Raw genomic sequence first — 50,059 nt, 5'->3', positions numbered from 1 at the left:
GGTAGGAAAGCATGGGGATGAAGGTATGATAGCGAGATATGTAAAAGAACAAGATAAAGAATACCTGCAGCTACACCAAAATCTACAATTGAGTCTATTTTGATTCTGATACCCCGTCCGCTTGCGGCGGGGTAGTTCATTCGATATTCAGATTGCTAATTTAGAACAATTCAATGGGCAGACTTTTAATGTGGGGGGTGGGCAAAATTTTTCCTTGTCCCTTTATGAAACCACAAAACTATGTCAAGAAATCACGGGCAATAGTATAATGATTGAGGCAATTCCCGAAAATCGCACCGGAGATATGCCAATTTTTATCACTGATTCTCGCAAAATCAGTTCTATAACTGGATGGCAGCCTCAGCGAGATGGTAGCAAATTAATCCAAGATATTTTTGATTGGATTTATAATCACGAGAAGGAATTAAAAGGTATTTTTTAAAGAAAAATTCTGGAAATAAGGCTATGCAAATCACCAAAATACTTGCTTCAAAAACAATCGTTTTTAATTTAATTATTAGTCTAACTCTGACTTACCTGTTTTTGGCATTTTTGCCGACGATACACTTAATAAACCCTGGATTAGATGCTTCTTGGTCTTACGGAATTAGTCAAGCAGCCAAGGAAAAGTTAGTTTTTGGAAAAGAGATAGTTTTTACCTATGGGCCTCTGGGATATTTAACGCAAGGAGCTGCTTTATATAGCAATTTTAAGCAAATTATACTTTTCAGATTTGCCGTTCATTTTGTCCTATTAGGATTATTGATTTTAAGGATAATAAAGTTACAAACGAATAGTCTTAAAATATTGATATTAATTAATTTTATTTTTATATTTGTCCTGGGAATTCATTACGGCAATACTATAGGATTTACGACAGATTATCAAATATTTTCTATATTTTTACTGGCTTTAAGTTTTGAGAAATTTTTTATAAAATATTTACCGGTAAATTCTATTATAGTAGGTATGTTTACTGGGTTGGCTATTTTAACTAAGTTAACCTTGGGAATTTATATAGCGGGTACTTTTTATCTCTTTTTATTTTCGGGCTTTTACCTAGCCTATAGAAAACAAAAACTAAAGAATTTGAGTAAATATATTCAATCCCTGTTTAATTTTACTTTAATCGCTATTTCTGTTGCTAGTATTTTTTTATATTCTGGGCAATCAATAACAGTTTTAACAAAACTATTGGTTAATTTTATAATTTCGGGAATAGTAGCTTTTGTTATTGATAAAATTTTGAGTAAAACAAGGCTGACAACATTTTTTAAAAAATTATTACCTTATCTAGTTTTTTATCTGTTTTATACAACTTTATTAATTCAAAGTTTTTCATCAAATAACTTTCCTTCTTTATCTGAATATATACTCAATTCTTGGCAAATTTCTTCTGGTTATTCCAGTGCCATGAGTCTTACAGGTTCTAAGAGAGCATTTATATCCTTGATCAGAGATATAAATGTTCTCCTCGCAACATTATGTTGTGCAGTGATAATAAATCTACTTTTTCGTCTGTGCAATAGTGGTTCAACTAGCCTAAGTACTGCCCTGCTATTTCCCCTATTTTTAGGATTTAAGCACGGATTTGTTCGTCAGGATTTTCATGTAGTGCTGTTCTGTATTATTGTCCTGCTAATCATCTCATTATATTTTATCAAAATTGACAATAATCCAGTTAAGAATAAACCAAAATTATACATTATTTACTTAATTTTATTACTATCTTGTATCGCTATTTCAACTCTTAGAAATTATCAATTTAGTAAACTCAATCCTGCAAAAGTAGCCAATAACATAAATATTGTTGTTTTATTGCTCGATAACAATAAATTTCAAGCAGAGGTTCAAAGGATTACGAGCGAAAATTTAGTTAAGTTAAATAATAGACTAAAACTTCCCGATTCTGTGCTGGAAAAAGTGCAAGGCAAAACTATTGATATAATTCCCTGGGAATTTTCACTTATTCCGGGCAATCAGCTTAATTGGAAACCGAGGCCGATTATTCAATCCTATTCTGCTTATACAGAAAAACTGGATGAACTAAATTATCAAAGCTTATCTCAATCTCCCAGAGATTATCTGATTTATCACTTTCAATCTATTGATGACAGACATCCTTTTTTTGATGAACCTAAAGCCTTTTCCTATGTGGTTTGTAATTATCAACTTGACTCGGTAAATTCGCCCTTCCCCGTCCCCGCAATCAAAACCAACTTTTATCTTCTAGAAAAACGAAATATCAGTCGTTGCAGTCCAACCCCTCTAGGAGAGACTACTAATGTTACTTGGGATCAAGTCTATGAATTACCTACTCGTAATAGTGGGATTACTCGTGTTCAAGTTAAATTTGAATATTCTTGGTTGGGTAAAATAATCAAAAAAATATTTAGAATCCCTCCTGTGATAATTAACGTTAATTATCTCGATGGAACTCAAGCCAATTTTCGCTTTGTTCAAGACAATTCAGCTAATGGAGTTATCCTTAGTCACCTACCAAGAAATGATCAGGAATTAATGGCATTTTTTCAAGGAAAATTACCACCACAAGTTAAGTCTTTTAGCTTTTCTGTCAGTAATCCTCTGCTATTCTCCCCAGAAATAAAAGTAACACCTTTTTGGGAAGTTGACGCCGGTTCATAATCTTTCTTGAACCTTAAAAAGCGGTTAATATCTCTGGCAAATGGAGAATAGGGAACTCGAATCCCTGACCTCTGCGGTGCGATCGCAGCGCTCTACCAACTGAGCTAATTCCCCAGATATAAACCATAATAGCATTTTTGAGCAGAAAATCCTAGTAACTGGCAAGGGATCGAGGGGCAAAAAATCGAGCGGCTTGCCTCTGGAAAACTTTAAAATGAAAAAAGTAATCTTGAGGATGATAACCAATGGCGATACTACGCTTAGAGAATGGGACAACCTATACCCAGTTAGCCGATATTAGTCTGGAATTGGCCAAATTAAATGTTACTTTAAACTATTGGCCGATCGAAAACGAAGCCACTCGTCAGCTACTTAAACAAGCTTCTCTGACTGACGAAGAAAAAGAAATAGTTTTAACCAGCTTAGACGGTTATTTTGAGCAACTAAAGCAAGAAGCGGGTTATCAAGCTAGAGATTTAATCGTTTTACACCCTGAAATTCCCAATCTCGACACTTTACTGGCCAAATTCGAGCGCTGTCACACCCACGCTGACGATGAGGTGCGTTATATCATTGATGGGGAGGGGGTTTTTGGCTTTGTCTTTCCCGATGGTTCTCAGGGGGAATTAACTATTCAACCTCAAGAATATATCAATGTTCCTGCCCATAGCGAACACTGGTTTCACCTCACTGCCAGTAAACGAGTTAAAGCAGTGCGTTACTTCACCACTACCGCCGGATGGGTTCCCGAATACACGGAAACCGTTATTCGTTTTCCTAGTTTAACAGTCGTGTAGCTCTTGGTTTTAGGCGATCGCTTTCCCAATAAGACAGATAAGTTTTGCGGGGATGGCAACGCCGGCAGCCACAATCTGTTAAGCGGCAAATTTGTCCTGTGGAAAATCTCCCGTCTAGTGCCTAGCTTGACGGGAGATTTTCTCAATTCGGGGGATTGGCGTGATAGATTTAGTCTAAGCCGAATTGATTGCCCCGTTTGTACTGTAAATAGGCGGCAACGAACAAACCCGCTAGGGTAATGGGAATTAAGCCTAGGACAATCCCTAGCACTAAAGGTTCAATCACGTCTGTACTCCTTGGATTAGCAATTTTTCACCCGTATTTTATCCTAGCAGGGGTTGCCCGCGAAAGATAGGGCGGACAGCAGGTAGATAGGGCGATCGCGGAAAATTGGTTAATATCAGATCCCCTGCAAAAATCAAAAATTTTCCCTTAGGGGTGTGGCAAGTGGGAAAAATCCCAAAAGGAAAACTTCCTATCTCACCATTAAGATAACTGCTGTACTCTAGGAGCGACCGAGAAAAAATTTTCTCAATTTGCCTTTACCCCAATAGCGATCGATTTCTTGCCAGAGATTGTGGAGACAAAAAACCACTGCGAGACAGAGAGTAACCGCAAGGATTTGAGAGAAACTTTCCCTTTGCCAAAATTTGGCCATTGCCTGCGAAATTACCCGCGTTCCCAGATAAGCTTCCAGAAAACCCTCGATCGAGCCGAGAATCAGTGCTGCTAGGGTATAAACAAAGGTTCGATATAGAACGCTAACGTAACGGGGACGATTTTCTAACCATTCTAGCTTCATGGCTGCGTCGAGAATGGCCACGGTTTTTGCCGCAAGGATCGCTCCTAAGATCGCTTTACCCAAAACGTAGGTGGTAATCGAATACTCTTCCAGAAATAATTTCATGATCAGAAGAATATAACCGAAAGCCAAGAAAAAAAACAGGGCAAGAGAACCGATTTTTTTCAATTCCTTTTTAATTGCTTCCATTGATTTTTTTTGACATTTTCTGCCAAGATAGCGGCCGCGTACCATAACTATAAGCTATAGTTAATTATTTGTTGCAGCTATTCTCTGAACTCTACCAGCAAGTTTGATCGCCGATAACTGAACTGATGCTTGAAACTAATTACGGCTTGCTGAATAAATCTAAAAACCTTGTTGTATAAGACTTTTAGACTTGTTTTCCCTCAAAAAGTGCCGACCTTTGGAGTGATTAGGGGGAAAATTCCTGGACTTTTTCCCTGAAAATTAGGTAATTGACCACCTGAAAATCGGTAAAACCCCACACCCCACACCCCACACCCCACACCCTGCCCCTAGGAAAAGCTTTTTCAGCAAACCCTAATTACAGCTTGATTGTCGATAAAATGAGGATTACCGAGGGGATCGATGGCACTGAAAGCGTAAAAATAACGGCGTGCTAGGGGCGGAAAATCGCTAAAATCGAAGATTGTGTCACCTTTGGCCACATCTGCCCAAAAATTTCGTAATTTCGGGGCTAATTCCTCCGCTAGACTCATGGGAAGATTGAGGGGATGGCAGGTTAACAAACGCATCATAAAAGGATAAGAGCGATCGCCTAACCATTGCCGAGAAATAGCGGGTAAATTCTCCCATCCGGGTATATTTTGCAGATGAAAGGATTCTATGGCTAATTCAACCGTGTTTTCGGAATATTCTAGCACCCGGTAGGGATGGGGATAACTGACGAGAGAACCGGTGGTAATTTCATAGATACCTCTGGCAAAAGCCAGATCCTGCACATGGAGATGGCCAGTAATCAACAATTTTACGCCGTTTTCCTCTAGTATATCGAGCAGTTCTACCGCATTAGCCAACATATAGCGTTTACCTAATTCATGATTGCTTTGTCCGGGTAAATGCTCGATAACGTTATGATGGATCATCACCATAACCAGATCGTTTTTTAGCGATGGTAAAATCTGTTTTAACCAATGCAATTGTTCTGCATCTAAACTGCCAATTTGTTTACCTTGATCATCGAATTGATTAGAATTAAGACCGATTAATTGCACTCCGGGTAAAATTTCTTTTTGGTAGTATATTTGTTCTGGATCGCTGTAACCAAATTGTTGATAATAAAAGGGAAAATCTCCTAAACCGATCTGGTTTTCTGTTGCGGTTAAACTCAAAACATCATGATTACCCGGCACCACATAGACGGGGAAGGGTAAAGTGGCTAAACAATCGGCTAACCAACGATGATTTTCTGGTTCACCATCTTGGGTTAAATCGCCAGCAATCAGCAGAAAATCGAGGTTAAGGGTGATGAGATGGTCTAAAACAATTTTTAAAGCGGGAATACTCACTTCCACCAGATGAAAGCGATTAGAATGGTTTAAAATGGTTGTGGGTAAAGCGATATGAGGATCGCTGAGAATGGCGAAACGGAAATTCATCGCATTCAATTGGGCTAAATATCGGTAAACTAGATCGATCGAGGAGAAATAGAGGAGAAAATATCTTTGGCTAAAGTTCGCGTTCGTCAGCACGTCAATCCCTTAAGTCATAAATATCGCCATCCGATCGCTCCCCCCGATTGGAATCAAGTTTATCAGGATATGACGCAACCTCTCCATCTTGACATTGGTTGTGCGCGGGGTAAATTTTTGTTACAAATGGCCCAAGTAGAGCCAGAAATTAATTTTTTGGGGATTGAAATTCGTCAACCTTTGGTAATTGAAGCCAATCAGGAACGGGAAAGGTTAGGATTAAGTAATCTCGCTTTTGTTTTTGGCAATATGAATGTTGCCCCAGAAATTTTACTGCAATCTTTGCCCGCAGATAAGTTATTTTGGGTGTCGATTCAATTTCCCGATCCTTGGTTTAAACAGCGTCACAGTAAGCGTCGGGTTGTGCAGCCAGAATTAGTAATAGCTTTGGCTAAGTATATGGTAGCTGGGGGCTGGGTTTTTTTACAGTCGGATGTGGAATCGATCGCCCTGGAAATGACCGAGAGATTTCAAGCACATCCCCATTTTGTTCGGCAACATCAAACCCCCTGGTTAGCGGAAAATATTTTCCCCGTACCGACGGAGAGGGAAAAGTCCACTTATAATAAGGGTCAACCGGTTTATCGCTCGCTTTTTCGAGTTCGGTAGCTTCAGTTAAAATATCTTGGCACTGTCTGAAATCATGGTTAGAAATCTCGACTCACCCCTAATACTTGAGGATAATAATCGCCCCCCTGTCTCTCAATTGCTGGAATTTCTCTTAAGCAAAGAAAAAAACAATAAAAAAACTAAAGAAAATCTTACTTTTGAGGCTTTAGTCGGTACTTGGCGATTATACTTTATCACGGGAACTCAAAAAGCGAAAAAGAGAGCGGGAATCGTTTTAGGTAAGGGTCGCTATCTACCATCCTGGTTAAAAATTACCATCTCTTACCAAAGAAATGAGAGTTTAGAACCGGGAGAATTTATCTCTGGAAGCGTCAGCAATCAGATAGTTTTAGGGGCAGTAAAACTATCCGTAAGCGGTCCGGTTAAGTTTTTTCCTAAAACCCGTCTTCTCGCCTTTGATTTCACCAGGCTCAACCTAACCCTATTTAATCGCTCTCTCTATTCTGGTTTTATTAGAAATGGCCAGGTAAGTGAAGCGAATTTTTATCAGGAAAGTATCAAAAAACAGGCATTTTTTGCCTATTTTCTGATCACAGAAACAATGATAGCAGCCCGGGGACGAGGGGGAGGATTAGCCCTTTGGGTAAAAGAGATAAGTGAGACAAAACTAGCTGAAAAATAATTTATTAGAGGAGAAATAGATGGGATATTCTATCGATGTAGATGGGACAAATTTTGACAGTGAAGTGATCGAGAAGTCCTATCTAAATACAGTGATTTTAGACTTTTATGCCCTGTGGTGTGGACCCTGTAAATTGGTAAAACCGATGCTGGAAAAACTGGCAAGTGAATATAATTTTATCCTGGCAAAAATAGATATAGATAAAAGTCCCGAATTAGCCGAACAATACGATGTAGAAGGAGTTCCAGATGTGCGAATTGTCAGCAAGGGAGAAGTGTTACCCTGTTTTGTCGGTGCTTTGCCAGAAGAACAAATTAGAGACTTATTTTCCCGTCTCGATTTACAATCGGAATTAGAAACAGGATTAGCAGAAATCAAAGAAGCGATCGCCCTCGATAATTTGCCCGCAGCTAAACAATTATTTGATCGTCTTTTCCCTAAATATCCCAACGAACCGCGATTAGTTATTATGGCGGTAAAATTTCTCATGCGTCTGGAAAAATGGTCAGATGCCTATCGATTAATCAGTGCTATTAAAGAGGAAAATCCTGTTATCAAAGGTTGGAAAACTCTCCTAGAATTTCAACAGTTAAAACCAGAAAATAATCCCCTCGATCCGATATTTTTTACTGGGATTAATTTCGCTTTAAAAGAAGATTATGCCGCTGCTTTAGATAAACTGATCAGCCTGGTGGGAGAAAGTAGAAAATATCGTCAGGATGGGGCAAGAAAAGCCATGTTAGCCATATTTCAGATTTTGGGAGTTAGTCATCCCCTCACCCAAGAATACCAAGCAAAGTTAACATTTCTGCTCTACTAAGTAGGGTTTGATGAAAAAGTTTGTTGGTGCGGTTAGGAATCGGTCAGAACTAAAGCAATTCCCCAGTAATTTCAACAAATCTATTCCTCGAATTTCTGTTGATAATTGCCAGGGAATTGCTAGAGACAAGACAGTTTATTTGTGGCGAATCATTTCATAGAGGGCAACGTATTCTTCCCCGGGACCATTCCAAGAGTAATCGCATTCCATGCCTTGAATCGCTAATTTTTGGAATTCTTCTGGTTGAGTGTACCACAATTCTAATGCTCGGGACATGGCTGATTCGAGGGCATTATTATCGGGATCAAAAAAGACAAAACCATTGCGTTCTTCCGGTTGGTGATAGGTATCATAATCGCGATCAAAAACCGTATTAACTAAACCACCAACTCCCCGGACGATGGGAACGGTTCCGTATTTTAAGCTGATTACTTGTGTCAGTCCGCAGGGTTCAAAATTACTGGGAACCACAATCATATCAGCCCCCGCATAAATGAGGTGAGATAATTCCTCATTAAAGCCCAATTCAATATGGACATCAGGGTTATTATTTAGGTGATTTTTCTCATGCCAGAACCAGTTATTAATTAACGATTCGGTGGCGGAACCTAGTAGGACAAATTGCGCCCCGCGAGCTAAGGCATAATACATGGCATGGTGAACTAAATGTACGCCTTTTTGGTCATCTAAACGACCGACATAACAAATTAAGGGTTTTTCTGCTTCATCTCTTAACCAGAGTCTTTCTCGCAGTGCCTTCTTATTGCGTGCCTTCTCGGAGAAGCTATCAACACCGTAGGGTGCAGGAATAAATTTATCCACTTCCGGGTTCCAGATATTGTAATCTAAACCGTTGAGAATGCCAGTAAATTTGTGTTGATGCTGGTGAATTGTATGACCTAAACCATAACTAACATCGGTGTGGTGTGCTTCCCAAGCATGGTGGGGCGAGACGGTATTGAAATAGTTGGCAAAAACGATGCCACCTTTCATAAAATTAATCACAAAAGGATTGAAGTTATCGCGCAGTCGGGCATAGCTGAAGTAGTAAGGATCGTTATTTAATCCTGTTGCCCAGAGAATTTCTGCACCTCCAAATCCTTGGTGTTTAAAGTTATGGATGGTGTAAAGAACGCGCTGATTGCCCATACCATGATATTTATAAATTTCAAAAAGTAAGGGCGGAATTAAACCGGTTTGCCAGTCATGACAATGAATTATATCGGGACGTTTATTACTTCTGAGCAAAAATTCTAAAGCGGCTTTAGAGAAGAAGGCAAAACGCATATTATCGTCTTTACAGCCGTAGTAAGTGCCGCGATTAAAGAAATTATCCCCCGAATTGGGTTGAATAAAGAAACACAAGCGCCCGTGTACCCAACCACAAAAAACATTACAGTGAATTGCCCCACCGTACCAAGGCACCCACAGGTCGCGATAAGCCTCGTGTAAGCCCCAAATTTGGTCGTAGCGCATACAATCATACATGGGTAGGATTAGCTCCACGCAATGACCGCGAATTTCTAATTCTCGACTCAATCCATAGACCACATCCCCCAATCCCCCAGCTTTAATCACCGGGGCGCACTCAGAGGCAACCTGAACTATATACATATATCAATAACTCCGTCGATTAATCTACAGGTCAGCTAGAAGCAATTTTTACAAAAGTATACAGTCTTCTGTGATTAAATGGCTCGATCGAATTAGTTGCGGGTTGGGGAAGTTGGGGTGTTGGGGAGAACAAAGCTGCCTTTTGCCTTTTGCCTTTTGCCTTTTGCCTTTTGCCTTTTGCCTTTTGCCTTTTGCCTTTTGCCTTTTGCCTTTTGCCTTTTGCCTCCTAAAGATTAACAGCGTTTTAGCTGTCCTAGGAGCAAAATCACCTCATCGATGCCGTTTCTGAGGGTATTGGCGGGTTTATCGCTGTTATTGACGGTTATGCTAAAGATTAGGGGTTGATTGTCGGCGGTTTCTAGATAACCGGCGAGGGCGATAACTCCGGTTAATGTCCCAGTTTTTGCCTGTAATCGTCCTTCTAGGGGAGTCTGGCGAAATCTATTGGTTAAAGTGCCATCAATGCCGCCAATAGCTAAAGAACGACGATAATCAGGGTTTTCTGCCATTAGTTGTAAGATTTGACCTAAAGTATTGGGTTTAATCAGGTTTTGTCGTGATAGCCCCGAACCATCGCCGATTTTATAACTATCGCTGTTAATTCCCAGTTTTGTTAAAGTTTCTTGCAATCCTGAGACACCGCCGAGCATTTGTAGTAGGGTTTCGGCTAGTAAATTATCGCTATTTTTATTGACTTTTTCCACCAAATATGCTAAAGTTTCTGATTCTAAATTTGTGATCTCATAACCGCGAATTTGTGAGCTAATTTCTGCATTTTTAACGGTAATTCCCGCTTTTTCAAGGATATTACGCCAGCGAGCCAGGAAATATTCCGAGGGTTGGGGAATAGCTAAATTAAAATCATCTTGACTATCAATAGCCAGAGAACCAGTGATAATCAGGCGATTATTGGCTAAATTGCCCCTAATTGCCAGAGTATTCGGGCTTCCTGGCGCTGCCGTGCTGGTTTGATTCTCAATTAGCCATTGTTTAGCGGCAATGGGATCAGACCATTGTAAATCTAAGCTTTGCCCCAATTGTCGCGGTAAAAGCTTTAAAGTGACGGAATTTTCGTTTAAAACCAAGCTAGAAGCGGGTACAGCATAGTCAAAAAAGACATCTTCCCATTCCCAAGTTTTTTGACTATCGGAGACGACAAAAGGACTAGCAACGACAATTAAGCGAGAAATTGAGTTAATTCCCCGTTCTTTTAACTTTTCTGCTAATTTTTCTAACTTTTCTGTGGTTATGGTTGCATCTCCCCTCCCGACTAAGGTTAAAGTCTCTAAATCGGGGGGGTTGCCTTGGGCTAAAATGGGGGTTTTCAGACGATAATCGCGGTTAAATTTGCTGAAAGCGGCGGCAGTGGTTAATAATTTCGCAGTAGAAGCGGGAGTAAAAAAGTTATTTTCGTGGAGACTATAGAGATTTTCCTGAGAATTGAGGGATTTTACTAAAATTCCCCAATAAGCGCCTTGATAATCGGGGCGGGCGAAAATGCGATCGATCCTGGGGGCTAAGTCTGCTGGACAGATAAACTCGGAAGGGGGGGAATTGTCTTGACTGATGGGGGTTGCGAGGGTGACGGGATGGTTTACCCAGAGAAATAGGGAACAAGTCCCCAAGAGAAAAGATAATTTCGAGCGGCGTGTTAGCATAGAATTAAATCTTGGCAGTAGGTAGGCGTTAAAAATTATCAGATGCCCCCCTTATTAAGGGGGATCCCCCCGCCTATCGGCACCCCCCTTATCAAGGGGGGTAGGGGGGATCGAACCTAAAATCCATTTTTAATTTAATTATAACCAGCTACTTAGTAAATAAATTGACTCTAATTTAGCAGCATTAGTGACTATATTGTGCTAGTTACTCGATAGATTCAGTTAGGGATTGATCCGAGATATTCGCTCCCCTTTTTGCCCAGAAAGTTTTTTGATTCCGTCAAATTTCTATTTATTCGCGAGGATATTTTTATGAGTTATGATTTTGATTTATTCGTGATTGGTGGTGGTTCTGGTGGTATTGCCACCGCTAGACGGGCAGCCGAATACGGGGCAAAAGTGGGATTAGCAGAATACGATCGTTTGGGAGGAACCTGTGTTAATCGCGGTTGTATTCCTAAAAAATTAATGGTTTATTCTAGTCGTTTTCCCCAACTATTTAAGGATGCGGAAGGTTACGGTTGGAGTCCGGTAGAGAGTCAGTTAAATTGGCAAAAATTAATTAGCGCGCTTAATCAGGAAACTATCCGTTTAAATGGCATTTATCAAAAGATGCTCGATAATTCTCAAGTGACGCTTTTTCCTAATTATGCCAAGTTTATTGATACCCATACCCTCGAGGTGGGAGAGGAGAAAATTACTGCCGATAAAATTTTAATTGCCGTGGGGGGACATCCCGTTAAACCCGATATTCCGGGGATCGAACATACAGTAGTTTCTGATGCCATGTTTCAACTGCCAGAACAACCGAAAAGAATTATAGTTTTAGGGGCAGGATATATTGGGGTAGAATTTGCTGGTATTATGCACGGATTGGGGACAGAAGTGGTGCAGTTAATCCGTAAAGACAAGATTTTAAGAGGGTTTGATGAGGATATCCGCGATGAGATTCAAGGGGAAATGATCCGTCAGGGAATTAAAATTATGCCCGAAACTTTCCCCACTTCGATCGAGAAAACTGCTGAGGGTTTAAAAGTACATATTCAGGGGAAAGAAACCTCAGAAATGCTCTTTGTTGATGCCCTAGGATTAGCCGCTACGGGAAGAATTCCTAAGCTGGAAAAATTGGGCTTAGAGAATGTCAATGTTGAGGTCAAAAACGGGGCAATTGTCGTCAACGAGTATAGCCAAACCAGCGAAGATAATATCTATGCCGTGGGCGATTGTACCGATAAAATTAATTTAACTCCCGTGGCGATTAATGAGGGGCGAGCTTTTGCCGATACAGTCTTTGGTAATAAACCCCGGTTAATGAGTTATGAAAATGTTCCTTCGGCAGTATTTTCTACTCCTGAAGCGGCGACGGTGGGATTAACAGAATTGCAAGCAAAAAAACAATATGGTGACACGGAGATTAAAGTTTATCGGTCTAAATTCCGCCCTGGTTACAATGTTTTACCAGGCCGAGAGGACAAAACTTTGATGAAATTAGTTGTTCATCAGGAAAGTGGTAAAATTCTCGGGGCGCACATGGTGGGAGATCACGCCGCCGAAATTATTCAAGGAGTAGCCATTGCCGTAAAAATGGGGGCGACAAAAGCCGATTTTGATGCCACTGTCGGCATTCATCCCAGTGCTGCCGAGGAATTCGTCACCATGCGTTAATTAACAATTTTAGGTGTGTTAGATAGGTGTTAAAAATTGTCAGACACCCCCCTTATTAAGGGGGGATCCCCCCGCCTATCGGCACCCCCCTTATTAAGGGGGGATTAAGGGGGGATCAAAGACAAAATCTATCTTCTTAATTATAACCACTTACTTAAAACAACCTAACACACCAGAGAAAATTAACCTTTTTGGCTATTGACAACTGAGCCATTTTGTGATGATTTTTCGGTTAATTTTTGAGCAAGATTTAAGATATCAGAGGGAAGCATAATCACGGTACTGGTGTTATTTTCCGCTCCAATTTCCGTTAACATTTGTAGGCGGCGTAATTCCAAAGCGGCGGGATTTTCCATGATTAATCGGGAAGCTTCCGCTAATTTTAGCGAAGCTTCCTGTTCTGCGGCAGCTTTAATCAAACGGGCCCGTTTTTCTCGCAATGCTTCCGCTTCCTTGGCCATAGCTCGCTGCATACCAGTGGGAATTTCCACATCTTTCATCTCCACCCGTTCGATATCGATGCCCCAAGGTTCGCTAATTTCATCGACAATTTGTTGAACCGCTTGATTAATTTTGTCTCGTTTTTGCAAGACATCATCAAGATGATTTTGACCGACGACATTTCTTAAAGTGGTCATGGCCGCTTGATAAACGGCCGCGGGATAGGATTCGACTTTATTAATCGCTTTGCTAGGGTCGATAATACGATAGTAGAGAACCGCATTAACCTTAATTGTGACATTATCGGCGGTGACAGTTTCTTGCGGGGCGATATCGACGGTTTTGGTGCGAATATCCAGCTGCATTTTTTGGTCAACTAGGGGAATGATCCAGTACAGTCCGGGGCCTTTGGTGTCTTGATAACGACCTAGGCGAAAGATAACACCACGCTGGTATTCTCGATCGATTTTAAAGCCATTTAACCCCAGAATGCCCGCTATCAACAGCAAGGGTGCTAGAAATTCCATATTAATTACCACTTATCGGGTTCAAGTTAATCAGTGTGCGGTGACATCTCAATTACAATCTCCTCGCTCCTGACCACTAATACATTCATTCTAGAGAGTAACCGGGCTGTCGGGGAAACTCATAACGAAATATTACAATTTTTAGGAATTGCCCACCCAGCAGGGATGACTCGACTTCCAGACCCCGACCTGAGATAAACTACAGAATGTTATCAGAATTTACCTTGATATTATGAGCGTAGTTAGCCAAGTCATCCTCAAAGCCGACGACGAACTTCGTTATCCTAGTAGTGGTGAACTACAGGGTATCGGGCAATTTTTAAAAACCGGTGAGCAGAGAATTCGCATTGCCGAGACTCTCGCTGAAAATGAGAAAAAAATCGTCGATCAGGCTCAAAAACAACTGTTCAAGAAACGTCCCGATTATAGAGCGCCGGGGGGTAATGCCTACGGTCAGCGTCAATATAATCAATGCTTGCGCGATTATGGTTGGTATCTCCGTCTAGTTACCTATGGGGTATTAGCCGGAGATAAGGGTCCGATCGAACAAACCGGCCTGATCGGGGTCAAAGAGATGTATAACTCTCTTAATGTTCCCGTCCCCGGCATGGTGGAGGCGATTCGTTGTCTCAAAGAGGCCGCTTTAGGTCTTTTGACTCAAGAAGATGCCGTGGCAGCAGCCCCCTACTTCGACTTTATCATCCAGTATATGTCCTAAGCGATCGGGACAGTCCCAGAGGCCTGAAGTCTGAAAAGGGGCAATTTTCCCCTCTTTCAGGGTTCAGGCTTGACTTTTTTCAGTGTTGCCAAAGGCACGGCGTAGCCGTCCAGTAAACAGTGATCAGTAAGCAGTAAACAGTAATCAGTGAAAAGACAGTAGTAAACTGGCATTTGATCAGGCTCACTTAATACATACTGCTCACTTAATACTCAAAACTGATAACTGATAACTGATAACTGATTATGTTTTGGCGCATTATACTACTTACTTTTCTAATACCATCGGTCTATGGGCTGTTTGGCTGGTCGATCGCCCATGAGCGTTTATCATGGAGTGATTGGTTACTTGCCCGCGGTGATGAAATGAATTGGACTCTCACTAGCGAATGGCTAGAAATCATCATCTATATCCTTGCGGTAGGGGTTATCCTCTTAATTGCCCTAGGATTAACTCTGTTTAGTAACTTAATGCCGCTATTTTTCCGCAGTTGGTTTAAAAATGATATTAGCGCTGTATTATCAATTCTTGGCTGGTCCTTGGCGGTAGTCTTTATCTTCCACAAGTGGGCGGTATTTACTCGAGCTTTAATTCTGTTAGCTGCTGCTATCCTCGGTCGTCTAGAACTTCAGGAAGCGGGTTACAATAGGTGGCAAGTTTTCCTGATGATCACCATCCTCTGCTTAGGTAGTTTTGGCTTGGGAATTTGGGCTTATAATCTTTGGGGTCACGAATTACATCAAGTTACTACTGATTAATCTTATCTGGTGCGTGGGGTGCGGATTACTAATTTTGGTTTTTCATTCCAAGGTTATCGCCGCAAACACGCACCCTACAAAATTGCTTATCTCTAATCTTTAAAAAGTATGCCCAAAAAAAATAACGATACGCTCAAACGAGTCTTAATTGTTTCCTCTGGTTTAGTATTTCTGGCTTTAATGGTGGTGCCAACTTTAGGTTTATTTAAAAATAATAATTCTAATTCCCCCCAAGGCAATCAACCCGGGCAAGAGGCAACTATTTCCCCCGAAAAATTACAAGAAATGGTCAAAGGTTACGAGAAAATTCTTGAACGTGAACCAGATAATCCCACTGCTTTGCAAGGACTAGCCCAAGCTCGCCTACAGTTAAAAGATTTTAGCGGAGCCAGAGAACCTTTAGAAAAGTTATATCAAAAATATCCCAACAATCTGGAAGTTATGCTGGTTCTTTATGGAACAAGATTACAAACTCAAGACGTTTCTGGAGCGAAAAGTCTCCTAGAAAAATTAGTCAAAAATTATCCCCAAGAACCGAAGTTTAAAGAAGAATTAACTCGTTTAAATCAAGCGATTGCGGCAGCTTCCAAACAGCAAACCCCAGCACCTAAAAAGTAATGAAAAAAGAATTAATGGCTCTCCTAGACTTAGTAGGATCGATTAGTAGCAAAATGCCAATTTAAGAGGACTCTTCGCCTAAAGTTATCAAAGTTATAGTCATTTCAGATAAGTCTGATACACTCTAGACCGACAAAACCCTTTTTCTCAGCGTATTAGTTTGACTGATTTCGGTATTTTGCTTGGGGTTGGTAAAGCTATAAGTTAGAGTGGCAGCGTTGGCTGCACCAGAGCCGACAAGTCCTAAACCAGCGACTAATCCGAGACTAGCGGCTCCCACAGCGAGAGTGTAGGTTAGTTTGGTTGTAAGGATTCAGGTCATACAAAAAGCAGTCAAACCCATGCTGTGTAAGCATTTAGGCGAATTATGGATAAATCCTCATTCTCATTAAGAAACGCTGAAAGCCTTAATTTTCGTGCTTATTGAGAATGAAACTGTTAGTTTAGCGAGTTCTGAGATTTTAGAAGCCGCTCTGTGACTGCATTTGAGACACCTGAATCCTTACGTTTGGTTTGCGTCAATTTTTTTATCATGCTGTACTCCTTGATTTGTAGTTGGTAAGGGACTTCCAGAGAATAAAATAACCAACAAAAAAATAGAAAAGTGTTTTTTTGAAAAAGTAATTATTTTTGTCTAAGGTAGCTCTTACGATCTTTACCTTTATTGTCAACTAGAGTGCTAAAAGTTTCAACAAAACAGAGTAGGCATAGCCCACCCTGTCAATTATGAAAGATTATAACTCAGGTGGTGGACATCTAGCCCCATTTCTGTTGAAGCTTCTTGTAGAAATAGTCCAAAGTTTCTCCAAAATCCTCAACTGTCTGCCGTAGATCAAGATCGAGATGCTCTTTATGACCTTTGTATGTCGCTGTGAGAGTCAGTCCATTGCTGTGTTGGTGAATGTGCAAGTCAGTGATACTTCCCTTCTGGCAAGATATAGTCATTTCAATTAAGATTGAGAATATCAATGCCAGATTTCATAAGGGTTTAACTGGTCTAGACTGTATCAGACTTATCTGAAATGACTATACCTTTGCTGCAGCGTTGTCAGTAGTAAAACTTAGGGCGCGTTAGACGGCAAAAATTGCTGCTTTGACTCGAAGGTGACAATCCGTCGTAACTCAACACCTATGATCAAAACTTACTCATACCGGCGGTTACGTTTGCGGATAATCCAGAGGATAAACCAGATAACGAGGGCCAGTAGGGCTATTTTTGACACAGGAGCCAGATATTCTTCCACAAGGGGGTAATTCTTCCCTAAAAAGTAACCTGCTGCCGTTAAAAAAACGACCCAGAGGGTCGTGCCGATGGTGGAGTAAACTAAAAAGGGAATCATCGCCATGTGATTCATCCCGGCGGGAAGGGAAATCAAAGTTCGTACTCCGGGGACCAAACGACAGAGTAAAACCGCTTTACTACCGTGACGGTTAAACCATTGATTTGCTTTTTGAATATCTTTAGCGGAAACGGTAATCCATTTGCCGTATTTATCGGCTAGTTTTTCGATTTTTTCCTCATCCACAACCCGACCCAGATAATACCAAGGTAGCGCTCCGACTACGGTTCCGACAATCCCCGCTACCACTGCCGGAATAAATTCCATTTGTCCCTCATGGACGGTAAAACCCGCCAGGGGCATAATTAATTCCGAGGGAATGGGCGGAAAAAGATTCTCTAAAAACATTAATAGGGCTATGCCTAAATAGCCCATAGAAGTCATTGTATTTGTAATCCATTCAGTCATAATTTTTTAGGATTTAGAAAACAGTTTTAAAGTAAAAAAAGGGAGTGGGGGAGTGGCAAGAATAAATAAAAGCAATCTCCTGATAACTGACAACTGACAACTGACAACTGATAACTGATAACTGATAACTGATAACTGATAACTGATATTAGGTTCCGGAAGTCCAGGAGTTGATATATTCTAATTGGGCTTCGGTGAGGGTATCGATTTCAATCCCCATGGCTTGCAGTTTCAAGCGGGCGATTTCTTGGTCTAATTCGTAGGGAATTGAGTAGATGCCGGGGGCCAATTTACCTTGATTTTTAACCAAGTATTCTACACCGATCGCTTGGTTAGCGAAACTCATATCCATAACGGCACTAGGATGACCTTCAGCGGCTGCCAGGTTAACTAGGCGACCTTCACCGATAACAACGACGGATTTACCACTCTTTAGCCTATATTGTTGGGTAAAGTTGCGAACTTCCTTAACATTATCGGCTTTTGCGCCTAAAGCTTGCAGGTCGATTTCAATATCAAAGTGACCGGAGTTGGAAACAATCGCCCCATCTTTCATCAGGTCAAAATGTTCAGCCCGGATAACGTGCTTGTTACCAGTGACAGTGATGAAGATATCGCCTTCTTTAGCGGCTTCATCCATGGGCATAACCCGGAAACCGTCCATCGCCGCTTCAATGGCGCGCACGGCGTTAATTTCGGTGACAATTACATTAGAGCCTAAACCTTTGGCCCGCATAGCGACACCTTTACCACACCAACCATAACCAGCCACAACCACGGTTTTACCGGCAAGGAGGATATTGGTGGCGCGAATGATACCATCAAGGGTAGATTGACCTGTACCGTAGCGATTATCAAAGAAATGCTTGGTTTCTGCGTCGTTAACGTTCATTGCGGGGAAGGATAACACCCCAGCTTTGAGCATGGCTTGCAAACGGACGATACCGGTGGTAGTTTCTTCGGTAGTACCGATAATGTCGGGTAATTGGTGACTTCTTTCTTTAACTAGGGTGGCCACTACATCACAACCATCATCGATGATAATCTGGGGTTTATGATCGAGGGCGATTTGAACGTGACGGTGATAGGTGTCGTTATCTTCCCCTTTGATTGCATAAACGGGGATGCCGTAATCAGCGACTAAACAAGCGGCCACATCATCCTGGGTGGAAAGGGGATTGCTGGCAATTAGTAACGCATCAGCGCCACCGGCTTTTAGTGCGATCGCCAAATTAGCGGTTTCGGTGGTAACGTGACAGCAAGCGACTAAACGCAGTCCAGCAAAGGGTTTTTCGATGGCGTAACGTTCGGCTAATTGACGCAAAACTGGCATTTCCCGACCGGCCCATTCGATACGTTGTTTGCCGATGGGGGCTAAACTAATATCTTTAATGTCGTATTTCTGTTGAACTGGTGTTGCTACCATAAGGGGTTTTCCTTAAATACAAGCCTCGGCTATTGGTTAATTTAACTTAACATTGTCTGGGGATTTTGGCTAATGTCAAGCTTTCGGCTGGTTTTTTATATAGGAAAAAGTTATCAATTCCTCACTGACCTATCCAGAACTCAGTATATTGTCTCTATTCTGACCGATTATTTAGTACAATTAAACTATCACACAAGCTAAATTAAGCTAGAAATCTCTATCTCGTGATGATAAGATAAACCGATGGGCGAGAAACTGACAGGCGTTAATCCCAAGATAATCCAATGGGCAAGAGAAAGGGCGAGATATTCTCTTGAGTCTGTGGCGGTCAAGTTTAAAAAAGATGTTTCTGTTATCGAGAAATGGGAGTCAGGAGAGGACTTTCCTACCTATAGTCAATTGGAAAAGTTAGCAGAAATATATAAACGTCCTCTCGCTTTATTCTTTTTCCCAGAACCTCCCCTAGAAGCGGAGGAAAAACAAGAATTTAGAACTTTGCCAGACTTTGAAATCGAAAACCTGGCCGCCGATACTATCTATGCTTTACGACAAGCAAAAGTGATGCAATTGTCGCTACAGGAAATTAATAATGGTATTAATCCTAGTACCAAGAAAATCTTTCAGGATATTTCGGTTAGCTCTAGTGATGATTTAAGGATATTAGCCGAACAGATAAGAAATTATTTAAACGTTACTCTAGAAGAACAACTGACCTGGAATGATCAGGAAACTGCCTTAAAAAAATGGCGGAGTGCCGTGGAAGAAGCCGGTATTTTTATTTTTAAGCGTTCTTTTAAGCAGCGAGAAATTTCGGGATTTTGCTTGATAGATATTGAATTTCCGATCATCTATCTTAATAATAGCACGGAAAAATCTAGACAAATATTTACCATTTTTCATGAATTAGCACATATTCTTTTGCAGACTAATGGAATTACTAAGTCTGACGATAGATATATTAATAGTTTGCAGGGAGCAAATAAAAGTATCGAGATATTTTGTAATAAATTTGCTGCGGAGTTTTTGCTTCCTAATCATGTCTTTTCTGAGATAATTAGAGAAACAATAGTTAACGATAAAATTATCTCGAAAATTTCCAGTGATTATAAGGTTAGTCGAGAAGTAGTTTTACGAAAACTATTAGATAATAACTTAATCTCCCAGAAAGAATATACTCTTAAAGTAAGGGAGTGGTACAGTGAGCAGGTGGGAAAAAGTCAGGACAAAAATAAAAAATCTGGCGGTAATCCCTATGCTAATCAGGCGAAATATTTGGGAGAAAATTACCTAAAACTGGTGTTCAATAAATACTATCAAGGTCAATACGATATCGAGCGTGTTGCTGATTATCTAAACATTAAAAAAGTTGCTACGGTGGAAAAAATTGAACAATATTTATTAGACAAAGGACTGTTTTGATGGTTTACATTTTTGACACAAGTAGTTTTAAGGTTTTAGGAAACTATTTTCCCAAAAGTTTTCCTACCGTTTGGCAAAAAATCGATTTGATTGTGTCAGAAGGTAAACTACAATCAGTACGCGAAGTGCTTAAAGAAGTAGAATATGGCAATAATAAACAATTTGTTTTAGATTGGATAGACTTCAATAAACAAATATTTTTACCACCCACTGCTCAGGAAACCCTATTTATTCCTGAAATTTTTTCTATAAGAAACTTTAGGGATTTAGTGAGTGAAAAAGCAAGATTACAAGGAAAACCAGTGGCTGACCCATTTATTATTGCCTGTGCCAAGATAAAAGACGGTTGCGTAATTACCGAAGAAGCCTTGAAGCCTAATGCTGCCAAAATTCCCACAGTCTGTCAACACTTTTCTATCGATTGTACCAATGTTCAGGGTTTAATGGAGCGGGAAGGTTGGCAATTTTAAAACTAAAATTAATGGATAAATTGCCAATAAATTTATATGTTGAAAAGGCTTTTTCTGGAAAACTAATAACCGTGTTCAGCCAGAAATTCTAGGCTAATCTCGGTAGGAGGGTGATAAGAGCGCATTCCTAACAATTTTTCCACATATTTGCCTAAAATATCCCCTTCTAGATTCACCCAATCGCCTAATTTTAAATGGGAAAGATTGGTTTCGGCGTAGGTGTGGGGGATGACAGCCACTTTAAACCAGCTACCGTAGGCATCACAATCGGCCACGGTTAAACTAATGCCATTAACAGCTATACTGCCCTTACCGACGATATAACGAGCTATGTAGTTATTCCACTGCTCTTCTAGGGAACTAGGGGCAGCAAAGGTCATTTCCCACGAATTAGCCACGATTATCGATTCGACTAAACAGCCAATACCATCCACATGACCGGTGACAAAATGACCGCCGATTTTACTACCCACCCGCAGAGAGGTTTCTAGGTTAACGCTGGTTTCTGTTTTAATCCTTCGTCCCAAAGTAGTGCGCTGTAGGGTTTCTGGGGAAGCGGTGGCCACAAAACCCTCTGGGAGAATTTCCTCGACTGTCAAACAAACTCCATCCACAGCCACACTATCACCAATCATTAAATCTTGAATAATTGTATCAGAGGATACAGACAAATATAGTCTATCAGTATCCACGACCCGAATTTTTCCCAAGGCTTGAATTAATCCTGTAAACATCGGCTTTTTTCTCGACTATAAATCTTTATGAGTGAAAGATTGGGCATTTTCCCCAGAATAATCGGCGACAATATGACCATCTCCCACTAATTGATATTTGTAGGTCACTAATCCCTCTAATCCCACAGGACCCCGGGGAGGCATTTTTTGGGTACTGATACCCACTTCGGCCCCAAAACCGTAACGGAAACCATCGGCAAATCGCGTGGAACAATTATGAAAAACTCCGGCGGCATCAACTCGATCGCTAAAGGTTTTGGCCGTGTTAAAATTTTCGCTGACAATGGCTTCCGTGTGTCGAGAACCGTAATAATTAATATGTTCGATTGCCGATTCTAGACTATCGACAATTTTAATTGACAGAATTAAATCACTATATTCGGTTTGCCAGTCTTCTTCTGTGGCCGATGGCACGTTAATCATCTGACGAGTTGCTTCATCTCCTAATAATTTAACCTTTTTTTCCTCTAATGCCTGTGCCACTGCGGGTAAAAATTGTCTAGCGATGTCTTGATGAACCAATAAAGTTTCAATGGTATTACAAGCGGCAGGATATTGGGTTTTGCCATCGACGGTAATTCTAATTGCTTTGCTTAAATCGGCTTCTTTGTCGATGTAGAGATGACAGATACCATCGGCATGACCGAGGACAGGAATGCGGGTATTATTTTGGATATAACGCACAAATTCGTTAGAACCTCTAGGAATTATTAAATCGATGTATTGATCAAGTTTTAAGAGTTCCTGAATTTCTTCTCGTGTTGTTAATAATCGTACCGCTGCTGGATTAACTTTAGTTTGACTCAATGCCTGATGAATAATTGTTACTAAAGCTTGACAAGAACGGAGCGCCTCTTTCCCCCCTTTTAAAATAACGCCATTACCAGATTTAATCGCTAAACTGGTAATTTGAATTAAAGCATCGGGACGAGCTTCAAAAATAACCCCTAAAACCCCTAAAGGACAGGTTATTCTCCGAAGAGTTAAACCTTGATCTAATTCCCGATTAATTTGCATAGTAGCTAAAGGATCTGCTAATTTAGCCACATCTCGCACCCCAGCAATGGCGGCTTTTAATTTGCCAAGACTTAACTCTAATCGCGCACATAAAGCCGGAGATAATTGCATCGCTTTGGCAGTTTGAACATCGGCGATATTAGCTTCTAGTATCTTATCGGCATTGGCAGTTAAAGCCTCAGCAATAGCCTCTAAAGCTTCATTCCTTTCTTCGTTAGTCAGGATAGCCAGTTGACGACTCGCTTGACGGGTTTCTCTGGCGATTTCGGGGAGGGATAGAGAAGTTGTAACCATAGAAAATTAAAAGTAATAACCGCTATCTTGTTTATTTTATCTTATTTTTGATCAAGTTTCAGGGTCATTACACCTCATTGTAAAAATCAAAAATTGTTGTTAGGTTTAGGATTCAGTAGCTAGGAGAATTAAGAATCAATAATAATCAATTAAATGGTCTATTTACAGATTTTAGGCAATTTAATCCTTATTTTTGCTGGTTTTGAACCCTCAAAAATTAATTAGGCAAGAGGTTTATTGAAGGTTATCAACTTTTGTCATGATCATCATAAATCTAGTTAACTAGAAAAAATAGCCGAAATTAGTGATTTTTCTTCCTAGACCTGTAGAGACATTATAGTTAACATCCCTACAGGTTCTAGACTATCTAGACCGGATTGGCAATCAGACAATTAGATACTTCTTGACGCGCCCAATCATCGGCGGCTAAAATGTCATCTAGGCTAGGGGTAGAACTGTTATGAATCGCAAAGCGATCGCAGACTTTTTCAATCACCCGTGGAATATCTAAGAAACTAATCTTTTCTTCTAAAAATAATGCTACTGCTTGTTCATTGGCCGCATTTAATACTGCTGGCATTGACCCACCTGCGCGGCCGGCTGCATAAGCTAATCCCATACAGGGATATTTTTGATGATCGGGTTCTTTGAAGGTTAAACTGCCGGCTTTAACTAAATTTAAAGGTTCCCAATCGGTATAAATTCTTTCAGGCCAAGACAAGGCATATAACAGGGGTAAACGCATATCAGGCCAGCCTAATTGGGCTAAAACCGAGGTATCCTGTAACTCAATTAAAGAGTGAATAATACTTTGGGGATGAATAACAATATCGATCGCATTATAATCAACACCAAATAAATAATGAGCTTCGATAACTTCTAGACCTTTATTCATTAAAGTAGCCGAATCGATGGTGATTTTTCTGCCCATCGACCAGTTAGGATGTTTGAGGGCATCAGCTACGGTTACTTGTGACAATTTTTCCACGGGTAGATCCCGAAAAGCACCCCCAGAAGCGGTGAGAATAATCTTTTTTAATCCCCCGGTGGGAACTCCCTGTAAACATTGAAAAATAGCTGAATGTTCCGAATCAGCAGGTAATAATTTAACTCCGTGTTTTTCCACTAAAGGCAGCACCACCGGACCGCCAGCAATCAGGGTTTCTTTATTAGCGAGAGCGATATCTTTACCAGCAGTAATAGCGGCAATCGTCGGCAGCAATCCCGCACAACCAACAATTCCCGTGACGACGCTTTCGGAATCGCCATAACGGGCCACTTCGATTACTCCTTCCTTTCCTGCTAGGATAATCGGGGTATAGTCAAGGTCGGAAATTAGGCTTTTTAGGTCTTCTAGTTGACTTTCGTTGTTAATCGCCACGATTTGCGGGCGAAATTGCCAAATTTGCTCCGATAGTAGTTGAATATTATTACCCGTGGCTAATCCCACCACTTGAAACTTATCGGGATGATCGGTGACAATATCGAGAGTTTGAGTACCGATCGAGCCTGTAGAGCCTAAAATCGAGATTTTTTTCATTAGAAACTTAATATAATTTGGGGATTAGCTTTAAATATACGTTCTCTGGGGTCTTTCTGGCACATCAGAGTAAATATTAAATATTTGTTAAAAAAGTTGCTAGTTTGACTTTTTTGTGCTATGGGTTAGAAAGAGTTAGCGATAGAGATGGTGACAGAGAAGAAATCGAATAGAACGGCCAATGGATTAGGCTGTCTAGCGGGGGGTCTGGTTTTTTGCCTCTTATTTCCCCTGTGTGTTTTCTTTTTTGTTTGGTTATCCTTCGCTCTTGGGATGAGTTGCGCTCTCCCCAGTCAATGTTCGGCAGCAGCAGCATTCATGAAAGGGATTCTGTCCTTAATTCTTTTTTTTGGGGGAGGATTCGCCGTACCTATATTCCTCAGTTGTGCCGTGGGAAAAGCCGTCAGATTTGGGTTAAGTCGGAGAAAAAATAACCGAACTTAAACTTAAGTTCGGCTAGATTTATAATCTATTTAACAACTGGATAAAACTAACTTTCTGTCGCCGTTGCTGTGGTGGGAGGCAACTTAATATTAGTAGCTAATCCCAGAATTTGCAGCAGACGAATGGTCATCCAAGTCAGGTCAACTTCCCACCATTGTAGGCCATGACGGGCAGAATACTGATAGGCATGGTGATTATTGTGCCAACCTTCACCGAAAGTTAAGAGAGCAACCCACCAACAATTTTTAGAATTATCGTGGGATTCATGGCTAACATAACCAAATTTGTGGGTGGCACTGTTGACAAACCAAGTGGAGTGGAAAACTAAGACCAAGCGAACAAAAATTCCCCAAATTACAAACGGCCAACCACCCATAGCATAGAGAATTAAGCCTAAAACAATTTGGATAGGAACAAAATAATTTTGACAGAATTTATAGAAAGGATCGTCGGCGATATCTTGGGTAAAACGGGCAATTTCTTCGTCGGCAGGAATTTCGTGCAACATCCAACCCATGTGACTCCACCAGAAACCTTTATTAGAATCGTGGGGATCGGGAGCAGTATCAGAATATTTATGATGAATACGATGTAAACCTATCCATGCGATCGCACCCCCCTGACAAGCGAGGGTTCCGCACAAAACCAGAAAGTATTCTAACCATTTGGGAGTCTTAAAACTCCGATGGGAAACCAAACGATGAAAACCGAGGGTAATTCCTAAACCCCCGGTAATCCAATAAAGAATCAATGTCACTCCCACAGCGCCCCAGCTAAAATTGCCAGGCAAGAAGGCTAAAAGAGCCACTAAGTGGATAAAAGCCATGTAGATGAGAGTCACCCAGTCAATGGGAAGTTTTTCGGAAGTCGCAACAGTCATTGAATAACCCAAAGGGAAACAACAGGAGACAGAGCATCATTGTCTTATCTGTCTCGATTTGACACAGGGGAAACTTTGACGCTTAATAAATAGTAACAAATATCACAGTCTATTGTTTGATGGATATCCCCTCTCTACTCCACAGGGCAGAAAAGGCCTTACTGCCCATTTTTTCGGAAATTGACGCACAGGTCAAGGAAAATCTCCGTCAAGTCCTCGCTGCTTTCCGTGAAAACCGGGTCGGGGTGCATCATTTTGCTAGTGTTAGTGGTTATGGTCATGATGACTTGGGACGGGATACTTTAGATCAAGTGTTCGCCCAAGCCCTGGGGGCCGAAAAGGCGGCGGTGCGGGTACAATTTGTGTCAGGAACCCATGCGATCGCCTGTGCCTTGTATGGGGTTCTTCGACCGGGGGATGAGATGTTAGCGGTAGCCGGTGCGCCCTACGATACCCTAGAGGAAGTAATTGGGATTAGGGGCAGTGGTCAAGGCTCTTTAAAGGATTTTGGCGTTAGTTATCGGCAATTAGAGCTAGATTCTACTGGTGCGATCGATTGGTTAGCTCTAGAAACAGCAGTTAAACCCCAAACCCGTTTAGTACATATTCAAAGGTCTTGCGGTTATTCCTGGCGCTCAAGTTTGTCTATTGACGAAATCGAGAGAATTGTCCGTATAGTTAAACAACAAAACCCGAATACAGTCTGTTTTGTCGATAATTGCTATGGAGAATTTATCAGCACCCAAGAACCCACCCACGTGGGGGCAGATCTAATGGCCGGTTCTCTAATTAAAAATCCCGGAGGTACAATCGTCACGGCCGGGGGATACATAGCAGGTAAAGCGGAATTAGTGGAAATGGCCTGCTATCGTCTGACAGCACCGGGGATTGGTAGCGAGGGAGGGGCAACTTTTGACCAAAATCGTCTCCTTTATCAGGGATTGTTTCTAGCGCCGCAAATGGTGGGAGAAGCGATGAAAGGCAGTCATTTAATCGCCTATGTGGGCGATAAGTTGGGTTATCCGGTCAATCCTGCCCCTTTTGTACCTCGACGCGATATTATTCAAGCAATTAAACTCGGTTCTCCCGATAAGCTGATCGCCTTCTGTAAAGCCATTCAAGCCTATTCTCCCATCGGTTCCTACTTGGATCCCATTCCTGCCCAAATGCCGGGCTATGAGAGCCAAGTAGTGATGGCTGGTGGCACTTTTATCGATGGCAGCACCTCGGAATTCTCCGCCGATGGACCCCTACGGGAACCCTATATCGTTTTCTGTCAGGGAGGAACCCATTGGACTCATATTTCTCTAGCTTTAGAACAAGCGATCGCTGCTTTATCTTAAATGGTTCCTCTCACTTTCCTTCTCTCCCTTAGTTAAAGTTTGCTAAAAAAGTTTTTCTTGGGGATAGATAGGTTTTGGGGTGTTAGGGAATTTAGCTAAAATTTCCCCATCTCCCTAAATCCCTATCTCCTAACTTCCTGTCTTTGTGGTTAACAAGAAGGGAACAGTCAAGGAGCAAAAGTGCCATTAATACAGACTTTCCCCATCATTAAGTAGCTGGTTATAATTAAATTTAAAATGGATTTTGCCTTTAATCCCCCCTTGATAAGGGGGGTGCCGATAGGCGGGGGGATATGAAAGTTTTTAATACCTACCTACTTATTTATTCCTTTTCTATTTTTGTTCAGGACTTATTGATTGATTTAGGCTCTTTTGTGGGGACAATTCCTGATTTTTAAGATCAATGTAGATTGACAAAAATGAGATGCAGCCACTTCTCGAACTTGTCTAACTCGATGCCAGATGGGAAAATAACCACAAATCTAACTATACTCATTACAATATAAATATCAACGACCACGATAAAAAGTTCTTATGCGGGTAACTCTAAAATCGGCCTTGAGTGACAGTCATATCGATGCTAATCAAAGCAGCAGTCAACGTCAACTGATGCTATCGATCGCCGCCACCAGTGAACAGATCAACACAAATTTACCGATTAATCTTTGTTTAGTTCTCGATCATAGCGGTTCTATGCAGGGAAAACCCCTAGAAACGGTAAAAAAAGCGGCCTTAAGTTTAATAGAATCCCTCGGAGTTAACGATCGTCTCTCGGTGATAGCTTTCGATCATCGCGCTAAAGTTATTCTTCCCTCCCAATCACGACAGGATGATCTGACCTTAATTCGCTCAAAAATTAAACAGTTACAAGCGGGAGGAGGCACGGCGATCGATGAAGGGATAAAATTAGGTATTCAAGAAAGTTCTAGCGGCAGCAAAGGTTATGTATCTCATATTTTTCTGCTTACCGATGGTGAAAATGAACACGGAAATAATCAACGCTGTTTAAAATTAGCCGCAGTAGCGGCTGAGTATGGTATCACCTTAAATACCTTCGGTTTTGGCGATCATTGGAATCAAGATATCCTAGAAAAAATTGCCGATATCGCCGGCGGAAGTTTATCCTATATCGAAAGACCCGAACAAGCTTTAATTGAATTTACTCGTCTGTTTAACCGTCTGCAATCTGTGCGGTTAACTAACGCTTTCCTGCAATTAGAATTAGATGCTCGGACTCATTTAGCCGACTTAAAACCCATCGCCCAAGTTGCCCCAGAAACCATAGAAATGAGCCTACAAAAAGAGGGTAATTTTTACATCACCCGTTTGGGGGATTTAATGATAGATGAAGAAAAAATTCTCCTCCTCAATCTCTATATTGACCAAATTCCCCCCGGTACTCACACCATAGCTAAGGTGAAGATTCGCTACGATGATCCCGCTTCCGGTCAAAAAGGGCTAGAAACTGCGACTTTTAACCTTGATATCACCTCCCAAGCTCTCTATCAATCCCAATTAAACGATCAAGTTCAGAAATCAATTCTGACTTTAGCCAAATATCGTCAAACCCAAATCGCTGAAGAAAAATTAAAACAGGGCGATCGAGCAGCCGCCGCCACCATGCTACAAACCGCAGCCAAAACCGCCCTACAATTGGGAGAAAAAAATGCCGCCACTGTCCTCCAAACTAATGCCACCCGTTTACAGGTGGGAGAAGAATTGAGCGAGGGTGATTTAAAGAAAACCCGCATTATTGCTAAAACAAGACTACAAACCGATGGATAAACCACTTATTGAAACAAAATCCCGATTCCCAGCAAAGCAATCATCACCCCGAAAATCGCCCGCAAGTTAATCCGATCCCCCATCATGGCAGCGATCGGCAGGACAAATAAAGGACTGGTAGCGGTGAGAGTTTGGGCAATACCCACAGGAGAGAATTTTAGAGCAGTTTGCTGTAACCATATCCCTAAAAACGTACTGCCAAAAGCGGTGACAATAATAATAGCAATCAGACGCAATGACCAGTTAATCGCTGGCGATGATTCCTGACGGCGAAAAAACATCAAAATTAACACTATTCCCGTCCCCGCTAACAGACGAAACAGGGCACTCTGCAAAGAAGACATTCCCGACTCTACCAGTGCCTGACGAGATAAAACCGCTCCCACCGCTTGGGAAATCGCAGCGATTAAAGCCCAGGCAATTCCTCGCCGACAAGGACGTTGACTATTGATTTCGGGAGTTTTTTCGGAAATAACCCAAGCAACCCCGAAGATGGTCAAAATCATGCCAATATAAGCCGATATTTTCAGGGATTCCCCCAAAAAAGTCGCCGCTAGAATCGCCCCCAAGGGAGGCGAAAGGGTTTCTAACAGGAGGGTTTTTCGCGGTCCCAAATAATTGAGGGCGGTAAAATAGGCCGTGTCACCGATTCCTATACCAATTGCGCCACTTGTCAAGAGTATAAATACCGAACTTTGTTGATTAATATCGCGCCATTGTCCGGAAAGGGGCAGCGTCAGGGCAATTAAAGCGATCGCGACTACTCCTTTCAGAAAATTAAGCAATAAAGGCGGGATTTTCTGGCCTAATAGGCTATAAATCGCCGCAGAAATCGCCCAAAGCGCCGCCGTACTCAAAGCCGCTATCTCTCCCGTTAAATTTTCACCGAGACTAAATCCGTTGAGCATTATCATATTTGTCAGGAGACAGTATTAAGAAGACTCCGAGACTCCGAGACTATTTTTATTTATTATCCCCACTTCCCACACCCCCGCTAATTTAGTGATTTAATAAAACCGACCACTGCTGCAGAAGATAAAAACTATGTGTATTCTCGGTTTTGATCCGGGTAAGGACAAATGTGGGATCGCCGTCAGGTCATCGACGGGGAAAATTTATACCCATGAGGTGATAGCATCGTCACAGGCGATCGAGCGTTTAGCCAGTCTCTGTCAACAATATCCGATCGAATTATTGGTGATGGGGAATCAAACCACCTCAAAAAGTTGGCGCGAAAAAATTGCCGCTCGTGTCACCGTCCCGATTACTCTAGTAGATGAACGCAATAGTACCCTAGAAGCTCGCGATCGCTATTGGCAAATGTTCCCCCCCAAAGGATTACAGAAACTCATCCCCCAAGGTATGCGTCTTCCTGATCGCCCCATTGATGATATAGTAGCGATTCTGCTGATTGAACGTCATTTACAGTCCAAATAATGTCACACTACAAATTAGACACAGCAGGGTGAATTGACGATGCTCCTAAGTAAAGGTTTTGAAGTGGAAATGTACACCGGAACAGCAGCCGGAGAAATTATCGGTTTATCCGATCGCATTGTCAAGGATTTAGATGGTTTTGTCCGGGAACCGGATAGTCGTAACGTAGAATATACTACGGCTCCCATGACTAACTATGACCGTCTTTTATGCGCTACTTTAAAACCTCGTCTGGCTCTACGGCAATATTTGCGTCGTTTAGGCGATTATACCCTCATCCCCGGCAGTACCCTCTCCTTGGGCGATAGTCAATATTTTTATCGCAGTGACCCCCACAATCCCTATCATGACTATATCGAACAGACCTACGGCACTAATGTAGTCACGGCCAGTATTCATATTAACGTCGGTATTAGCGATTATGAGGATTTAATGCGTGCCTGTCGCTTAATTCGCCTAGAAGCTCCTTTATACTTGGCTTTAAGCGCTTCCTCTCCTTTTCTCGATGGGAAAATCACTGGGTCCCATTCCCGTCGTTGGCAAGTTTTCCCCCAAACTCCCGCTTATGTTCCCCTCTTTGAAAGTCATAAACATTTTGTCACCTGGACTGAGGAACAATTAAAACTCGGTACGATGCAGAATGTTCGTCATCTCTGGGTTTCGGTACGTCCTAACGGTGGCAATCGTCCCTATAATCTCAATCGTCTAGAATTGCGAATTTGTGACCTGATTGCTAATCCTATTAGTTTATTAGCAGTTATGGCTTTTTTAGAGGCCCGTTTAACTCAACTTTTACAGGATCCCCAATTAGACCCCTTAATTTTAAGTCAATTACCCAGCAGCAATCGTAGCGAGGATTTATTAACTTTAACTCAAGAAAACGAACAGGCTGCCGCGCGTTTTAGTCTTGATGCCACCCTGAGACATTGGTACGATGGCCGGGAAATCTTAGCTAGGGATTGGATTAAAGACCTCTATGTTCAAGTTTATCCGATCGCTAAAGAAAGGGGTTTTAGTTGTTTCCTCTCTCCCCTACAAAAAATCCTCCGCGAAGGTAACACGGCACAACAATGGTTAAAACAATACGACCAGGGGATGGATGTTAAAAGTATTATCAAACAGGCGATTCTTACCCTAGAAAAAGAGGAACGAGAGTTAGAACATAAATTATGTCAGCATATTCTAGTTGCGTGAATAAAAGACTTTTTCTCTAATTATTTGGCTCTCTTGAGGTTATGGTGATGAGTAAATCTTATCGGTTCTTCGGTTTGTGTTATGCAAGGGACGGGATTATAAGAGATGAAACCCTTATAGAGAAAGATATTGCTGCGATATTTGTCAATTGTTTTCAATCTAGAGCGAACTAATCAATTAAGTCTCTTGCTAGATAAGGATTTAGTCGATTTATGCCCCCCGATAGAACCATACCAGATAACGAAGAACCATTTAAACTACTAATTGGCTATAACCAGTCTAGGAGAGCCACCAAATTAAAGCATATCTAAAGAGTTTTGAGTTAAAAGTAAAACTTCAGGTTTTCATTTAAAACAAATGTACCAACTAGCTTAATTTTTGGGGGAAAATTAGTCAACCGATCATTAAGTACCTAAGCAAAATTAATTACACATATCTAACCCCGCTCTTGCCTCTTGCCTATCTTCACTAGGAAATTAATTTTGCACGACTACTTATAACATATAATTAATTTGCAAGAGTTCTACTGTTTACTGATAACTGAAAAACCTCCTTCACCCGAGCGACAACATTTTTCAGGGTAATAGGATAAGCTGGAATTATCGAAACCGTAGAAATAACAGATAAAATGAGTAATCTCCTCTGGCCGCGTTTTCTCAAGAAAGCTTACCGTCAAGAACCAATAACTAGCTTTATCTTTACCGCAGCGGCAGTAGATGTCATCATCGGGGTTCTAGGACAAAGATGGACACTGCTGTCTTTAGGGGCAACGATTATGGCGATCGCTATCTTCGCCAGGTGGCAACAGAGCCAAAAAAGCAAGGCAATCAACAAAGAAGAAGCGGCAAGATACTATTTACCGCCCCAATCGGGTCAAGTAGCTTTACCGACCCTGAAAAATGAAAAAAATCGACCTTCTTAGCTCAAAAATTTCACCTTGCTTGGCAATCAATCCCCTCAAAGGCTAGAATCTATAGCACCGTTCATTTGTTAATATTCAACTAAATTTATGAAATTCCGATTTACGGGTGGGGAGAAACTTGTCGGGGCAATTGTGGTCAGTGTCCTAACCACGCTGACAATCGGGCAACATCAGCTTAGTCAGGCCCAAAGTCCTATTGCTCCCCCTAAACCCGCAGCTGAAAGTGGCGAAAAAACCCCAGAAACTATCCTAGTAGAGGGTTTAGGCAGACTTACCCTCGCTAAAACCTTAGAAGGGCAACAATCCACCCCTAATGCTGTGATTTTCAGCCCCGATAACCAATTGGTTCTCGCTGGTGGTAGTGATACGGATCCTCTCCTGAGAATTTGGTCCGTAAAAACAGGGCAAAAAGTTTCCCAAACTCGGGCCCAAAGAACTAGCGTCAAAGCTTTAGCCATTAGTCCCAACGAAAAATTATTAGTTAGTAGCGGTTCAGATGGTTCCATTAATTTTTGGAATCTGGTGGAAGGCAAGTATTTAGGAATTGCCCTCGAACACGGTAATACTGTCCTCGCCCTTACGGTTACTCCCGATGGTAAAACGTTAATTAGTGGTGGTTTGGAAGGAATTCGCCTCTGGACAGTGCAACCCCCCCGCCGTCCCCTCTATCGTTTAAATTGGGTGGGTAATTTTGTTTATTCCCTAGGCATGAAATCCGATGGTGTCACCCTTGCCAGTGGTCATGAAAACGGTGAGGTAAATTTTTGGGACATCCGCGAGGGCAAATTGTTATCGAAATTTTCTGCCCATCCCCAAGCGGTTAGCAAGCTTTTATACACTCCCGACGGTAAAAATTTAATTACCGGTAGTTTAGACCGCACGATTAAAATCTGGGATACGAGCAATAATCAGTTATTATTTACCCTCGTCGGTCATACGGCCCGAATCCGTTCCCTGGCACTCCATCCTAACGGACAAATTCTCGCTAGTGCTAGTAATGACGGGGTGCGTTTATGGGATGTGACCACGGGTAAACAGTTAGCCTGGTTTGATAATAATTCCGACTGGGTGGAATCCCTGGCTTTTAGTCCCGATGGGCAGTATTTGGCTAGTGGTAATTATGATTTTAAAATTCGCCTCTGGCAATTCGTCCGTTAGGCAAAAATGCCTTGATTTAGCCTTTAACCACTTCTAGAAAAGCCGATTTCGCCGCTGCCTGTTCCGCTGCTTTTTTGCTTCTGCCAGTTCCCACTCCTAATTTCTGCTCATTTAACCACACTTCCGCACAAAAACGTTCTTGATCTAAACCATTGATTTCTTTTACTAAATATTGCGGCAGTTTTTTGTATGTTGCTTGTGTCCACTCCTGCAAGGCATCCTTATAATTCTGTCGGGCCGGATCTCGACGAATTTCGGCCGCTTTTTCCCGCAGTGGTTCATCTAACCAAGAACGCACTAAAATCATCGTCTGTGTACTAAGATATAATGCTCCCAAGACCGCCTCAAAAGCGTCTGCTAGTCGAGAAATTCGCCCCGCTTGATCGATACTCGTACTACTTGATACCAACAAATAACGCTCGAAACCGTAGCGATCCGCAAATTCCGCCAGAGTGCGATCGCTAACCATCATCGATCGCAGGGCGGCAAATTCTCCCACGAGCGCCTCTGGATAGGTTTCTAACAATACCTCCGCCGCCACGAGTCTTACCACAGAATCGCCCACAAATTCCAATTGTTCATAATTCTTATCACGCGAAACACTGGGATGAGTTAGGGCCAAATCTAACAAATCCCACCTGACGGGGACATCAGCCGATAAACCCAGCTTTTCCACTAGGGTTTTTAATTGTTTTTGGCGACGCGGATCACTTAAGGACATGGGAGCGAGAAGAAGGGGTGTGGGGTGTAGGGTGTGGGGTGTGGGCTTCGGCCGTGAGCTCAGCCGAACGGGTGTGGGGTGTGGGGTGTAGGGTGTGGGGTGTGGGCTTCGGCCGTGAGCTCAGCCGAACGGGTGTGGGGTGATGGGGAGAACAAAGCTGCCTATTGCCGACCGCCGACCGCCTCCTGATAACTGATAAAGGAGAGAGTCAGACATAAGCCGAATTCTGTATTTCCCAACAGCAGTAAAATTGCTTTTACCTTTGTTGGAATAGAGGTTATCTATCTGGGATAATTGTTACCAATTACCTCAAGCGGTTCCTAAAAACGGGACAGGAAAAAGACCAACCTTTGTCCCTCCACCTTGCTCCCCACCGGGGTTTACCGAGCCAGTACCTCTCGATACTGCTGGTGCGCTCTTACCGCACCTTTGCACCCTTACCCCCAATCAGTTATCAGTTATCAGTGAATTTACTTTCGTTACTGTTTACTAATCACTGAAAAAAGGAGGCGGTATTTTTCTGTGGCACTATCCTCACGCTCACGCGCACTGGACGTTATCCAGCAAGTGTGGTCTTTCGGGAGTTCGGACTTTCCTCGGAATCATTAATCAAATGACCCCGCAACCTCTAGACCAACTCTCTCCTATTCTCTAGTATGACTTACCAGAGACTCGATCGCTCATATATCCTAGTCAATAATCAGTGATCAGTAAACAGTAAACAGTGAACAGTGAAAAGACAGCAGGAAACTGCTATTTAATACTGCTCGCTTAATAAGTAGTCGTGCAAAATTAATTTCCTAGTGAAGATAGGCAAGAGGCAATAGGCAAGAGCGGGGTTAGATGTGTGTAATTAATTTTGCTTAGGTACTTACATACTGCTCACTTAAAACTCAAATCTGATAACTGATAACTGATAACTGATCAATGTCGATCGCTCTAAACGTTAACATTAAAGGTAATGGCTATCCGATCCTCTGTCTGCACGGTCATCCCGGTTCGGCATCCAGTATGTCTGTATTTACCGATCATTTTTGCCAACGCTGGCAAACCCTGGCCCCGGATCTGCGCGGCTACGGTAAAAGTCGTTATCGCCTGGATTTTCAGCTAGAAGAACATCTAGAGGATTTAATCGAGCTGCTCGATCGCCAAAAAATCCAGCAATGTTTAATTCTCGGTTGGTCTTTGGGGGGTATAATCGCACTGGAATTAGTATTGCGGCATCCTGATCGCTTTCCTGGTTTAATTCTCGTGGCCTCGGCCGCACGGCCTTGGGGTAGTCATCCTCCTATCACCACCACAGATCTGATTTTGACGGGGATGGCGGCAATTCTCAATCAGATTAAACCGGGATGGCGTTGGAATATTGATACTTTTGCCCGTCGTTCCCTGTTTCAGTACCTTTTTTCACAACATCAAGCGATATCCTATCAATATCTCGCTCAAGATGCTGTTACCGCCTACTTAGGCACTTCTCCAGCTGCTAATCGCGCTTTAAATCGGGCTTTAAAAAAAGGTTACAATTGTTTAAAATCTCTTGACAAAATCACAATTCCCTGCTTAGTTCTGGCGGGAGCAAATGATCGCCATATTACCAGTGCCTCGAGCCAAGAAACAGCCGAAAAACTGAAACTGTCTCGGTGGAAATGTTACCCAGATACAGCCCATCTGTTCCCCTGGGAAATCCCCGACTTAGTTTTAGGGGACATTGATAATTGGTTAGCGGAGCATTTTAGCGATAAACTGGCAGGGTGAAGTGAAAACTACTGCCGTGGTCAGGGACACTATCCACCCAAATTTGACCGTAGTGGGCGCGAATAATCTTGCGACAGACCGATAAACCGATGCCATAACCTTCTTTACCCTCATCCCGTTTGAGACGCACATGACCCTCAAAAATATGCTCTTGTTTTTCTTCGGGGATGCCGGGGCCGGTATCACTGATGCTCACTTGTACTTTTTGAGTAGTACGATGGAGGACAGAAAGGGTAATTTCGCCGCCAGGGGGAGTATATTTGATGCCATTCTCCAAGAGATTAATAATCACCTGTCGGATTAACTCCTCATCAGCATAGACGGGGGGCAGATCTTGGGGGATATCGCTTTGGAGAGTTAAAGTCTTTTCCTGAAAAATATCGGTAAATTGAGACAAAATTTCCTGACAAAGAGCTTGAAGATAAAATTTACTCTGGTGGAGAGTGAATTGCGCCGCCATGCTCTTAGAAGCTTGCAGAATATCCGTGATCAAACGGTTCATAATCCGGAACTGTTTGCGGGCCTGTTGGTGCAGTTGTTCTCGTAATTGCAGACTGCGCTCCGTATCCGGTTGATGATAGGCTAATTCTAGGGTTTCCACGGCGATGGAAGCAGCGGTGAGAGGGCTGCGTAAATCGTGGGCTAACATAGCCAAAATTTGGTCTTTAAATTTCAACTGTTCTAATAATTCTTCCTTTTCCTGTTTAAGACGAAAAACCTCATCGGCAATGCGGATGAGTTCGCCCGAATGTTCCACCTCTTGACGTTGTTCATCCTCAGCGTGATGATTTTTGACCTCCTCTTTAATCGCTTTTTGCCAGCGTACCAACCATTTTTTAAACTGTTCCACCAGATTACTGCCCGCGAGGGTATGGCGGGGGGCGGGGGCAATTTTGACCAGGGCCGGGGTAGCTACAAGGCGAAAATGTTCGACTAAATGAGGTTGCTGGCGAATTTCGATGATTTGTAGGTCAATTGGGTAATCAGACTTTAAAGACTGGAGATAGGACTGAATTTGACGGATAATTTCTTGAGAACTGGGACGGTCATCAACAAACAGCAAAAGTTGAATCGAGAGAGGCGTTGTCGTCTCTCTCCCTAAAGCAGTCAGTGGCTCGTTAGATGGGAGCATCGGAAAATTAGTAAACCTAGGGATTGACGGGATTGATCGATCGTCGATCGACTTTTATCATATTCTTTATTGTAGAAGCTTAAGATAGTATAAAATCTACTCAACCTAATCTTAAAGTTTTATTCCTTAATTCTAAGAAGAAATCCTATGGCTTTTGGCTATGTTGCCCTAGTTCTCCACGCTCATCTCCCTTTCGTTCGCCATCCCGAAAGCGATTACGTCCTCGAAGAAGAATGGTTATACGAAGCAATCACAGAAACCTACATCCCTCTGCTGCAAGTTTTTGAAGGTCTCAAGCGGGATGGTATCGATTTTAAAATGACCATGAGCATGACTCCGCCGTTGGTGTCGATGCTGCGGGATCCGTTACTGCAAGAGCGTTATGAAGAACACTTAGGTAAGTTAGAAGAATTAATTGCTAAAGAAATCGACCATAATCAACATAATGGCCATATTCGCTACTTAGCCGAATATTACGCCGAATCTTTCCAAAGTATCCGACAAACTTGGGAAAAATACGATCGAGATCTGGTCAAGGCATTTAAACAATTCCTCGACAGTAATAACCTAGAAATTATCACCTGTGGTGCGACTCACGGTTATATGCCCCTGATGAAAATGTACCCACAAGCGGTGTGGGCGCAAATTGAGGTGGCCTGTCAACACTACGAAGAAAATTTCGGTCGTCGTCCCAAGGGCATTTGGTTGCCGGAATGTGCCTACTATGAAGGGGTAGAAAGAATGTTAGCCGATGCGGGCATTCGTTACTTCCTCGTCGATGGCCACGGTATTCTCTACGGTCGTCCTCGTCCCCGTTACGGCAGTTACGCGCCCATTTTCACGGAAACTGGGGTGGCTGCTTTCGGTCGTGACCATGAATCTTCCCAACAGGTGTGGTCTTCCCAAGTCGGTTATCCGGGGGATATAGTTTATCGGGAATTCTATAAAGATTTGGGCTGGGAAGCGGAATACGAGTATATTAAGCCCTATATCATGCCCAACGGTCAACGCAAGAATATAGGCATCAAATACCACAAAATCACTAGCCGGGACGGTGGTTTATCGGAAAAAGGACTTTATGACCCTTACTGGGCCAAAGAAAAAGCCGCCGAACACGCGGGCAATTTTATGTATAATCGCGAGCGGCAGGTGGAGAGTTTAGCGGGAATTATGGGCCGTCCTCCCCTGGTTGTTTCTCCCTACGATGCCGAGTTATTCGGTCACTGGTGGTATGAGGGACCCTGGTTTATTGATTTTCTGTTCCGCAAGTCTTGGTATGACCAAAATATCTACCAAATGACCCATTTAGCCGATTATCTCCGGTCTAACCCCCATCAGCAGGTCTGTCGTCCTTCCCAATCCAGTTGGGGTTATAAGGGTTTCCATGAATACTGGCTCAATGAAACTAACGCTTGGATCTATCCTCACCTGCACAAAGGCACAGAACGGATGATTGAATTAAGTCATCATGAAGCGGAGGATGAATTGCAGGAACGGGCTTTAAATCAGGCGGCCCGGGAGTTATTATTAGCGCAATCTTCTGACTGGGCTTTTATTATGCGAACCGGTACAATGGTTCCCTATGCTGTCCGGCGCACTCGTTCCCACCTGCTGCGGTTAAATAAAATCTATGAAGATGTGAAATCGGAGAAGATTGACTCTGGTTGGTTGGAAAAAGTCGAGGAAATCGATAATATTTTCCCCAATATTGATTACCGTGTCTATCGACCTCTGTAATCTGGGTGAGTAGTATAGATAAAAGGGGGGGTTAGTTAATACCCCCCCGATTTGATTTTTTAGAAAGTTAAATTGGTGTGTCTTGGGCTAATTCTGAGGCTAATTTGGCCAGAATTTTGGGTTTAAGTTCCTCGAGTTTCCGTTTTAACATCCGCTTGCTAATTTGTGGGCTGCCAACCTGGGCCAATTGACTATCGGTCAGCCATTGCTGCAAAATTTGGCATTGATTGGTGGGAATATTGGCGGTGATCACATTTTCACAGATCGGGCCGCCTTCGAGGGAGAAAAATAAAATCCAGTATTGACCAGTTTCGCCAAGGGTTTTGGTCATTTTTTGACCCTGGGGGGTTTTTAAGTCCAAATAACAGGGCAACCAGCGCGGCCCCTGTTGACGATGATAGAGGACAGTAATCCAGAGAATCATCGGGTGGGGTGTGGGTAAGAAGAGAAATTGATTATAACGGACACTAGCAACCCGGACGGGGATATCTTCTCGATCCAACATTACCCATAAACTGGCAAAAACGCCGTCAGCAGCCTTGATACAGCGTGGGAAGACGATTTTTTGGCGCGGTTTATCCTCGGGCCAACTGGACTTGAGACAGATATCCTTAGTATTAGCGACAGCAAGACCGGTTCGATCTAAATCTTCAAGGGTTTTAATTTTAGTGGTGTAATCGTCGATTTTTTTGACTATTTCACCGATACGATGCAATTTATTGGGTTGATTATTTTTGACTAGGGGTTCGAGTCGTTCGAGAAGTTGTAGTATATCTGTAACACTTTGCGGTCGATCGCTGGGTGCTTTGGCTAAACAGCGCAGGATTAACTGTTCTAATTCTGGCGGTAATTGCAAGCTAGGATTAAAGGGACGGGGTTCAGCGTAGTGGTGAACCTCATACCAACCGCCAAAGGAGGAATTATCGGGAAAAAAGGGCGTTTTTCCCGTGAGCATCTCGTACATCACGATCCCGAAACTGTAGATATCGGAACGATGATCGAGTTCTTTACCTTCCATCTGTTCTGGGGAACAATAGGCTAAGGTTCCCATAAACGATTGGGTTTGGGATTCTCCCGATTGGATGAGTTTAGCGATGCCAAAATCGAGAATTTTCACCAATTCCCCTAATCCTGAGTCCTGAATGATGATAATATTGCTTGGTTTGATGTCCCGGTGAATAATTGGACAGATCTCGCCTTGGAAGATAATACCCTTATGGGCGCATTCGATGCCGAAACCAATCTGACGGGTGAGATGAAAGAAGCGCGAGAGAGGCAGCGGGTGATATTTGATGATTTCTCCTATGCTTTCCCCCTGCAAAAATTCCATGACGTAGAAGGGGACTTCCTTTTCATCTACACCATAATCACGAACTTTAACAATATGAATACTTTTTTCGCCTAAAAGTGCCGAAATAGTCGCCTCTCGCTCGAAACGCTCGCGCATTCTTTTGTTGAGGAGAGTTTGCGAGAGGAATTTCACGGCGACGGTTACGCCACCTAAGAGTTTATCTTCCGCTCGATATACTTGTCCCATGGCACCGCTGCCGATCAACTCGACCAGTTGGTATCGATTGGCAAGTAGGCGCCGATGTCTAGAATCTGCCGACATAACTAGGCTACTGTGTTAATTATAGTGAGTCTGGTGGAGAGAGTTTTTTTAAGAACTGCTGCAATCCGTGGCTGATCGAGAGGACTTAACCTTAGAATGCCCTTTTTTTAGGCTAAAAGCATGATTGTTAACATATATTTTCAGGCATTTTTAGTCCTTGCCTCTTGCCTAATTAATTTTTGGGGGTTGAAAAAAATGAAAAAACTAAGTATAAAATAGCATAAAATCTCTAGATAGACAATTTGATTGATTATTTTCGTTCTTGATTCTCCTGACTTGAAAGAGGGTGTAGGGTGTAGGGTGTGGGGAAAGAAACCTCTTTCATCTGTGGGGGTGAAAATTTTTTCATCGGGACTGACTCCTAAACAACTAGGACAGGGAACTCCCTAACCCCCCTAAAACTTTTTTGCCGAAAGTGACCGATCTGCGTAATAATTCTTTAATAAAGATTTGTAAACTTGAAAATGATTATCCTTTCGCAGTGCTAGAGATTTAATGAGACGACTAATTGCGATCGAAAAAGCTCTGCTCATCGGTCATATTGTATCGATGGCTTTTGGACTAGCGGGATTGTTGCTAGTCTTGCCCCATCCCGAATTTGTGGCCAATTTACCGGATTTTGGCAAAACCGCCTTTGCTTGGTCAATGGCCGGGGGGGGTGTGGTGTATATGGTGTTAGGAATGGCAGCCGTGGCTGTTTATGCCTATCGGACTCTAGGAGTGTGGCACTGGTTAGGATTCATGGTTCCCGCTATCAGTTTATCCCTTTGTAGCGAACTATTAGGAACCAGTACCGGCTTTCCTTTCGGTCATTATCGTTATCTTTCGGGCTTAGGTTACAAAATTGCGGGTTTAGTCCCCTTTACTATCCCCCTATCTTGGTTTTATCTCGGTTTTAGTGCCTATATCATCGCTCGTGTTGGTTTATCCACTCTTGCTATACCCCAGTGGCTACAAAATCTAGGAGCGATCGCTATCGGGGCGGTATTATTAACTTCATGGGATTTTGTCCTAGATCCGGCCATGAGTCAAAGTACCATCCCCTTCTGGATTTGGGAACAACCGGGGGCTTTTTTTGGGATGCCCTATGAAAATTTTGCTGGTTGGTTCGGTACAGGCTGTGTTTTTATGACGGTAGCCACTTTAATCTGGCAAGTGCAACCGGTGAAACTGCCAAGTCAAGATTTAACCCTGCCTTTTGTGATGTATTTGGGTAATTTTGGCTTTGCTACGGTCATGAGTATCGGTGCTGGTATTTATCCGCCGATTTTCTTAGGATTACTCACCGGTATTCTGCCTTTAATACTCCTCTATAATCGCGCCAAGGCTGTTGCTTCCGGGCAAACAGTGGCAACCAGCGAAGTAACAACCCTAAAAATCCCCGTTGTTTCGGTGAGAGGAGCCAAATAAGTTGTTAACTGAGATAATTCTCGGTGCATTCTGCCTGGGGCTACTGCTGTCTCAGGCTGTTGCCTTTTTTATCCTTCTTTCCCGTCTGCTAAAAGGGGCGCGTCGTCGTCCTCCCCTGACTCCCCAACCCCCCACCCCGGAGATGTTAGGGACGGTAAGCGTGATTGTGCCGACGTTAAACGAAGTGGCCAGGATTGACGGTTGTTTACAGGGATTGAGTCAACAGAGTTACGAAGTGCGAGAAATTCTGATTGTCGATAGCAATTCCCAAGATGGTACGCGGGAAAAAGTCAAAGAGATGGCGGCAAAAGACCCCCGCTTTCGCCTGAAAACCGATTATCCTTTGCCTCCCGATTGGGTAGGTCGTCCCTGGGCGTTACACAATGGTTTTTTGTTTAGTTCTCCTAAAAGTGACTGGATTTTGGGCATTGATGCCGATACCCAACCCCAAGCAAATTTAGTGGCTAGTTTAGTTAAAGCTGCGATCGCAGAAGGTTACGATTTAGTTTCCCTGTCGCCGCAATTTATCCTCTCCTATCCGGGAGAATGGTGGTTACAGCCGGCTTTATTGATGACTTTGCTCTATCGCTTTGATGCGGCTGGAGTGCGCGGGCAAGATCCCGAACGAGTCATGGCCAATGGTCAATGTTTTCTCTGCCGGCGGTCAGTTTTAGCGGCTTTAAACGGTTATAGCGGGGCAAAAGGTTCTTTTTGCGATGATGTCACCCTGGCCCGTCTAGCGGCAACGAAAGGCTATCGGGTGGGATTTCTCGATGGGGCGAAGTTGATTCGCGTGCGGATGTACGAAGGACTCAAGGAAACTTGGCGCGAATGGGGCAGATCTCTTGACCTCAAAGATGCCTCCTATCAGGGGCAATTATGGGGCGATTTAGCTTTATTAGCTCTTACTCAGGGATTACCGATAATTATCACCCCTTTACTGCTCACAGCTTTGATTTTTGGCTACAATTTCCTGAGTTTAAAAATTGTTTTGACTTTAAACCTGCTGCTGTTATTGATTCGTTTTGCCCTTTTATTGGCTGTCTCTCCTAGCTACTATCGCGGCGAAAAAGTCAATCTATCTTCGGGATTATTTTGGCTATCTCCCCTCGCGGATCCGCTGGCAGTTATCCGCATTTTTATCTCTGCTTTTACCCGTCCCCAAAGTTGGCGCGGTCGATTGTATTAAAAATATGGCTCTCTTAGGTTTGGTGGGTAAAATGGATTCTAAGATACAGTCCTGTTGGCGAGGGAGTGGAACGAACCACAAAGACACAGAGGACACAAAGATCGATCATATTGTAAGTTAAACTGATCACACAGAACCTAGAAGAGCCGATAAATTAGGCTTTTAGTCATCACCTAAAATCATGGCTTCGACTTCCTGTTTAGCTTTTTCTAGGTCGTCTTTGGCTTGTTGTTGGAGTTGTTTGGCTTGATTACGAATTGCGGTGATATGCTCACTAATTTCTATTTGTTTTTCAAGAGGAGGCAGAGGAATTTTAAAATTTAGAACATCAGGTTTTGATGTGTTAGGTCTTACTGATGTTATAGTTAGACTTTTGTTAAGTTGCTCTTGAACAACAATAGAAGACAGAATATTAAATAAATATTTCTGATCAACATAGTTCCTATCGCCTCTAATCACAAAGGAAAAAGACCCGAAAGTATAGCCTTCATATTCTTCTGTTACGAAAGCACATTTTCCAGTTGTGTTACCACACTGTACCATTAAAATATCATTTGCCTTAACCAATTTTTGATAAAGTCTTGGGGTATCAAATTTAATATACTTAATGTCTGACATATCAATATAGCCATCTTTTTTAATGTTTGTAACTCTAATCATTGGTAAACCATCTGCGTCTGAAAAAGCATAGTCTTGAGTCGGCATTAAACCATAATCAAAAAATGATACAATATCTTTCAGCTTTTTGACTCTTATAGGCATTGATTTTAATTTATTCTCTAAATATTTAAACTTATTTTGATATGGATAAGGATCAAACCTATCGCCTGATACTTCGCTTAAATTACGGATAAAAATTCGGTTTTTAATAGTATTTTCTTCGGGTTCAGGCAACTCAATCCCCAACTCCCCTAACAGATAATCATCAATACTATCTAGTAATCGCTGTGCTTCCAATTCTTTTTGTTTTTTAGCCGCATAAGCATCATCCATTTGTGAAATAATTATTTTTTGAATATTCAAATTTGGAACAGGTATATTGATTTTACTTAAGTTGTAAGGACTAATATGTTTATTTGTCGCTCCTGTTAAACTTCTTTGCATAATTTTTTGACCAATTACCAAAGAAAAAAAGCATTGAATGTACTTAGGTTCTACAGAATTTTCAAGTCTTATTAACAAGGTATCTGCTCCAATGACTATATTTGGAAGTTCTACATCAATTGTTGCAGTATCTCCAGCATTAACACCAGATCGAACAACTAAAACATCTCCAATACGGGGAAAAATTTCAGTAGAAGATAATATTGAAGAATCAAGAAAAACAGGACTATTGCTAATATCTATTCCATCTGGTCTTATATTTTGAGACCTTAATAACTGTATGCCTCGATCTACATAAATTCTTTTATGCTCAGGTGGATGTATTATACATTTTGAAATATTATTCAACTTTTTAGTTTCATAAATATAATTAATTCCTCTCAAGGAAGGAAGGTAATAAGTTGGATCAAGTCTTTCATCTATCTCGACTAAATTAACTAAAAATATTTTATCTTTATCCACATCAAGACCTAAAAAAAAACCATCCTTTCCTGACTCTATCGACTCAATAAACCGCGCAAGCTCCCGACCAATAAAATCTAACTCATTATTATTAGTCGGTTTACCCGTTGCATCATAACCAATATCTTCGGCAATTGCCATAAAAATCGGATAATCTTCGATTACCTTTTGCTTTTCTTCCCCATACTGATCACTCAAAGACTCCTTTAAGGCCTCAATTTGGTCATTATATTCCGCCGTGACCGACTTTTTCCACTCCTTATAAAGCTCCGAATCCGTCAACGCTTTACCGGACAAATTTTGAGCATTATCAAAACCTCGTAACTCCTTTAAATGCCGCTTCTTATTATTTTCAATCTTATCCAATAACTTTAAATAATCATTGCCTTGCTTAATTTGATCCTGTAAAGCCAGTTTAGCCTGTTGAATACTTTCCGTTACTGCTTGCGAATGCTTTTTCAAAAATAAAACCGAACTTTTAACCCCCGCTCCCGTTGCCGAAAAAGCCGTCTGAGGCAACGAAACCACCGCCACAATGCGATATTTTTCCTCGATTCCCTCCCTGACATACTGCAAACTTGAATTAGTCAAAATACCATCAGGAACCACCATCGCTAAATAGCCACCTTCCTTTAAAAAACGATGACATTGCTCAAGAAATAAAACTTCTGTACTTTGGCTGTCCCGCTCCGTTGTTCTACTTTTAGGATTTAACCAATCTACCGCCTTCATCGCAAAGCTATATTGGGATATATAAGCCTGTTCCGTTTGTTTAATAACCGAACCAAAAGGCGGATTAGTAATAATAAAATCAAAGCGATTATATGTAAAGCCTTTATTTTCTGTCCGTTTAATTAAATCTTCGCTATCGCGTAAACCATCCGCCGCAATTACATTGGTATGACCATCATCATGGATAATCATATTCATTTTGGCAACCCGGGCAATCTGTTCATTAATTTCAATGCCAAACAAATTACTCTGAGCAAAATTATGCCAATGCTGATAATGTTTGTTATATTCTTTCGGATCCGTTTGATAATTGGGATAGTATTCATCAGCTTCCGTACGAACCTTCTCTAACGCATGAAGCAGAAAACCACCGCTTCCACAAGATGTGTCTAAAACTAAAGAATTGTGCTTGATGGGTAGTACATCCACAATAAACTTAACAATTGGTCGAGGTGTAAAATACTGCCCAAAATCTCCGCGAAAAAATGACCCCATAAACGTCTCAAAAGCGCGACCCTTACTATCTAAGTCTGTTTCGCCTAAATTAATACTTTCCAAATAACCCACCACCGTCCGCAACTTCTCTGGACTTAAGCGAATATCATCCTTAAAAACTTCTGCATCTGCTCGACGACCTTCTTCATATAAAGCCTTAATGCGCTCACTTAATTGCTTATTTTCCCGTTGCTTTCTTTCCTCCTCTTTTTCATTAGCTTTAGGTGCAACACTAAAGATCTGAAAATCGTAGGGTTCCCCTACCTTGCGAGCTTTCTTTTCATCCCAAATTTTACAAAAAATTAGCTTATCTAACTCGTCAAAAGCCTCTGAGGGATTCAACTCTCCCCCTCCCCATAAGGATTGATGAGCCTGCTTAAAACGACGGGTTAACTCATCCTCTGTAACTACTGTTAACTCAAATAACTTTTGTCCATTAGAAATACCACCACCTTTAGCATATTTAAAACGCGCTAATGTTTCCACTCCCGATTGTGGAATATCAGTGATAGTAATTCTTTCCTTTGGCTTTTCTGTTGGTACTTGATAATATTCATCTTTAATACCGGAAGTTATCCAAACATATTTCGCTCCTTCCGCCACCGCATAACTAAAACCCTGCTCTACTGCCTGAGTAAATTCTAATTCTGAAACCTCTTGTTTTTTACATTCAACAACGATATGAGGCGATTTATGCCCATCATCATTATAAACAATAATATCCGCTTCTTTGGTCGATGATCCCATTGCTACGGGAACAAATAACCGAATCCGCTTTTGATCATAACCGTAGGTCAAAACTAACTTTAAAAAAGTCTCAGCTTGTACCTGTTCTTCATGATTGCTATAATTTCGCTTTTTATTTTGATTAATATAGGTAATATATTTCTCCTCATCATCTAACTTAATTAAGCCTTTTTTTATTCCTTCTTGAATTAAACTCATAAGCGTGTGATGGCCGATTCATTGACTGAGATAAAAAAATTATAATATTAACTGGGTATTTCAGACAACCTACTGTTTAGCCGGTTAAAACTGAGGAATATAATTAAAAAGATGACGCATGACCACAAACTCCCAACAAATAACCCTGACGCTCCACCGTCCTCACCTGAGCTTGTCAACCCTTTTTAGACGAAAGACTCACCACCAACTGCGGAAAGTGGAGATAAATATCGGGTGTATTAGGCCCCCCTAACACACCCAGAAAAGATTTTAGGAAAAATTAACCGACGACACAGAGAATATCCGATGCGTGACTAGCGGTATTCACTTTGTCATCCACATGGCTAATTTTGCCTTCTGCATCGATGATATAGGTGACGCGCTTAGAATAGCCACCCCCATCGACGTCATAAGCTTTGGTGATAGCACCATCGGTATCTACAAGCAATTGGAAGGGTAAACTGTATTTTTCTTTAAATTGTGCATGGGAACCCTGGTCATCCCTGCTCACCCCGAAGACTACTATTTCCTTGTCTTGGTATTGTTCGTAGTTATCCCGGAAGCTTTGCGCTTGCTTGGTGCAGCCGGGGGTATCATCTTTGGGATAGAAGTATAAAACTACGACTTTACCTTGAAAATCCGACAGGGAAACGGTTTTTCCAGTATCGTCGGTGGTGGTAAAGTTCGGTGCGATTGTTCCAACGGTTAAAGCCATAACTCCGATTCCTTTACAAAAGCTAATCTATATTGATCATAAGGGATGAGGGTCAAAAACAGGGAGAGGGGAGAAGAAGTCAGAGCATTTGTACTGAATTTCCTGATCAGTTTAAATGCAGTACAACTGAGAAGACGAACAACAAACCTCTAGAATTTGTCCTAGGATAATATTTGTCAGCTAAGAGGGGGATAATATGGGGCTATTCTGGTTAAAGGTGAGAACTTTTGGGCAAAATATCTTAATCGGTTTAGTTTTAGTGCTATTAATCGGTTTTTATCACAGCATCAGCGCTAAATCTGCCTCATTAATGATTGTTTATCCTCCCGATAATCATCAAACCACGGCATCGAGAATCTTTTTTATTGGCTCTGCTCCTCCATCGGGTCAAGTTTTGCTCAATAATCAACCGATTCAACGCAGTGCTAAAGGATATTTTGCCCCTAGTTTTCCCCTAGAAGTTGGCGAAAATAATTTCACTATTCGCTATCAAAACCAAACTATTAATCGTCAAATAATTCGTCGAGATACTCAAGCAATTATTCCTCAAGGATTAGCTTTTGCTGATAACTCTCTCAGTCCTGCTGTCCATAGGACGAGGTTAGTGGGGGAATGGATTTGTTTTAGTGCGATTGCCACTCCCCAAGCTCAGATTTCTGTGCAGTTAGGAGATAAAATCTTACCTCTTTTACCCCAAGCTCAAACCACAAAACTGCCTAGTAATGCCGCAGTTTTAACTAATCTTAATCAAGCGAATTCCGAGGATAAAACTGGTTACTATCGAGGTTGTCAGCAGTTTAAGCAAGAGGCTAACTTAGGAAAACCTATTTTTACAGCACAATTAAATAATCGCTCGATTAGCCAACAAGGTCAAGGAGAAATTAACATTATTAGCGATCAAAATTTACCAGTGATTGAAATTATAGTTGCGGAAGGGGTAGCACGCACCGGACCAGGTAGTGATTATTCCCGTTTAACTCCTTTACCCCAAGGTACGAAAGCGAGAGTCACTGGGAAAGAAGGGGATTGGTTACGGTTAGATTATGGTGGTTGGATTTTAGAGCGAGAAACCCGTTTAATAGTTAATGAGGTCCTAGATAATGCTAATATTCGCGGTCTCTCTTCTCGAAGTATCAATCAAGCAACGGAAATTATTTTTCCCCTCTCCCATCCTGTACCCATCGCCGTGAGACAAGAGGATGATAAATTTATTTTGACCCTTTATAATACTATTGCCCAAACCGATACAATTTTTCTGGGGGATAATCCTTTAGTTAGACGTTTAGATTGGCGACAAATTAACCCGACCACAATAGAATACACTTTTAATCTTAATCAAAAACAACAGTGGGGTTATAGTCTTCGTTACCAGGGGACAAATTTAATCTTAACCCTGCGTCATTCCCCAGAAAAAAGTGATAATTTACAGGGCAAAGTTATTTTATTAGATCCCGGACACGGAGGTAAAGAAACCGGTGCTGTCGGTCCAACGGGTTACACAGAAAAAGAGATTAATTTGCTTATTTCTAAATTAATTAAACAGGAGTTAGAAAAATTGGGGGCAACAGTTTATTTAACCAGAGAAACGGACATCGAACTATCCCTACCAGCACGGGTAGAGATGATTAATAATCTGCAACCAACCCTAGCACTATCGGTTCACTATAATGCTTTGCCTGATGATGGAGATGCCTTAAATACTCAAGGAATTGGCATATTTTGGTATCATCCCCAGGCAGCGGATCTATCAGTTTTTCTCCACGATTATTTAACCAAAAATCTTAACCGTCCTTCCTATGGAGTATTTTGGAATAATTTAGCTTTAACTCGTCCCTATAGTAGTCCTTCTTTGTTATTAGAGTTAGGATTTATGAGTAATCCTCAAGAATTTGAATGGATTACCGATACTCAGGCACAAAAACAACTAGCGCAAGTTTTAGCCGCCGGAATTAGCCAATGGTTTCAACAATCTGGGGTAATCGCTTCTAGTTAAAATTTAATGGCAAGCGGAGGGAGATAAGCTTAAGTAGCTGGTTATAATTAAATTAAAAATGGATTTTAGGTTCGATCCCCCCTGCCCCCCTTGATAAGCTATCCATTAGTCACATCTTTCTTAACATAAAATTTGACAAAAAGAGAAAAGTGTGCAAGATGGCTCAAGGAGGTTCTATGGGGGAACTAATTTGATGAGATAGTTTCCAAGTCTG

At 41.9% G+C, this 50,059-nt stretch carries 41 protein-coding genes, 1 tRNA gene, 1 other RNA gene and 3 pseudogenes; 25 read left to right on the top strand and 21 right to left on the bottom strand.

Translation table 11 applies throughout. The features are described from left to right. From ACOCD9_RS12015 to ACOCD9_RS12005, 3 genes and pseudogenes are all read left to right on the top strand, one after another. Positions 1–103 (top strand): annotated as a pseudogene (locus ACOCD9_RS12015) (IS200/IS605 family transposase); the annotation flags it as partial. Between the two features lie 39 nt (positions 104–142). Beyond that, positions 143–442, top strand: a pseudogene (locus ACOCD9_RS12010) (3-beta hydroxysteroid dehydrogenase); the annotation flags it as partial. Positions 443–465: 23 nt separating this feature from the next. Next, a complete protein-coding gene (locus tag ACOCD9_RS12005; RefSeq protein WP_419547568.1) occupies positions 466–2,646 on the top strand; it encodes a hypothetical protein in 2,181 nt (726 codons plus the stop codon). 41 nt (positions 2,647–2,687) lie between these two features. Here the strand turns inward: ACOCD9_RS12005 and ACOCD9_RS12000 are convergent. Beyond that, a tRNA-Ala gene (locus ACOCD9_RS12000) sits at positions 2,688–2,760 on the bottom strand. A 131-nt stretch (positions 2,761–2,891) separates the two neighbouring features. Here ACOCD9_RS12000 and ACOCD9_RS11995 point away from each other — a divergent pair. Then, positions 2,892–3,443, top strand: coding sequence for a 1,2-dihydroxy-3-keto-5-methylthiopentene dioxygenase (locus tag ACOCD9_RS11995; RefSeq protein WP_287699903.1), 552 nt, complete (start codon positions 2,892–2,894; stop codon positions 3,441–3,443). 169 nt (positions 3,444–3,612) lie between these two features. On the opposite strand, the gene petG is transcribed toward ACOCD9_RS11995, so the two are convergent. From petG to ACOCD9_RS11980, 3 genes are all read right to left on the bottom strand, one after another. Further along, positions 3,613–3,729 carry a cytochrome b6-f complex subunit V gene (petG, locus tag ACOCD9_RS11990; RefSeq protein WP_002738052.1) on the bottom strand — a complete coding sequence of 39 codons (117 nt, stop codon included), beginning with the start codon at positions 3,727–3,729 and terminating at the stop codon, positions 3,613–3,615. Between the two features lie 220 nt (positions 3,730–3,949). Beyond that, positions 3,950–4,435: a hypothetical protein gene (locus tag ACOCD9_RS11985; protein WP_287699902.1), complete on the bottom strand. Its 486-nt coding sequence runs from the start codon at positions 4,433–4,435 to the stop codon at positions 3,950–3,952. A 344-nt stretch (positions 4,436–4,779) separates the two neighbouring features. After that, entirely contained in the window at positions 4,780–5,868 is a 1,089-nt protein-coding gene (locus tag ACOCD9_RS11980) for a metallophosphoesterase family protein (RefSeq protein ID WP_287699917.1), read from the bottom strand. 66 nt (positions 5,869–5,934) lie between these two features. On the opposite strand from ACOCD9_RS11980, the gene trmB reads away from it, so the two are divergent. From trmB to ACOCD9_RS11965, 3 genes are read left to right on the top strand one after another with little or no spacing between them, the layout of a single operon-like run. Beyond that, a complete protein-coding gene (gene trmB / locus ACOCD9_RS11975) occupies positions 5,935–6,570 on the top strand; it encodes a tRNA (guanosine(46)-N7)-methyltransferase TrmB (RefSeq protein ID WP_002801525.1) in 636 nt (211 codons plus the stop codon). 34 nt (positions 6,571–6,604) lie between these two features. Continuing rightward, the gene (locus ACOCD9_RS11970) at positions 6,605–7,213 is read left to right on the top strand and encodes a hypothetical protein (RefSeq protein WP_002801524.1); all 609 of its coding nucleotides are present in this window, start codon (positions 6,605–6,607) and stop codon (positions 7,211–7,213) included. 19 nt (positions 7,214–7,232) lie between these two features. After that, entirely contained in the window at positions 7,233–8,033 is an 801-nt protein-coding gene (locus ACOCD9_RS11965; RefSeq protein ID WP_287699901.1) for a tetratricopeptide repeat protein, read from the top strand. 135 nt (positions 8,034–8,168) lie between these two features. On the opposite strand, the gene glgA is transcribed toward ACOCD9_RS11965, so the two are convergent. Together glgA and dacB are read right to left on the bottom strand one after the other, a co-directional pair. Further along, entirely contained in the window at positions 8,169–9,647 is a 1,479-nt protein-coding gene (glgA, locus tag ACOCD9_RS11960; protein ID WP_287699900.1) for a glycogen synthase GlgA, read from the bottom strand. 233 nt (positions 9,648–9,880) lie between these two features. After that, positions 9,881–11,305: a D-alanyl-D-alanine carboxypeptidase/D-alanyl-D-alanine-endopeptidase gene (dacB, locus tag ACOCD9_RS11955; protein WP_419547565.1), complete on the bottom strand. Its 1,425-nt coding sequence runs from the start codon at positions 11,303–11,305 to the stop codon at positions 9,881–9,883. 312 nt (positions 11,306–11,617) lie between these two features. Here dacB and gorA point away from each other — a divergent pair, with 312 nt between their 5' ends. After that, positions 11,618–12,970 carry a glutathione-disulfide reductase gene (gene gorA, locus ACOCD9_RS11950; protein WP_419547563.1) on the top strand — a complete coding sequence of 451 codons (1,353 nt, stop codon included), beginning with the start codon at positions 11,618–11,620 and terminating at the stop codon, positions 12,968–12,970. Between the two features lie 182 nt (positions 12,971–13,152). On the opposite strand, the gene ACOCD9_RS11945 is transcribed toward gorA, so the two are convergent. Then, the gene (locus ACOCD9_RS11945) at positions 13,153–13,938 is read right to left on the bottom strand and encodes a slipin family protein (protein WP_419547562.1); all 786 of its coding nucleotides are present in this window, start codon (positions 13,936–13,938) and stop codon (positions 13,153–13,155) included. A 232-nt stretch (positions 13,939–14,170) separates the two neighbouring features. On the opposite strand from ACOCD9_RS11945, the gene ACOCD9_RS11940 reads away from it, so the two are divergent. The 3 genes from ACOCD9_RS11940 to ACOCD9_RS11930 all read left to right on the top strand — a co-directional run bounded on the left by ACOCD9_RS11940 (position 14,171) and on the right by ACOCD9_RS11930 (position 16,032). Next, on the top strand, positions 14,171–14,656 hold the full coding sequence (locus tag ACOCD9_RS11940) for an allophycocyanin subunit alpha-B (protein WP_002738559.1): 486 nt from the start codon (positions 14,171–14,173) through the stop codon (positions 14,654–14,656). Positions 14,657–14,901: 245 nt separating this feature from the next. Then, entirely contained in the window at positions 14,902–15,414 is a 513-nt protein-coding gene (locus ACOCD9_RS11935; RefSeq protein ID WP_287699896.1) for a hypothetical protein, read from the top strand. A 108-nt stretch (positions 15,415–15,522) separates the two neighbouring features. Further along, positions 15,523–16,032: a tetratricopeptide repeat protein gene (locus tag ACOCD9_RS11930; RefSeq protein ID WP_287699895.1), complete on the top strand. Its 510-nt coding sequence runs from the start codon at positions 15,523–15,525 to the stop codon at positions 16,030–16,032. 124 nt (positions 16,033–16,156) lie between these two features. On the opposite strand, the gene ACOCD9_RS11925 is transcribed toward ACOCD9_RS11930, so the two are convergent. The 3 genes from ACOCD9_RS11925 to ahcY all read right to left on the bottom strand — a co-directional run bounded on the left by ACOCD9_RS11925 (position 16,157) and on the right by ahcY (position 19,206). Further along, positions 16,157–16,312, bottom strand: coding sequence for a hypothetical protein (locus ACOCD9_RS11925; RefSeq protein WP_287699894.1), 156 nt, complete (start codon positions 16,310–16,312; stop codon positions 16,157–16,159). An 862-nt stretch (positions 16,313–17,174) separates the two neighbouring features. Next, positions 17,175–17,780, bottom strand: coding sequence for a DedA family protein (locus ACOCD9_RS11920; protein ID WP_045360674.1), 606 nt, complete (start codon positions 17,778–17,780; stop codon positions 17,175–17,177). A 148-nt stretch (positions 17,781–17,928) separates the two neighbouring features. Then, complete coding sequence (ahcY, locus tag ACOCD9_RS11915; protein ID WP_002732258.1) at positions 17,929–19,206, bottom strand: adenosylhomocysteinase; 1,278 nt, start codon at positions 19,204–19,206, stop codon at positions 17,929–17,931. Between the two features lie 243 nt (positions 19,207–19,449). Between ahcY and ACOCD9_RS11910 the strand changes: the two genes are divergently transcribed. Both ACOCD9_RS11910 and ACOCD9_RS11905 read left to right on the top strand, forming a co-directional pair. Further along, positions 19,450–20,625, top strand: coding sequence for an ImmA/IrrE family metallo-endopeptidase (locus ACOCD9_RS11910; RefSeq protein ID WP_419547560.1), 1,176 nt, complete (start codon positions 19,450–19,452; stop codon positions 20,623–20,625). After that, the gene (locus tag ACOCD9_RS11905; RefSeq protein ID WP_287699892.1) at positions 20,625–21,095 is read left to right on the top strand and encodes a PIN domain-containing protein; all 471 of its coding nucleotides are present in this window, start codon (positions 20,625–20,627) and stop codon (positions 21,093–21,095) included. The genes ACOCD9_RS11910 and ACOCD9_RS11905 overlap by 1 nt, the downstream gene beginning before the upstream one ends. Positions 21,096–21,157: 62 nt before the next feature. Here the strand turns inward: ACOCD9_RS11905 and ACOCD9_RS11900 are convergent, their stop codons facing one another. From ACOCD9_RS11900 to ACOCD9_RS11885, 4 genes are all read right to left on the bottom strand, one after another. After that, positions 21,158–21,829 (bottom strand): riboflavin synthase, encoded by a 672-nt coding sequence (locus ACOCD9_RS11900; RefSeq protein ID WP_419547559.1) that lies wholly within the window; start codon positions 21,827–21,829, stop codon positions 21,158–21,160. 15 nt (positions 21,830–21,844) lie between these two features. Further along, on the bottom strand, positions 21,845–23,140 hold the full coding sequence (gene proA, locus ACOCD9_RS11895) for a glutamate-5-semialdehyde dehydrogenase (RefSeq protein ID WP_287699890.1): 1,296 nt from the start codon (positions 23,138–23,140) through the stop codon (positions 21,845–21,847). A 367-nt stretch (positions 23,141–23,507) separates the two neighbouring features. Beyond that, positions 23,508–24,680: a 1-deoxy-D-xylulose-5-phosphate reductoisomerase gene (gene dxr / locus ACOCD9_RS11890; protein WP_287699889.1), complete on the bottom strand. Its 1,173-nt coding sequence runs from the start codon at positions 24,678–24,680 to the stop codon at positions 23,508–23,510. A 490-nt stretch (positions 24,681–25,170) separates the two neighbouring features. Then, entirely contained in the window at positions 25,171–26,004 is an 834-nt protein-coding gene (locus ACOCD9_RS11885) for an acyl-CoA desaturase (protein WP_002748596.1), read from the bottom strand. A 119-nt stretch (positions 26,005–26,123) separates the two neighbouring features. On the opposite strand from ACOCD9_RS11885, the gene ACOCD9_RS11880 reads away from it, so the two are divergent. Beyond that, complete coding sequence (locus ACOCD9_RS11880) at positions 26,124–27,347, top strand: aminotransferase class I/II-fold pyridoxal phosphate-dependent enzyme (protein WP_419547557.1); 1,224 nt, start codon at positions 26,124–26,126, stop codon at positions 27,345–27,347. A gap of 534 nt (positions 27,348–27,881) precedes the next feature. Then, complete coding sequence (locus tag ACOCD9_RS11875) at positions 27,882–29,132, top strand: vWA domain-containing protein (protein ID WP_287699887.1); 1,251 nt, start codon at positions 27,882–27,884, stop codon at positions 29,130–29,132. A 5-nt stretch (positions 29,133–29,137) separates the two neighbouring features. On the opposite strand, the gene ACOCD9_RS11870 is transcribed toward ACOCD9_RS11875, so the two are convergent. Then, positions 29,138–30,040, bottom strand: a complete 903-nt coding sequence (locus tag ACOCD9_RS11870; RefSeq protein ID WP_419547556.1) for a DMT family transporter — start codon at positions 30,038–30,040, stop codon at positions 29,138–29,140. Between the two features lie 136 nt (positions 30,041–30,176). On the opposite strand from ACOCD9_RS11870, the gene ACOCD9_RS11865 reads away from it, so the two are divergent. The 5 genes and pseudogenes from ACOCD9_RS11865 (at position 30,177) to ACOCD9_RS11845 (ending at position 33,843) form a co-directional block, all read left to right on the top strand. After that, positions 30,177–30,569, top strand: a complete 393-nt coding sequence (locus ACOCD9_RS11865) for a pre-16S rRNA-processing nuclease YqgF (protein WP_016515004.1) — start codon at positions 30,177–30,179, stop codon at positions 30,567–30,569. 39 nt (positions 30,570–30,608) lie between these two features. Next, on the top strand, positions 30,609–31,763 hold the full coding sequence (gene gshA / locus ACOCD9_RS11860; protein WP_419547554.1) for a glutamate--cysteine ligase: 1,155 nt from the start codon (positions 30,609–30,611) through the stop codon (positions 31,761–31,763). Between the two features lie 74 nt (positions 31,764–31,837). Further along, positions 31,838–32,027 (top strand): annotated as a pseudogene (locus tag ACOCD9_RS11855) (hypothetical protein). 364 nt (positions 32,028–32,391) lie between these two features. After that, the gene (locus ACOCD9_RS11850) at positions 32,392–32,685 is read left to right on the top strand and encodes a hypothetical protein (RefSeq protein WP_287699884.1); all 294 of its coding nucleotides are present in this window, start codon (positions 32,392–32,394) and stop codon (positions 32,683–32,685) included. An 87-nt stretch (positions 32,686–32,772) separates the two neighbouring features. Then, on the top strand, positions 32,773–33,843 hold the full coding sequence (locus tag ACOCD9_RS11845; protein ID WP_287699883.1) for a WD40 repeat domain-containing protein: 1,071 nt from the start codon (positions 32,773–32,775) through the stop codon (positions 33,841–33,843). A 16-nt stretch (positions 33,844–33,859) separates the two neighbouring features. Here the strand turns inward: ACOCD9_RS11845 and rnc are convergent, their stop codons facing one another. Together rnc and rnpB are read right to left on the bottom strand one after the other, a co-directional pair. Further along, positions 33,860–34,564, bottom strand: a complete 705-nt coding sequence (gene rnc / locus ACOCD9_RS11840) for a ribonuclease III (protein WP_287668630.1) — start codon at positions 34,562–34,564, stop codon at positions 33,860–33,862. A gap of 200 nt (positions 34,565–34,764) precedes the next feature. Continuing rightward, positions 34,765–35,205: RNase P RNA component class A (gene rnpB / locus ACOCD9_RS11835), an RNA gene on the bottom strand. Between the two features lie 286 nt (positions 35,206–35,491). On the opposite strand from rnpB, the gene ACOCD9_RS11830 reads away from it, so the two are divergent. Beyond that, a complete protein-coding gene (locus ACOCD9_RS11830) occupies positions 35,492–36,319 on the top strand; it encodes an alpha/beta fold hydrolase (RefSeq protein WP_419547552.1) in 828 nt (275 codons plus the stop codon). On the opposite strand, the gene ACOCD9_RS11825 is transcribed toward ACOCD9_RS11830, so the two are convergent. Further along, positions 36,297–37,451: a histidine kinase gene (locus ACOCD9_RS11825; protein ID WP_104396387.1), complete on the bottom strand. Its 1,155-nt coding sequence runs from the start codon at positions 37,449–37,451 to the stop codon at positions 36,297–36,299. The two genes, ACOCD9_RS11830 and ACOCD9_RS11825, sit on opposite strands and share 23 nt — an antisense overlap. A 147-nt stretch (positions 37,452–37,598) precedes the next feature. On the opposite strand from ACOCD9_RS11825, the gene ACOCD9_RS11820 reads away from it, so the two are divergent. Next, on the top strand, positions 37,599–39,188 hold the full coding sequence (locus ACOCD9_RS11820) for a glycoside hydrolase family 57 protein (protein ID WP_072926856.1): 1,590 nt from the start codon (positions 37,599–37,601) through the stop codon (positions 39,186–39,188). Between the two features lie 67 nt (positions 39,189–39,255). Here ACOCD9_RS11820 and ACOCD9_RS11815 read toward each other — a convergent pair whose 3' ends face one another. Continuing rightward, positions 39,256–40,800, bottom strand: coding sequence for a serine/threonine protein kinase (locus ACOCD9_RS11815; RefSeq protein WP_287699881.1), 1,545 nt, complete (start codon positions 40,798–40,800; stop codon positions 39,256–39,258). Between the two features lie 495 nt (positions 40,801–41,295). Here ACOCD9_RS11815 and cruF point away from each other — a divergent pair, with 495 nt between their 5' ends. Together cruF and cruG are read left to right on the top strand one after the other, a co-directional pair. Continuing rightward, positions 41,296–42,210 carry a gamma-carotene 1'-hydroxylase CruF gene (gene cruF, locus ACOCD9_RS11810; RefSeq protein ID WP_287699880.1) on the top strand — a complete coding sequence of 305 codons (915 nt, stop codon included), beginning with the start codon at positions 41,296–41,298 and terminating at the stop codon, positions 42,208–42,210. A 1-nt stretch (position 42,211) separates the two neighbouring features. Beyond that, positions 42,212–43,399 (top strand): 2'-O-glycosyltransferase CruG, encoded by a 1,188-nt coding sequence (cruG, locus tag ACOCD9_RS11805; RefSeq protein ID WP_419547550.1) that lies wholly within the window; start codon positions 42,212–42,214, stop codon positions 43,397–43,399. A 162-nt stretch (positions 43,400–43,561) separates the two neighbouring features. Here cruG and ACOCD9_RS11800 read toward each other — a convergent pair whose 3' ends face one another. Continuing rightward, a complete protein-coding gene (locus tag ACOCD9_RS11800) occupies positions 43,562–47,137 on the bottom strand; it encodes an N-6 DNA methylase (protein ID WP_419547548.1) in 3,576 nt (1,191 codons plus the stop codon). A gap of 280 nt (positions 47,138–47,417) precedes the next feature. Then, positions 47,418–47,852 (bottom strand): peroxiredoxin, encoded by a 435-nt coding sequence (locus ACOCD9_RS11795; protein ID WP_061431517.1) that lies wholly within the window; start codon positions 47,850–47,852, stop codon positions 47,418–47,420. A gap of 196 nt (positions 47,853–48,048) precedes the next feature. Between ACOCD9_RS11795 and ACOCD9_RS11790 the strand changes: the two genes are divergently transcribed. Further along, the gene (locus ACOCD9_RS11790) at positions 48,049–49,845 is read left to right on the top strand and encodes an N-acetylmuramoyl-L-alanine amidase (protein ID WP_419547547.1); all 1,797 of its coding nucleotides are present in this window, start codon (positions 48,049–48,051) and stop codon (positions 49,843–49,845) included. Positions 49,846–50,059 lie beyond the last annotated feature (214 nt).

The sequence above is a fragment of the Microcystis sp. genome (assembly GCF_048564745.1).
Classification (GTDB): Bacteria; Cyanobacteriota; Cyanobacteriia; order Cyanobacteriales; family Microcystaceae; genus Microcystis; species Microcystis ichthyoblabe_A.
This window is presented reverse-complemented; position numbering and strand designations above follow the sequence as displayed.

Coding starts and splice junctions, on each gene's coding strand:
- ACOCD9_RS12005 (WP_419547568.1), top strand. CDS start 466: ATGCAAATCACCAAAATACTTGCTTCAAAAACAATCGTTTTTAATTTA.
- ACOCD9_RS11995 (WP_287699903.1), top strand. CDS start 2,892: ATGGCGATACTACGCTTAGAGAATGGGACAACCTATACCCAGTTAGCC.
- ACOCD9_RS11985 (WP_287699902.1), bottom strand. CDS start 4,435: ATGGAAGCAATTAAAAAGGAATTGAAAAAAATCGGTTCTCTTGCCCTG.
- ACOCD9_RS11980 (WP_287699917.1), bottom strand. CDS start 5,868: ATGAATTTCCGTTTCGCCATTCTCAGCGATCCTCATATCGCTTTACCC.
- ACOCD9_RS11970 (WP_002801524.1), top strand. CDS start 6,605: ATGGTTAGAAATCTCGACTCACCCCTAATACTTGAGGATAATAATCGC.
- ACOCD9_RS11965 (WP_287699901.1), top strand. CDS start 7,233: ATGGGATATTCTATCGATGTAGATGGGACAAATTTTGACAGTGAAGTG.
- glgA (WP_287699900.1), bottom strand. CDS start 9,647: ATGTATATAGTTCAGGTTGCCTCTGAGTGCGCCCCGGTGATTAAAGCT.
- dacB (WP_419547565.1), bottom strand. CDS start 11,305: ATGCTAACACGCCGCTCGAAATTATCTTTTCTCTTGGGGACTTGTTCC.
- gorA (WP_419547563.1), top strand. CDS start 11,618: ATGAGTTATGATTTTGATTTATTCGTGATTGGTGGTGGTTCTGGTGGT.
- ACOCD9_RS11945 (WP_419547562.1), bottom strand. CDS start 13,938: ATGGAATTTCTAGCACCCTTGCTGTTGATAGCGGGCATTCTGGGGTTA.
- ACOCD9_RS11940 (WP_002738559.1), top strand. CDS start 14,171: ATGAGCGTAGTTAGCCAAGTCATCCTCAAAGCCGACGACGAACTTCGT.
- ACOCD9_RS11935 (WP_287699896.1), top strand. CDS start 14,902: ATGTTTTGGCGCATTATACTACTTACTTTTCTAATACCATCGGTCTAT.
- ACOCD9_RS11930 (WP_287699895.1), top strand. CDS start 15,523: ATGCCCAAAAAAAATAACGATACGCTCAAACGAGTCTTAATTGTTTCC.
- ACOCD9_RS11920 (WP_045360674.1), bottom strand. CDS start 17,780: ATGACTGAATGGATTACAAATACAATGACTTCTATGGGCTATTTAGGC.
- ahcY (WP_002732258.1), bottom strand. CDS start 19,206: ATGGTAGCAACACCAGTTCAACAGAAATACGACATTAAAGATATTAGT.
- ACOCD9_RS11910 (WP_419547560.1), top strand. CDS start 19,450: ATGGGCGAGAAACTGACAGGCGTTAATCCCAAGATAATCCAATGGGCA.
- ACOCD9_RS11905 (WP_287699892.1), top strand. CDS start 20,625: ATGGTTTACATTTTTGACACAAGTAGTTTTAAGGTTTTAGGAAACTAT.
- ACOCD9_RS11900 (WP_419547559.1), bottom strand. CDS start 21,829: ATGTTTACAGGATTAATTCAAGCCTTGGGAAAAATTCGGGTCGTGGAT.
- proA (WP_287699890.1), bottom strand. CDS start 23,140: ATGGTTACAACTTCTCTATCCCTCCCCGAAATCGCCAGAGAAACCCGT.
- dxr (WP_287699889.1), bottom strand. CDS start 24,680: ATGAAAAAAATCTCGATTTTAGGCTCTACAGGCTCGATCGGTACTCAA.
- ACOCD9_RS11885 (WP_002748596.1), bottom strand. CDS start 26,004: ATGACTGTTGCGACTTCCGAAAAACTTCCCATTGACTGGGTGACTCTC.
- ACOCD9_RS11880 (WP_419547557.1), top strand. CDS start 26,124: ATGGATATCCCCTCTCTACTCCACAGGGCAGAAAAGGCCTTACTGCCC.
- ACOCD9_RS11875 (WP_287699887.1), top strand. CDS start 27,882: ATGCGGGTAACTCTAAAATCGGCCTTGAGTGACAGTCATATCGATGCT.
- ACOCD9_RS11870 (WP_419547556.1), bottom strand. CDS start 30,040: ATGCTCAACGGATTTAGTCTCGGTGAAAATTTAACGGGAGAGATAGCG.
- ACOCD9_RS11865 (WP_016515004.1), top strand. CDS start 30,177: ATGTGTATTCTCGGTTTTGATCCGGGTAAGGACAAATGTGGGATCGCC.
- gshA (WP_419547554.1), top strand. CDS start 30,609: ATGCTCCTAAGTAAAGGTTTTGAAGTGGAAATGTACACCGGAACAGCA.
- ACOCD9_RS11850 (WP_287699884.1), top strand. CDS start 32,392: ATGAGTAATCTCCTCTGGCCGCGTTTTCTCAAGAAAGCTTACCGTCAA.
- ACOCD9_RS11845 (WP_287699883.1), top strand. CDS start 32,773: ATGAAATTCCGATTTACGGGTGGGGAGAAACTTGTCGGGGCAATTGTG.
- rnc (WP_287668630.1), bottom strand. CDS start 34,564: ATGTCCTTAAGTGATCCGCGTCGCCAAAAACAATTAAAAACCCTAGTG.
- ACOCD9_RS11830 (WP_419547552.1), top strand. CDS start 35,492: ATGTCGATCGCTCTAAACGTTAACATTAAAGGTAATGGCTATCCGATC.
- ACOCD9_RS11825 (WP_104396387.1), bottom strand. CDS start 37,451: ATGCTCCCATCTAACGAGCCACTGACTGCTTTAGGGAGAGAGACGACA.
- ACOCD9_RS11820 (WP_072926856.1), top strand. CDS start 37,599: ATGGCTTTTGGCTATGTTGCCCTAGTTCTCCACGCTCATCTCCCTTTC.
- ACOCD9_RS11815 (WP_287699881.1), bottom strand. CDS start 40,800: ATGTCGGCAGATTCTAGACATCGGCGCCTACTTGCCAATCGATACCAA.
- cruF (WP_287699880.1), top strand. CDS start 41,296: ATGAGACGACTAATTGCGATCGAAAAAGCTCTGCTCATCGGTCATATT.
- ACOCD9_RS11800 (WP_419547548.1), bottom strand. CDS start 47,137: ATGAGTTTAATTCAAGAAGGAATAAAAAAAGGCTTAATTAAGTTAGAT.
- ACOCD9_RS11795 (WP_061431517.1), bottom strand. CDS start 47,852: ATGGCTTTAACCGTTGGAACAATCGCACCGAACTTTACCACCACCGAC.
- ACOCD9_RS11790 (WP_419547547.1), top strand. CDS start 48,049: ATGGGGCTATTCTGGTTAAAGGTGAGAACTTTTGGGCAAAATATCTTA.